The organism is Streptomyces sp. URMC 124 (genome assembly GCF_051386455.1).
Classification (GTDB): Bacteria; Actinomycetota; Actinomycetes; order Streptomycetales; family Streptomycetaceae; genus Streptomyces.
This window is the reverse complement of sequence record NZ_JBPQTS010000012.1, coordinates 1-56,805: the sequence shown is the minus strand read 5'-3', so window position 1 is coordinate 56,805 and position 56,805 is coordinate 1. Positions and strand designations below refer to the sequence as shown.

Below are 56,805 nucleotides of genomic sequence, written 5' to 3'. Positions count from 1 at the left end.
CATCAGCGCGAACCTCGTCGTGACCGCGCTGCTGAGCATCAAGCTCCTGGGCATCCGGCTGACCAAGCCCGAGTGGGCGTCGATCGGTGTCGTGTGTTCGGCGCTGGTGCTGCTCGCAACGGCGGCGGGCCACGAGGGCGGCGGCGACACGCCGATGTCGACCCACTGGTGGCTGCTGATCATCTCCGTGGTGCTGATGGGCGGTGGCACCGTGGCGGTCCGCCTGCTCGGCGGGCGGGCCGCAATCCTGGCCGGCCTGCTGTCCGGTCTGGGCTTCGGCGCGATCGGCGTCGGCGTGCGCATCCTCGACGGCATCGACCCGTTCGACCTGCCGAAGCTGATCGCCGACCCGGCGCTCTACGCGATCCTGATATCGGGTGCGGTCGGAATGTACCTGCACACGGTGGCCCTGCAGATCGGCTCGGTCAACGGCGCCACCGCGGCACTGGTGGTCGGCGAGACCATCCTCCCGGGCATCATCGGCGTCCTGCTGCTCGGTGACAACTCGCGCCCCGGCTTCGCCTGGGTCGCCGTCCTCGGCTTCGTCCTGGCCGTGGCAGGTGCCGTCGCGGTCGCCTGGTTCGGCGAGCCGGACACCCCCGTGGAGGCCGAACCCGCACCACAGGAACTCCAGTCGTCAGCAGTCCGCTGACCGCCGCCTGAGCCCCGGCAGCCGCACCGGCAGCCGGGGCTCAGGCGTATCCGCCCCAGGAGCGCGTAGCCGCGGGAAAGGTCCTGCTCATCCGTTCCGGCTACCGGCGTCGTCCAGCACCACGACCTCCGCGACGTCGAAGGCGACGCCTACGCGGTCACCGGCTGCGGGGGCCCCATGCAGCCCGCACGCGGCCTCCAGCACGGGGCCGTCCGCGGGGCGCAGCATCAGCACCACGTGGTCTCCCCGGAACGTCCGCCCCGTGACCGTGCACGGAAGCCCCTCCGCCTCCGGCACCAGCCGCACTCCGGCAGGCCGTACGAGCAGCCGGCCCGCGCCCTGCCGCGATCCCGGGGGCACCGGCACCTTGCCCCAGGCCGTGTCGGCGCACTCGCCGCCGACCGTCGCCTCCACGACGTTGTCGAAGCCGAGGAAGCGGGCCACGAACTCGGACGCCGGCCGGCGCCAGACCTCCAGTGGCGTACCGGCCTGGGCAATGCGCCCGTCGCGCATCACGACGACGCGGTCGGCGAGGGCGAACGCCTCGCCCTGGTCGTGGGTGACGGCCAGCACCGTGGTGCCCAGCCGGCCGAAGAGGTCGCGCAGTTCGACGACCAAGCGCTCCCGCAGGCCGCGGTCCAGCTGCCCGAGTGGCTCGTCGAGCATCAGCAGCCGGGGCTGCGGCGCGAGGGCCCGTGCGAGGGCCACTCGCTGCTGCTCGCCTCCGGACAGGGCGGCAATGGAACGCTGCTGCGCCCCGGGCAGTCCCACCAGTTCCAGCAGCTCGGCCACCGTCCGTGCCGTTTCGGCCCGCCCCGTGCCGCGCATGCGCAGCCCGAAGGCGACGTTGCCCGCCACGTCCCGCTGCGGGAACAGCTGGTGGTCCTGGAACATGAGGCCCACCCCGCGCCGGTGGGTGGGTACCCCGCTCTGGTCGCGCCCCGCCAAGAGCACGCGCCCGGCGTCCGCGTGCTGCAGCCCGGCCACCACGCGCAGCAGTGTGGACTTGCCGCTGCCACTGGGGCCCAGCACGCAGACGATTTCGTGCTCGGCGACCTCCAGGTCCACCGCGTCGAGCGCCGCGCGCTCACCGAAGCGGACGCCGACCTTCTCCAGGCGCAGCAGGGCCATCAGAACTCCCCCGTACGGTCGGTGCGGATACGTTCCAGCACCAGCAGCGCCACGGCGCACACCAGCATCAGGATCGTGCTCAGTGCCATCGCCTGCCCATAGGTGAGCTCTCCGGGACGACCCAGGAGCCGGGCCACCGCCACAGGCAGCGTGGGGCTGTCGGGGCGGGCGATGAAGACCGTGGCCCCGAATTCGCCCAGGGACACGGCGAACGCGAAGCCGGCCGCGACGCCCAGTGCACGGCCGACGAGGGGCAGGTCCACCTCGCGCCATGCCCGCAGAGGAGAGGCCCCCAGCACGCCGGCCGCCTCGCGCAGCCGGACGTCCACGGCGCGCAGGACGGGCAGCACGGTCCGTACGACGAAGGGCACGCCCACGAGGGCCTGCGCGAGCGGCACCAGGATCCAGGAGGCCCTGAGGTCCAGCGGCGGCTCGTCCAGGCTGATGAGGAAGCCGAAGCCGACCGTCACGGCGGACGTGCCGAGCGGGAGCATCAGCAGGGCGTCGAAGCCGCGGACGAGCCGCCCCTCGCGCCGGGTCAGCGCAGCAGCCGCGAGCCCGCCGATGACGACGGCGATGGCCGTCGCCGCCAGGCCGTACGCGAGCGAGTTGCCGATCGCCTCCAGGGGGGCGACGACGAACGTTCCGCCGTTGCCGTCGGCGGAGGCCAGGGCGCGGTAGAAGGCCAGTCCGTAGCCGTCCGGGCCGTCGAAGGAGCGCAGCACGAGGACCACGAGCGGGGCGAGGATGAGCACGGCGACGACGGCCAGGACGGACGCCAGGAACGCCCACTCGGCCGCGCCCCGCGGGCGCCGCGCCGTGCGCGCCGGGTCGACCAGCCGCAAGGTCGCCTCACGTCGCCGCACCGTCCACGCGTGCACGGCCAGCAGTGCGGCGACGGCGGCGAACTGCACCAGCGTCAGGACGGCAGCGGTCGGCAGGTCGAGCATCTGGGCGGTCTGCTGGTAGATCTCGACTTCCAGCGTGGCGTAGCGGGGACCGCCGAGGATCTGCACGACGCCGAAGGAGGTGAAGGTGAAGAGGAAGACCATGAGGGCCGCGGCGGCCACGGCCGGCGCCAGCGCCGGCAGCGTGACCCGCCTCCAGGCCGCGAAGCGCCCCGCGCCCAGCACCCTGGCCGCCTCCTCCTGGCGCGGGTCGAGCTGGGCCCACAGGCCGCCCACGGTGCGGACGACCACGGCGTAGTTGAAGAACACGTGGGCGATCAGGATCGCCCAGACGGTGGTGTCGAGACGCACCCCGCACCACTCGTCCAGCAGCCCCCCGCGCCCGAGCAGCGCCAGGAAGGCCGAGCCGACGACGACGGTCGGCAGGACGAAGGGCACGGTCACCACGGCGCGCAGCGTGCGCTTGCCGGGGAAGTCGAACCGCGCGAAGGCGTACGCCCCGGGCAGGGCGAGGGCAAGCGTGAGGGCGGTGGAGGCGGCCGCCTGCCAGGTGGTGAACCACAGCACGTGGCCGATCGCCGGGTCGGTCACGACCTCGCCGATGCGGCCGAACTGCCACTGTCCGCCCTCCTTCAGCCCCCGGGAGACGATCGCCGCGACGGGATAGGCGAAGAACACCGCGAAGAAGGCGAGCGGCAGGGCCATGAGGCCGAGCCGCAGTGCTGTCCGCCGCCCGGCCCCACCGGGGCCTCGTGCGGGGCCCCGTGCAGGGGCCCCGGGCTCTACTTCAGGACGAGCGAGGACCATGCCTTGACCCACTGCTCGCGGTTCTTGGCGATCTTCTCGGGGGCCATGGTGCCGGGCTCGTTCACCTGCGCGCCGTACTTGGTGAACAGCTCGGGCAGCTTGGCGTCCTGGTTGGCGGGCTTGACGAACATCTGCAGCGGCATGTCCTCCTGGAACGTACGGCTCAGCAGGAAGTCGATCAGGGCCTTGCCGCCCTCGGTGTTCTTCGCGCCCTTCAGCAGCCCGGCGAACTCCGTCTGCTGGAAGCAGGTGCCCGTGGCCACACCGGTCGGGCCCTCCGCGGGCTGCGGCTTCACGCCGAGGACCTCTGCCGGCGGGCTGGAGGCGTAGGAGACGACGAGGGGCTTGTCGCCCTTGGCCTTCTTGCCGCCCGCGGAGCCGGAGAAGCGCTCGTTGTAGGCCTGCTCCCAGCCGTCGACGACCTCTACGCCGTTGTCCTTGAGCTTCTTCCAGTAGTCCTGCCATCCGTCGTCGCCGTACTTGGCGATCGTGGCGAGCTGAAAGGCGAGGCCCGGGGAGGACGTGGCGACGTTCTCGGTGACGAGCAGGTTCTTGTACTCGGGCTTGATCAGGTCGTCCAGGGACTGCGGCGGGGCCAGCTTGTGGCCGGCGAAGTACGCGCGGTCGTAGTTGACGCAGATGTCACCGGTGTCGATGGGCGTGACCCGGTGCTCGCCGGCGTCGGCCTGCAGCTTCCTCGGGACGCGGTCCAGGCCCTTGGCCTCGTACGGCGCGAAGATGCCGTTGTCGAGCGCACGGGAGAGCAAGGTGTTGTCGACGCCGAAGAAGACGTCGCCCTGCGGGTGGCTCTTGGAGAGGATGGCCTGGTTGACGGCCTGGCCGGCGTCGCCGCCCTTGAGGACCTTGACCTTGTAACCGGTCTGCTGGGTGAACTGCTTCAGCACCTCGTCGGACGCCGCGAAGGAGTTGTGCGAGACCAGGGTGACGGTCTTGTCCTTGCCTTCGGACGTGTCCGAGCTCCCGGAGCCGTCCGAGCCGCCGCACGCGGCCAGGGCCGGAAGGGCGAGCATGCCGGCGGCAACTGCGCCGATGGCACGCCGCAGGTTGGTGTTCATGATCGAGCTGACTCCCTACGCCGGTATGACCCGGATCAGGTCCGAGGGTCTGCGGGCCGTGCCGCACTCTCAGCGCCCCCTGGGCGCTCCCCTGTCGGATTGTTCATTTGTGCGAGGGCACCGTATCAGTGCCCTCGCCATGGATCGGCGTCTGACCTGGGGCCCTGGCTCAGCGCTCGGCTGCTGCCAGCTGCCCGCAGGCGCCGTCGATCTCCTGGCCACGTGTGTCGCGGACGGTGACGGGCACCCCGTGCGAGGCAATCGCCGCGACGAAGGCACGCTCGTCCTCGGGGCGCGAGGCCGTCCACTTCGACCCCGGGGTGGGGTTGAGCGGAATGAGGTTGACGTGCACGCGCTTGCCCTTGAGGAGGCGGCCCAGGAGGTCGCCGCGCCATGCCTGGTCGTTGATGTCACGGATCAGGGCGTACTCGATGGAGACCCGGCGGCCGGACTTCTCCGCGTACTCCCACGCGGCATCGAGGACCTCGCGGACCTTCCAGCGCGTGTTGACCGGCACCAGGGTGTCGCGCAGCTCGTCGTCCGGGGCGTGCAGGGAGACGGCCAGACGGCATTTGAAGCCCTCGTCGGCGAAGCGCAGCATCGCCGGGACCAGGCCCACCGTGGAGACCGTGATGCCGCGCTGGGAGAGCCCCAGGCCGTCCGGCTCGGGATCCGTGAGGCGGCGGATGGCGCCGACGACCCGCTTGTAGTTGGCCAGCGGCTCGCCCATACCCATGAAGACGATGTTGGACAGCCGCGCGGGGCCTCCGGGGACCTCTCCGTCGCGCAGCGCCCGCATGCCGTCCACGATCTGGTGGACAATCTCGGCCGTCGACAGATTGCGGTCCAGGCCGGCCTGGCCGGTGGCGCAGAACGGGCAGTTCATGCCGCAGCCCGCCTGCGAGCTGATGCACATGGTGACGCGGTCCGGATAGCGCATCAGCACCGACTCCACCAGCTTGCCGTCGTGGAGCCGCCAGAGGGTCTTCCGGGTGGTGTCGTCGTCGCACGAGATGTGACGTACGACGCTCATGAGCTCCGGCAGCAGCTCGGCGGCGAGCTTCTCGCGCGCCGCCGCCGGGATGTCGGTCCACGCGGCGGGATCGTGCGCGTACCGGGCGAAGTAGTGCTGCGAGAGCTGCTTGGCCCGGAACGGCTTCTCACCGATCGCGGAGACGGCCTCGCGCCGCTCGGCGGGCGAGAGGTCGGCAAGGTGCCGCGGGGGCAGCTTGGCGCCGCGGGGGGCGACGAACGTCAGTTCTCCAGGCGCGGGGGCCATGAGCAAAAACTCCTCATTGACGACGGCGGATGACCTCCGCAATCGCGGAGCCAGCGGCAGGACGAAGCCGGAACCCGGAGATCTCACAGGGGCACCCCCGCAGGCGCGGGGCCGGAAAAGGGCCCGCTGCACGGCAGCGAGCCCTTCCAGGGTACCTGGCCCGGCTCAGGAGCCGACGAAGACGACCATGAGGAGCCACACCACCGGCGCGGTCGGCAGGAGCGAGTCCAGCCGGTCCATGATGCCGCCGTGCCCCGGCAGCAGGGCGCCCATGTCCTTGATGCCGAGATCCCTCTTGATCATGGACTCGCCGAGGTCTCCCAGCGTGGCGCTGATGGCGACGGCGAGGCCGAGGAGCAGCCCCTCCCACCACGCACCCCCGTCGATCAGGAACTGCATGCACAGGGCGCCGGCGACCATCGCGAAGGCGACCGCCCCGAGCAGCCCCTCGCGCGTCTTGCCGGGGCTGATGCGCGGGGCCAGCTTCCGCTTGCCGAACTTCCAGCCCACCGCGTACGCACCCGTGTCGCTGACCACGGTCAGGATCAGGAAGGTGAGCACCCGCCACGCGCCGTCTCCGGCGGCGAGCATGAGGGCCACGAAAGTGGCCAGGAAGGGCACGTAGAAGGCCGCGAAGATGCCGGCCGTGACGTCCTTGAGGTAGTCGTCCGGCGACTCCGTCATCCGCCACACGAGGACGGCCAGGGCCGTGAAGGCCACGGCCACCCACGCGCCCTCGGCACCGCTGGCGTAACCGGCGATGACCATGGCGGCTCCGCCGACCGCGAGCGGCACCAGCGGGGCGCGGATCGCCTTGCGCTCGGCGAGGCGGGAGGTCAGCTCCCACAGCCCGACCACGACGGCGATCACGATCACGCCGAGGAAGACGGGCTTGTAGATGAACAGGGAGGCGAGGATGACCGCACCGAGGCCCACGCCGACCCCTATCGCCGCCCGCAGGTCACGGCCGGCGCTCTTCTTTCCTGCCTTCGGCGGCTCGGGGGAGGCAGGCACCGGGGCGGGGTCCTGGGGCCTGATGTCGGGCTCCTGTTCATCGCGGAACAGGGGGCCGCGAAGATGAGCGGCCCCCTGGTCACGGTCGTCCTGGTCTCCGCCTGAGGGGGGCACGATGGGCATGGGGCGAGTCTGCGCCGCGACGCCCGCCTCGTGCACAGGACCCGCCGAACGGGCCGCAGTGGACGGCCCCCGGTCGGTGGACCCCCGGTATCCGGCGCTCGGCGGGGTCCCCCAGGATGTCTCGTTCATCAGACCTCGAGGAGCTCGGCTTCCTTGTGCTTGAGCAGCTCGTCCACCTGCGCGACGTACTTCGCGGTGGTGTCGTCGAGCTCCTTCTCCGCGCGGCGCACGTCGTCCTCGCCGGACTCCTTGTCCTTGACGAGCTTGTCCAGGAGGTCCTTGGCCTTGCGGCGGACGGAGCGGATCGAGACCTTGGCGTCCTCGCCCTTGCCCCGGGCCACCTTGATGAACTCCCGGCGGCGCTCCTCCGTCAGCTCCGGGAAGGTCACCCGGATGATGTTGCCGTCGTTGCTCGGGTTGACACCGAGGTCGGAGTCGCGGATCGCCTGCTCGATGTTGCGCAGCGCGCTCTTGTCGAACGGGGTGACCACGGCCATGCGCGGCTCGGGCACCGAGAAGGACGCCAGCTGGTTGATGGGCGTCAGCGCACCGTAGTAGTCCGCCACGATCTTGTTGAACATCGCCGGGTGCGCACGCCCGGTGCGGATCGCCGCGAAGTCCTCCTTGGCGACCACAACGGCCTTGTCCATCTTCTCCTCGGCCTCGAGGAGGATCTCTTCGATCACCACTTGCTCCTGGTGTTATCAGTAAGCAGAGCCTCGCCCCTGCGCGCGTCTTCTCCTGCACGGTGTCCGACCGGCAGGCAGTTGTCCATCCCCGTGCCGAGGTCTTCCCACGGCACGGAGTTGCCGTCCGTAGCGGGCCTGGCCGCTACGGACGGGCTGTGCGGGTCGTCAGTCCCGCGTGCTCTGGTCGCTCACGAGCGTGCCGATCTTCTCACCCTTGACCGCGCGCCCGATGTTGCCCTCGGCGAGCAGCTCGAAGACCAGGATCGGCAGCTTGTTGTCCATGCACAGGCTGATGGCGGTGGCGTCGGCGACCTTCAGGCCCCGTGCGAGCACCTCGCTGTACTCGAGGGCGTCGAACTTCACCGCGTCGGGGTTCTTCTTCGGGTCGGAGTCGTAGATCCCGTCGACGCCGTTCTTGCCCATCAGGATCGCCTCGGCGTGGATCTCCAGGGCGCGCTGGGCGGCAGTGGTGTCGGTCGAGAAGTAGGGCATGCCCATGCCCGCGCCGAAGATCACGACGCGGCCCTTCTCCAGGTGGCGCACGGCGCGCAGCGGGATGAACGGCTCCGCGACCTGGCCCATGGTGATGCCGGTCTGGACGCGGGTCTCGATGCCTTCCTTGACCAGGAAGTCCTGGAGGGCGAGGGAGTTCATCACAGTGCCGAGCATGCCCATGTAGTCCGAGCGGGCCCGGTCCATGCCGCGCTGCTGCAGCTCCGCGCCGCGGAAGAAGTTGCCGCCGCCGATGACGACGGCGATCTCGTAGCCCTCGCGGACGACGGCCGCGATCTCACGGGCGATGGCGTGCACGACATCGGGGTCGACGCCGAGGCCGCCCCCGCCGGCGAACGCCTCGCCGGACAGTTTGAGCAAGAACCGGCGGCGTGGGCCGTGGTCAGCAATGGTGTCGTCGGCGGCCTGCCGGGCGTCCGCACCCTGATTCATTGGAGCTCTCCTCGTGCACATACGAAGAAGGCCATTGCCGGATGGGTCCTTTTCGGGTTCCCTGTGCGGCAATGGCCTCCTCGTCACATCAGCGGCCGACCGGTGAGGGATCGGCTGCGTACGACCCTAGCGGGTCGCAGGTCAATCGCTGCCCTGCTGACGGGCTCAGGCGCCGACGCGGATGCGCGCGAAGCGCTTCAGCGTGACACCGGCCTCGTCCAGGACCTTCTGGACGGACTTCTTGTTGTCCTTGGCGAACGCCTGGTCCAGCAGGACGTTCTCCTTGTAGAAGCCGGTGACGCGACCCTCGACGATCTTCGGCAGGGCGGCCTCGGGCTTGCCCTCCTCGCGAGCGGTGGCCTCGGCGACACGGCGCTCGTTCTCGACCGTCTCGGCCGGGATGTCCTCGCGGCTCAGGAACTTCGGCGAGAAGGCGGCGATGTGCTGCGCGACGTCCTTGGCGACCTCGGCGTTCGCCTGGTCCAGCTCGACGAGGACACCGACCTGCGGGGGCAGGTCCGCGGCGGTGCGGTGCATGTACGCGGAGACGTAAGCACCGGCGAACGCCGCGAAGCGGTCGACGACGATCTTCTCGCCGAGGGTGGCGTTGGCCTCGTCCACGAACGCCTGGACGGTCTTGCCGGCCTCGATCTCGGAGGCCATCAGGGCCTCGAGGTCGGCCGGGGCGGTCTTGGCGACGTGGGCGGCCAGGGCCTCGGCGACGGCCACGAACTTCTCGCCCTTGGCGACGAAGTCGGTCTCGCACTTGAGCTCGACGATGACACCCGAGGTGTTGTCGGCGGCGATGGAGGAGACGACCGCGCCGTTCTCGGTGGTGCGGCTCTCGCGCTTGGCCACACCCTTCAGGCCCTTGACGCGCACGATCTCGACGGCCTTCTCGAGGTTGCCCTCGGCCTCGTCCAGCGCCTTCTTGCAGTCCATCATGCCGGCGCCGGTGAGCTCACGGAGCTTCTTGACGTCAGCGGCGGTGAAGTTCGCCATGGTCTGTGAATCTCTCTCGAAAGTCGTGGGTGACTACGGTGCACGACGGGGGCGGCGCGTGTCGCGCCGTCCCCCGCCGTGATCTACCGACTGAGTTGTCAGGCCTGCTCGGCGTCCGCGGCCGGAGCCTCGGCAGCGGCCTCGGCCGGCTTCTCGGCCTCGGCGTCGGCCTTCTTCTCGCCCTCGAGCAGGTCGCGCTCCCACTCGGCGAGGGGCTCGCCGGCGGCCTTGTCGGCCTTCGCGTCACCGGTGGCGGCACCGGAGCGGGCGATGAGGCCCTCGGCGACGGCGTCGGCGATCACACGGGTGAGCAGCGTGACGGAGCGGATCGCGTCGTCGTTGCCCGGGATCTTGTAGTCGACCTCGTCGGGGTCGCAGTTGGTGTCGAGGATCGCGACGACCGGGATGCGGAGCTTGCGCGCCTCACCGACGGCGATGTGCTCCTTCTTGGTGTCCACGATCCAGACGGCGCTCGGCACCTTCTGCATCTCGCGGATACCGCCGAGGGTCTTCTCCAGCTTGGCCTTCTCGCGGGAGAGGACCAGGAGCTCCTTCTTGGTGAGGCCGGAGGCGGCCACGTCCTCGAAGTCGATGAGCTCGAGCTCCTTCAGGCGCTGCAGGCGCTTGTAGACGGTCGAGAAGTTGGTGAGCATGCCGCCCAGCCAGCGCTGGTTGACGTAGGGCATGCCGACGCGCGTCGCCTGCTCGGCGATGGCCTCCTGGGCCTGCTTCTTCGTACCGACGAACATGATGGAGCCGCCGTGCGCGACGGTCTCCTTGACGAACTCGTAGGCGCGGTCGATGTACGACAGCGACTGGAGCAGGTCGATGATGTAGATGCCGTTGCGCTCCGTGAAGATGAAACGCTTCATCTTCGGGTTCCAACGACGGGTCTGGTGACCGAAGTGGACGCCGCTCTCCAGCAGCTCCCGCATCGTGACGACGGCCATGGCCGCGCTCCTTGAAATACTCGGTTCCACGACGGCCGGGCGGCCGCCGCTCCTGACGCCCCGAGGTGCCTGCCGTGGACGATGCCCTTGCGAGAACCGTTCCGCGGACCGAGAGACACGGCCACCGGGCTGCCCGAAAGGGACTGACGCGCCGGTAGCGGGGCGTGCGAAGTCGATCCGGTGACCCGGATCGCCATGAGAAGTGTACGGGACCCGGGAAGGCGCGGGTGACGACGTTGTGCACAACCCGCGAGTAGTCCACAGATCTCCGTCAAGATCCCCGCGAACGGCCGGGCTCCGTCACCGTACGGGCATGACTCTCATCGGATCTTTCGCCCGACGCCTGCTCACCGCGGCAGGCGTAGTCACGCTGTGTGTTCTCGCGGGGGCAGTGGCCGGCGGTACGGCCGCGGGCGCCGGCGCCGCGAGGGCCGCTGCGCCCGCTCCCGCCCCCGAGGGCTCTGGCGCACAAGCCCCACCCGGGCCGCCCCCTGCGTCCACGGCCGCGGACCCCGAGCCGCCGGAGCCTCCCGGGACCGCCGGGGCTCGCGTACGACCCCGGCCGCCCGGGCCCGCGGGCGGCGCGGGACAGGGCGAGCGGGCCTGGCCTGTCGGCGGGGCTCGAGGGGGCAGGCCCCTGCTCGTACGGGCCTGGCGGCCGCCGCCGGTGCCCTGGGCCGCCGGGCACCGCGGGGTGGATATCGTCGCCCGCCCCGGTCAGCCGGTACGGGCGGCCGCGCCGGGCACCGTCTCCTTCGCGGGCACCGTCGCGGGGCGGGGCGTGGTGGCGGTGCAGCACCCGGGGACCGGCGAGCCGCCGCTGCGGACCACCTACGAGCCCGTACAGGCAGCAGTGAAGGAAGGCGACCGGGTGGCGGCGGGGCAGGTGATCGGCACGCTGCAGGCGGGGCCGTTCCACTGTCCCGGAGGCTGCCTTCACTGGGGGCTGCTACGCGGCAGGGTCTATCTCGATCCCCTGTCCCTGCTGCCGCCGTGGATGCTGCGCAGGCCGCCGTCCCGGCTCCTGCCGATGCAGGGCGGGCCCGGCGCGACGCTGGTCAGCCCCTGACCCCGCGCAGCGCCATGGACACGGCCGCCTCGATGATGCTGTCCGGCTCCTCGGCCGCGCCGAGCTCGATCCGGCGCACGGCGGCGTCGACCACGCCCTGGAGCAGCATGGCGGCCAGACGCGGCTGCTCGTGGCCCAGGGCGACGAGCGCCTCCACGACCATGGCGATGAGCCCGCCGTGTGCGGCCCGGATCTTCTCGCGCGCCCCCGCGTCCAGCTCCCCTGCGGAGATCGCGACCACCGCGCGGTGGCGGCGGTCGCCGACCAGGGCCAGCTGCCGGCGCACGTACGCCTCGATCTTCGCCTCGGGCGTGTCCGCGCCCTCCATGGCGGCTTCGACCTCCGCCGCCCACACGGGGAAGTCGACGGCACACAGCTCCTCGACCACGGCCGCCCGGGAGCGGAAGTACTCGTAGACCGAGGAGCGCGCCAGCCCGGTGCGCTCGGCCAGGGCGGGGAACGTCAAAGCCTCCGTGCCGCCCTCGGACAGCAGGGAACGGGCGGCGTCCAGCAGGGCGCCGCGCTGCATCGTCCGGTGCTCGGCCACCGAGGCCGCTCGAATCCTGGGCACGTCCCCACTTTACGGATTGCCGGGGGCCGGGACGACGCCGAGGGAGGATTCGCGCCCCATGCCGCCGCACGCCTCCCCATAAGGCCCCTGAGGCCCCGCCGGTCCGCCGGACCCGTAGCGCCTCGCCCGGCCTTGCCGGCCGCTCAGCGGCCGACGTCCGCCAGCTTGGCCCTCAGCTGGAGCACCGACTTCGTGTGGATCTGGCTGACTCTGCTCTCCGTGACGCCGAGCACGTGCCCGATCTCGGCGAGCGTCAGGCCCTCGTAGTAGTAGAGGGTGACCACGGTCTTCTCGCGCTCGGGGAGGGTGTTGATCGCGCGGGCGAGGAGGCGGCGCAGCTCGCGGTCCTCGGCGACCTCGACGGGGTCGTCGGCAGCGGTGTCCTCAAGGGTGTCCATCAGGCTCAGCCGCTCGCCGCCTTCGGCGCCCGCATGCAGGAGATCCTCCAGGGCGACCACGTTGGTCAGCGACAACTGGCTGAAAACCCCGTGCAGTTCCTCGATGGCGATGCCCATCTCGGCCGCGACCTCGGCCTCCGAGGGCGTGCGCCTCAGCTCGGCCTCCAGCGTGGCGTACGCGCGCTCGACCGCGCGCGCCTTCTGCCGCACGGAGCGGGGGATCCAGTCGAGCGCCCGCAGCTCGTCGATCATCGCGCCGCGGATCCGGGTGATGGCGTACGTCTCGAACTTGATCTCCCGGGCGGGGTCGAACTTCTCGATGGCGTCGATGAGTCCGAAGATCCCCGAGGAGACGAAGTCGGCCTGCTCGACGTTGGGCGGCAGGCCGACACTGACACGCCCCGCCACGTACTTCACCAGGGGCGAGTAGTGGAGGATCAACTGCTCCCGCAGCCGCTCGTCGCCCGAGGCCTTGTACGACCGCCACAGCTCATCGAGCGTCGAAGGTGCGGGAGGTCGCTCGGCGCCGCGCGCCGCGGGCGGCACCGCCGCGCGGTCCGAACCGGAGGTGTGCTGGGGCATTCGTCGTCTTGAGCCGTTCTGCTGTGACGTGGGTCGAGTGGTACGAATGGCTGGAATCCCGTGAGCGTAGCGTGACTGCTGCGTTGCGGTATGCGATGAGTCCTCTTCGTCGGTGTGCGGATCCCCTGCCGGAAGCGCCGTCAGGCGGCGCCGGGGGCCGGCGTCCGTCCGGGCCTCGCCGTATCGGCGGCCGCGGTCGTCCCCTTAACCTTTTCACCCGATCGCCCCAGGTCAAGAACCGCCTCGCCGCGCGGACGGGCGCCGTCCGGGGGGCTTGGAGGTGCCGGATGTTGACGGTGGGGCGGCCAACTGCCAGTGATCACCCCGGCGTTCCACGAAGCCCAGCGACTGCAGCTCGTACAGCCTGGCGAGCGCCTGTTCCCTGCTCAGGCCCGCGTTTCGCGCGATGAGCTTCTCGCCCCCGCCGCTTCCCCCGGGCACGGCCTCCAGCACGACGGCCGCCCCCGGAGCCAGGAGGTCGCGCGCGACGACGGGGCCGCGGCGCTCGGGGGCGAGCTCTCCGATGCCGCCGACCAGTTCGGCGATCTCGTCCGCATCGGTGACCAGGCTGGCGTCCTCGCGGAGCAGTTCGTGCACGCCCGCCGACAGGCCCGATGTGACGGGCCCGGGCACGCCCATCGTCAGGCGGCCCAGCAGTCGCGCGCGACGGGCCGTCACCAGGGAGCCGCTGCGGTACTCGGCCTCCACGACGACGGTTCCCCTCGTCAATGCGGCGATGACGCGGTTGCGCAGGACGAAGCGGCTGCGCGTGGGGTGCCCGCCCGGGGGCAACTCGGCCAGCACCAGACCGCGTTCCACGATCCGGTCGATCAGGTCCGCGTGGCCGCGCGGGTAGGGCACGTCGACCCCGCAGGCGAGCACGGCGACGGTGGCCCCGCCCGCGGCGAGCGCTCCCCTGTGGGCCGCGCCGTCGACGCCGTACGCGGCGCCGGAGACGACGACCCAGCCGCGGCGGGCCAGCCCGGTGCCGAGCAGGGAGGCGACGTGCGCGCCGTAGTCGGTGCAGGCGCGGGCCCCGACCACGGCGACGGAGCGCAGCGCCCACAGCCTCAGGTCGGCCCCGCCGCGGACCCAGAGGCCGAGCGGGCGGGCGTCGCCGAGGTCGTCCAGCTGCCGGGGCCATTCCCTGTCGCCGGGGCAGAGGAAGCGGCCGCCGAGCCCGGCGACGGTGTCGAGGTCGCGGTGCGGGTCGAGGGTGGCGGCGCGCTCCCGGCACCCGGCGAGCCGCTCGCGGCCGGCCCCCTGCGGTGCCGGGCCCGCTCCCGTGAGCCCTCGCACCAGCGCCACGGCGCCCATTTCCCGCAGCCACCGCCCCACGCGCTCGTCCCCGGGCTCGGTCAGCCGGGTGAGGGCGGCACGGGCCAGCCGCTCCTCGGGGGCGGCAGCCGTCACGAAGGGCCTCCCGCCACGACCGCGCCGCGGTGGACGCCCGTGCGCAGTTCGAGCGCGCAGTTGACGTCCGAGGTGTCGGGGAGGTCGTGACCGGCGAGGTCCGCGACCGTCCAGGCGACGCGCAGCACGCGGTCGAGGCCACGTGCCGTCAGCATGCCGCGCTCCATGTCGCGTTCGGCCTCGTCGAGGGCGCCGGGGGCGACGCGCCAGCGCGTCCGCAGTTCGTGGCCGGGGACTTCGCTGTTGGTCCGCCACGGGGTGTCCGCGAGGCGGGCTGCGGCCCGCTCCCGGGCGGCACGGACCCTGTCGGCCACCTGGGCTGTCGTCTCCGCCCCCGCTCCGATCCCCGTCAGCTCGGAGCGGGCCACCGCTTCGACCGTCACCCGCAGGTCCACCCGGTCCAGGAGGGGGCCGGACAGCCGTGCGCGGTAGCGCCTGATGGCCTGTGGAGTGCAGTCGCAGCCTTCCCCCAGCATGCCGTGCCGCCCGCAGGGACAGGGGTTGGCGGCAAGGACGAGGAGGAACCGTGCGGGCAGTCGCAGGACCCCGCCGGAGCGGGCCACGATGACGTGGCCCGACTCCAGCGGCTGCCTCAGGGCGTCCAGTGCCCGCCCGGAGAACTCGGGCGCCTCGTCCATGAAAAGCACGCCGCGGTGGGCCAGGGAGACCGCTCCGGGGCGCGGCAGCCCGCTGCCGCCACCGACGAGCGAGGGCATGGACGCCGAGTGGTGCGGAGCGCAGTACGGTGCCCGGTCGAGGAGGGGCTGCCCCGCGGGAAGCGTGCCCGCTACGGAATGCACCGCGGTGACCTCGAGGGACTCCTGGGCCGTGAGCGGCGGAAGGAGGCCCGGCAGCCGCTCCGCGAGCATGGTCTTGCCCGCTCCGGGCGGGCCCTGGAGGAGGAGGTGGTGCCGCCCGGCAGCGGCCACTTCGAGGGCCGTCCGTGCCCTGGCCTGCCCGGCGACCTCGGCGAGGTCGGGCCGGCGCTCCCCGTGCAGGACCCCCGTGCCCAGCCCCGCGCCGGGCACCGAGAGCCCGGCGAGCATCGGATCCGGGCTGCCTTCCTGCAGCGGCTCCTCCTCGGGCACGGGCTCGTCCGCCAGGACCGCGATCAGCTGGCGCAGGCTGCGGATGCCGAGGACGGAGACGCCGGGCACGAGGGAGGCCTCGGCGGCCGTGCGCTCGGGGACGACCACCTGCCGGTAGCCCGCGTCGGCCGCGGCCAGGACCGCCGGCAGCACGCCCTGTACCGGGCGGACGCGGCCGTCGAGACCGAGCTCCCCGATGAGCACGAGGTCGGCGATCTCCCGGGGGTCGAGGCGCTCCGAGGCGGCCAGGACGGCACAGGCGACGGCCAGGTCGAAACCGCTGCCGCCCTTGGGTACGGCGGCGGGGCTCAGGCCCACGGTCAGCTTCTTCTGCGGCCATTCGGCGCCGGAGTTCACGACGGCCGCGCGGACGCGGTCCTTGCTTTCCACGAGGCTCTTGTCGGGCAGTCCGACGAGGGTGAAGGCGGCGACTCCGGGCTCCAGGTCCGCCTGGACCTCGACCACCACTCCCTCGACACCGACCAGCGCCACCGAGCACGTACGGGCGAAGCCCATCACGCCACCCCCTTGGCGTGCTCCACGGCGGGGGCTCCCCGGTCGGGGACGATCACGCCCACCAGGTCGATCCGCACGCCGCCCGCGGGCGGACCGCCGTGCCGGGCGAGCCACCGGTCGGCGAGGCGGCGCAGCCGCTCGGCCTTCGCCGGGGTGACGGCGGCCATCGGATGCTCGTACACGCCGGTGCGGCGGGTCTTGACCTCGCACACCACCAGGGTGTCGGACTCCATGGCCACGATGTCGATCTCGCCCTCGCGGCATCTCCAGTTCCGTTCGAGGACGACCATGCCGGCTTGGGCCAGCCGGCGGACGGCGAGATTCTCGCCGTAGCGACCGAGTGCTTCTCGGGCGTTCACGGGCACCACCTCCGGCGCCCACCGTGCCGCCGGCACCCGACATCATTGGATCTTGGTGGATAACCCGTCGGTTGTGGAGAACTCAGCCACCCGGAAGGTCGAGGTCGGTCTTGTTCAGCTCCTCGATGTTCACGTCCTTGAACGTGAGCACCCGGACCTGTTTCACGAACCGGGCCGGGCGGTACATGTCCCAGACCCAGGCGTCGGCCATCGAGACCTCGAAGAAAACCTCGCCCTGTACGGAGTGCACCTGCATCTCGTAGTCATTGGTGAGGTAGAAGCGACGCTCGGTCTCGATCACGTATTTGAACAGACCGACGACATCGCGGTACTCCCGGTAGAGCTTCAGCTCCATCTCGGTCTCGTACTTCTCGAGGTCCTCGGCGCTCATGGCATGTTCCCCTTCAGCCGTGCGTCCCCCCATTGTGCGTCAGGCACGCTCCGTCTCCAGGAGCACCGGCGTACGCGGGGGTCCCTCGTCGAGCAGCGTACGCAGCAGCCCGGCGAGCCTGGTCGGATACACCGTCTCACGGGTCGCGAGAAGTTCCTCGCAGGTCCACCAGCGCAGCCCCGTGACGCTGCGCCGCTCCAGTTCCGTCCCGCCGCCGGTCCACTTCCCCGGCTGCGCGGTGCGGGCGAGGAAGTACCGCTCGTCCTGGTCCCAGCGGCGGCCGTCGAAGGGGAAGGAGCAAGTGCGGCGCCACAGGACGGGGCCCAGGTCGATCTCTGTGATCCCGGTCTCCTCGGCCAGCTCGCGGCGTGCCGCCTGCTCCCAGCTCTCGGCGCCCTCCAGGCCACCGCCCGGGGTGAACCACCAGGTCGTCGTCGGGTCGCCCGGTTCGTAACCGTGCATCAGCAGGATGCGTTCGTCCGGGTCGAGCAGCACGACCCGTGCCGCCCTGCGGAGCTCGCCGGGGGGCGCCTCCCCCGACGTGCGGGCGGGGCCTTCCTCAGCCATGGACGGGCACCTCCTCCCTGCGCCTCGGCGTGACGAAACGCGCCACAGGCCCGTACGCCGCGCCGCCCAGGATGAGCACCGCGCCGACGACCACGGCTGCCAGCACCAGGGGCAGCGGGCCGGGCTGCGAGGTACCGCCCGGGAGGGCGGCGAAAGACTCGGGTCTGTCCATCATGCCCCAGCCGCCCATGGGCCAGGCAGTGGCGTCCACGCGCGCTGTGACCGCGCCGCGCGGCACGGTGCCGTGGGAGGCGTCGGTGAGGTGCCCGCGGGAGTCCACGGAGTCATTGCGGTGATCGCCGAGCAGGAAGAGCTGCCCCTCGGGGACGGTGGCGGAGAAGCCGGTGGGCGACGCCGGGCCCTCGGCCTGCAGATACGGTTCCTCGATGGGCTTGCCGCCGACCGTGAGGCGCCCCTTGCCGTCGCAGCACGCCACGGTGTCGCCGCCCGTACCGACGACCCGCTTGATCATCGGGGCGTCGCCCCAGACCTTGTCCTTGAAGACGACGATGTCGCCGCGCCGCACGTCGCCACCGTCGATGCGCTGGGCAAGGACCCGGTCACCCCGGCCGATGGTCGGCGCCATCGAGTTGGTGGGGACGGTGTAGGGCTGGTAGAGCAGGGCACCCCAGACGAAACCTCCGAGGAAGAGCACACAGCCGACGGCCACGGCCAGCCCGGACAGCATCCTGCCCGCGCGGCCGTGGCCGTCGTCCGTACGTCCTGCTCCGCTCATCCCATGCTCCCGCCCCGCGTAGAAGATCGGTCTCCGCATGCCCAGGGGCACGGGAACCGCACACTACCGGGCGGTATGCGGGCGAGTCAGCCCTTCGGGAGGCTCTGCCGGTCAGCCCCTGCGGGCGCTCCGGCGGGTGAGGCCCTCGGTGCCGCTGCGGGCGGTGAGCCGGCGCCGGCGCCACAGGACGAGCGGCACAGCTCCGGCGAGCCCGAGCGCGGAGGGCGCGGCTGCGGCAGCGGCGCTCAGTCCGGCCTGGTCGAAGGTGCCGGGAACGCCCAGGAAGGACCAGCGGTTGATCGGCCAGGCGACCACGAAGGCGCGGCCCACGACGTCGGGCACGGGGACGAAGCCGTGGTCCTGGTTCGGGTGGTAGCGCGAGTCCAGGGAGTTCTGACGGTGGTCGCCCATCACCCAGAGCTTGCCCTTGGGCACCTTGATCGGCCCGAAGGGCTGGTCGTCGCAAGGGGTGTTGTCGGGGAAGAGGTAGTCCTTCTCCGACAGGGCCTTGCCGTTGACCTTGACCGGGCCGCCCTTCTGGCATTCCACGGTGTCCCCGCCGACCGCGATGACCCGCTTGATGAGGTCCTTCTCCTCGGCCGAGGGCATGAGGCCGATGAAGCTGAGGACCTTCTGCACGCCGCCGCCCAGCGGGCCCGGCTGAGGCGTCTGGGTCTCGTCCCCGAGCCAGTTGTCCGGGTCGTGGAAGACCACGACCTCGCCGCGCTCGGGCTCGGCACCGAACCACGGGGTGAGCTTGTCGACCAGCACGCGGTCACCGCGCTGGAGGGTGTTCTGCATGGAGTCCGACGGGATCGAGAACGCCTGCACCAGGAACGTCTTGATCAGCAGGGCGAGGACCAGAGCGATGCCGATCAGTATCGGCAGCTCCTTCCAGAAGGACCGCTGCTTCTTGGGCGCCGCTCCGCGCGGGCCCTCCTCGTCCGCGTCCGTCTCCGGGCTCACGTCTTCGCCGTCCGTCCGCGCCCGTCCGCCCGCAGCCTCCTGGGATGCCTGGGACATGGCCTCCGCCGGCACGCCCGCCCCTGGCGACCCGTCAGCCTCCCCGGGCCGCTTCTCGGGCTCTTCGTGACCGGACCGTGCGCCGACCGCCAAGTCCCCCACATCCACTCCTCTCGCTCCGCTCTCCACGCTGCGGGCCGCCGTACACACGATGCAGGCCCACCACTCCCATAACGAGCGGGAGTTCCGCAGGGGTCGGGAGTTGGATCAATCCTTGCTGATCCATGAAGGACACACTATGCGCCGAACCGCCTGCTCGCGCCTCCGCCGGCGGCGCGTCACCGACCGTTGCGAAAGTGTCTCTTTCGGACAGCTGCCGCCAGTGGCCCAGCGGCCACGCGATCACGACCGCACGGCCGACGACCAGCTCCTGCGGCACGGTGCCCTGTCCGGGGTCCTCCAGGTGGAAGCGGGAATCAGCCGAGTTGGAACGGTGGTCGCCCATGACGAAGTAGCGGTCCCGGGGCACCCGCACCGTGAAGTCGAGCTTCGAGGGAGCGTTGTCGGGGTGCAGGTAGGGCTCGTCGAGCGGCGTTCCGTTGACCGTGATTTTGCCGTTCTTGTCGCAGCACTTGACCGTGTCTCCGCCGACACCGATCACGCGCTTGATCAGATCCTGCTCGTTCGCGGACGGAAGCAGACCGATGAAGGTCAGCAGTTGTTTGACCTGTTTGACGCCCACCGGGTCGGGCCCGCCCGTCAGCTGCTCCCCGTCCAGCCAGCCGCCGGGGTCCTTGAAGACGATGACGTCACCGCGCTGCGGGCGGGAGCCGAACCAGGGAGTCAGCTTGTCCACCAGGACGCGGTCACCGATCCGGATGGTCTGCTCCATAGAGCCGGAGGGGATGACGAACGCCTGCACCAGGAACGTCTTGAACACCAACGCGATCAGGAGCGCGACCGCTATGAGGATCGGCACCTCCTTGACCGCGGAACGGCGCCGGCGCCGCTTGACCCGCCGCGCCGCCTTCCGCCGCGCCGCGCGGCCGCCCGTGGCCGCGCCCGCCCCCACCACTTCCGCATCCGCCGGGTCCGCGGAGCCCGGCAGCGTACGCCCCCTGCTACCCACCCGGCCTCCCGCTCCGTGCGGCGGGCTTCCCCGTGTGCCCGGCGGCCGCTTCAGCGTCCGGCACGCGCGCGTAGACGACAGGACGCTTCAGTGCGGTCATCCGTCCGAACGGCCAGCCGATCCAGTCGGCCCGCCCGACGACCCTGCTCACCGGCACCATGCCGCCGCCGGGCTCCCCCAGGTGGTCGCGGGAGTCGCGGGAGTCGCCCCGGTGGTCGCCCATCACCCACAGCTTGCCCTTGGGGACCACGACGTCGAAGGGCACCTGCGAGGGCGCGTCGCCCGGGTAGAGAAAGCTCTCGTCCACCGGCCGACCGTTGATCTGCATCCGGCCGCGCGCGTCGCAGCAGATGACCCTGTCACCGCCGACGCCCACCACGCGCTTGATGTAAACGGTCGCCGCGGGACTCATGAGGCCGACGGACGAGGCGCCCTTGCGGATCAGTGCCGCCGCCGGGTTCTCGGCCGGCACGTCGTGAACGAAGGAGTCCGTGCCGTCGAAGACCACCACGTCGCCCCGCTGCGGCTCGTCCCCGAAGCTGTAGGCCAGCTTGTTGACGAGCACCCGGTCACCCACCCGCAGCGTGTTCTCCATCGACCCGCTGGGGATCAGGAAGGGCTGCACCACATAGCTGCTGAGCAGCAGCAGGAAGACCAGGCAGAGCGTCAGCAGCACTCCCGCACGGCGCAGCGTGCCGCCGCCCCGCAGCCACTCCCGGGCGGCCTTCGCCCAACCGGCCGGGGAAGCGGGAAAACGCGAGGAGCGCGACCCCTGCTCCGCGCCCTCTGCGGGGCGGGGAGAGCGGTCGCGCTCCGAAAGCTGTACGTCGGTGTCCATCGAGCCGAAAGCCTATCCGGCCAGGCGCGGACTCCGGACAGAAGCTCAGTTGTCGCGCTTCTCCTTGATCTTCGCGGCCTTGCCGCGGAGCTCACGGAGGTAGTACAGCTTGGCGCGACGGACGTCACCGCGGGTGACGAGCTCGACCTTCTCGAAGATCGGGCTGTGCACCGGGAAGGTGCGCTCGACGCCGACGGAGAACGAGACCTTGCGGACCGTGAAGGTCTCGCTGATGCCCGCGCCCTGGCGGCGGATGACGACACCCTTGAACTGCTGGATGCGGGAGCGGTTGCCCTCGATGACGCGGACGTGGACATTCACGGTGTCGCCGGGGCGGAAGGCCGGGACGTCGGTGCGCAGCGATGCGGCGTTGACGTTGTCGAGCAGGGAGGACATGTTCGTCTGCTTCCTCGCCGATGCCACAGGTCATCAGCGGAATTCGTACTGAAGTGGGGATGGTGCCGGAACACCGGGCGAACGTCGTTCCCCCTGTGGCAGGGGCGCGCGCCGGGCGCAAGGCAACGGCTTATTCTTCCACGTCCGGGGCCACTCGCCCAAATCGGCCGTCGGGGCCGGGGCCCCAGCCCAGGATCGAGAGGATCTCGCGGTCCTTCTTGTCGAAGGCGGCGGGGTCCGCGCGCTCGATCAGATCGGGGCGGTTGCGCACCGTGCGCCGGAAGGCCTCGTCGCGGCGCCACCGCGCGATCTTGCCGTGGTGGCCGCTGAGCAGGACGTCGGGGATGCCGCGTCCGCGCCACTCCGGGGGCTTGGTGTACACGGGGCCCTCGAGGAGGTCGGCCATGGCGCCCGGGGCGAAGGAGTCGTCGCGGTGCGACTCGGCGTTGCCGAGCACGCCGGGGAGCAGCCGGGCGATGGCCTCGACCATGACGAGGACGGGCGCCTCACCGCCGGCCAGCACGTAGTCGCCGATGGACACCTCGCGGACGTCGAGGCGGTCGCCGTACTCCTCGATGACCCGGCGGTCGATGCCCTCGTAGCGGGCGGGGGTGAAGACCAGCCACGGCTTCTCGGAGAGCTCGACCGCGAGCTCCTGGGTGAAGGGACGGCCGCTGGGCGTCGGGACGACGATGACGGGCCGCCCCTCGCCCGACTCGATGATCGAGTCGAGGGCCTCGCCCCAGGGCTCCGGTTTCATGACCATGCCCGGGCCGCCGCCGTAGGGGGTGTCGTCGACCGTGTTGTGCTTGTCGTGCGCCCACGCGCGCAGGTCGTGCACGCGGACGTCGAGCTGGCCCCGTGCCCGCGCCTTGCCGACCAGCGAGACGTTCAGGGGCTCGAGGTACTCGGGGAAGATCGTGACGACGTCGAGGCGCATCAGGCGTCGCCCCGCTCGGAGCCGCTCTCGGAGGCGTTGCCAGAGGCATTCCCGGAGGCGTCCGCGCTGCCGTTCCCGGAGCCGCTCGCGGAGGCGTCGGCGGAGCCCTGCCCGGCCTCGTGCGCCGCCTCACGCCCGGCTTCGGCCCCCGCCTCACGCGCGCCGGCGATCTCCGCCTCGTCGGCGTCGATCAGGCCCCGCGGCGGGTCGATGAGGGCGCGCTGCTCGTCGAGGTCGATCTCCGTGACGATCTCGGAGACGAAGGGGATCATCACTTCGGTCCCGTCGGGCCGCTCCACGATGAACAGGTCCTGCGAGGGCAGGTGGGAGATCTCGGTGATCCGGCCGACGACGGTGCCGCCGACCGTGACGACCTCCAGGTCCATCAACTGGTGGTCGTAGAACTCCTCCGGGTCCTCCGGGGTCTCCTCCGGGTCCACCTCGGCGATGAGGAGGGTGTTACGGAGCGCCTCGGCGGCCGTGCGGTCACCCACGCCCGCGAAGCGCAGCAGGAGCCGACCGCTGTGCACGCGCCCGGACTCGATGGTCAGCGGCCCCGCAGCGGCGGGGTCCGTGCCCAGGACGGCGCCGGGGCCGAGCCGGAGCTCGGGCTCGTCCGTGCGCACCTCAACCGTGACCTCGCCCCGGATGCCGTGGGCGCGGCCGATCCTGCCGACTACGAGCTGCATGTTTCCTTCTCTGCTCTCCGTACGCGACAACGGGCCGGGAAGGGCCCAAGCCCTTCCCGGCCCGTGCCGGTGCTCAACCGCTTCTCAGCGGACCTGATCCACGTCGACGAGGTCGACGCGGATACCACGGCCGCCGATGGCGCCCACGACGGTGCGCAGGGCACGCGCGGTGCGGCCGTTACGGCCGATCACCTTGCCGAGGTCGTCCGGGTGAACCCGGACCTCCAGCACGCGCCCACGGCGCAGGTTGCGCGAAGCGACCTGCACCTCGTCGGGGTTGTCGACGATGCCCTTCACGAGGTGCTCAAGGGCCTCCTCGAGCATCCTCAGGCCTCGGTCGACTCAGCGGACTCGGCCTCAGCGGCCTCGTCCTTCTTCTCCGACTTCTTCGCCTTCGGGGTGATGGCCTCACCCTTCGTCTCGCCCGCGGCGCTCACGACGGCGTCGAAGAGACCGCTGTGGTCCTTCTTCGGCTCGGCGACGAGCATCGGGGCCGGAGCCGGCAGGCCCTTGAACTTCTGCCAGTCGCCGGTGACCTTGAGGATGGCCATGACGGGCTCGGTCGGCTGCGCGCCGACACCCAGCCAGTACTGGACACGCTCGGAGTCGACCTCGATGCGCGAGGGGTTCTGCACCGGGTGGTACAGACCGATCTCCTCGATGGCCCGGCCGTCACGGCGGGTGCGGGAGTCGGCGATGACGATGCGGTAGTGAGGCGAACGGATCTTGCCCAGACGCTTCAGCTTGATCTTGACTGCCACGGGAGTGGTGTCTCCTGGTCTTGACGTGGTTGGGCACAACGAGATGCCACGTGGGGTTGCGGTACTCGGATGCCCGATGGACGCGCCAGCCGGAGGAGAGAGGGGTCCTATGCGACTGTCGAGTACAGCGTCCCATTGTGCCACACCCCTCCAGGTCAGCCGACCGTGACCGCCTCCGGAATGCGGAAGGGCTGCCCGCAGCCGCCGCACATGATCGGCGCCTGGGCCAGCACGGAGGGCACGACGCGCACGTTCCGGCCGCAGTCGCACACCGCCTTGACCCGCACCCCGCCGCCGGACGAGCCGTGCCGCGCCGCCGGCCCGCGGAACGTCCGCGAGGTGTCGGCGGTGGTGGCGACCGTGTGCGCCTTGAGGGCGCGCTGCAGTCTGTCGATGGTGGGGCGGTAGCGCTTGCGCGCCTCCGGGTTGAGCACGACCAGGGAGAAGCCGCTGCTGGGATGCGGATCCTCGCTGTGGTCGAGTCCGAGCTCCTCGGCGATCGCCAGGAACCGGCGATTGTGGTAGCGGCCCGCGCGGGAAGTGTCACGGACACCGCGGGCGGCCGCGATGCCGTGCACTGCCTCGTGCAGCAGCCGTTCGAAGGAGAGCTCGGCGCCGCATGCGGACGACGACTCCCCGATCAGCGATTCGGGCGCGGCTAGATCCGGCAGCTCGGGGTGGTGCCGCTGAATGTCGGCCCACGCCTGCGCCAGCTCTGCGGCGAGAACAGGTGGTGTCGTGCTCACGTCGTGACAACGAGCAGGGACGGCCCGGTGTTCCGATACCGGGCCATCCCAAATAATTTGCACGTACCAGTCAGTTTCACGCTCATGCGTCGCGACGAGGGCGGGTGCGCAGATCTATGGAGAAGCCGCGCACCCGTTCGCAACCCGGGACGTACTGACTCACCAGTAAGCGCGCACCGGGGGGCGTGCGCCCCTACGAACAGCGGGGCGCCCGAAGGCGCCCCGCGGAGCGTGAACCACTGCGCACCGGCAGGGCTCTCCGCCCCCCTGTGCAGCCTGGGGCAGGGCCCTAGGCGCGCGGCACCTAGTAGGCGCGCGCGACGATCGCGATCGTGCCCGGGGCGTCGTCCGCCTCCGGCACGGAGCCGTCCTCGCCCACGAGGCAGCGCACGGTCACGGCCTGCTCGGCCAGCTTGGCCTCGCCCTCCGGGCCGAGGTCGGCCCAGCGGATCCGCGCCCAGCCGCCGGCGACGGCGGCCTCGGCGGCTTCCTCGATGGTCTTCACGTCGGCCGTACGAGCCTCACGGCGCTCGCGCGACTGGCTCAGCAGCAGCGCCTGGTCCTCCTCGAGGACCTTCGGCAGGAGTGCAACGAGCTCCTCGAGACGGACCGGCTCCTTGCCGCCCGGGATGCGGCGGGCCAGCATCGCGGTGCCGTTCTCCAGGTCGCGCGGGCCGACCTCGATGCGCACCGGGACGCCCTTGAGCTCCCAGTCCACGGCGCGGCGGCCGAACGGCGTGTCGGTGCGGTCGTCGACCTGCACCCGGATCCCGGCGGCCTTCAGCTGGTCGCCGATCTCGCGCACCTTGGCGATGACGGCGTCGTCGCCCTTGATCGCGAGGACGACGGCCTGGACCGGCGCCAGGCGCGGCGGCACGCGCAGGCCGTTGTCGTCACCGTGCGACATGATCAGACCGCCCACCATGCGGGTGGAGACGCCCCAGGACGTCTGCCACACCAGCTCCTGGTGGCCGTCCTTGGACAGGTACGAGGTGTTGAAGGCCTTGGCGAAGTTCTGGCCCAGCTCGTGGCTGGTACCCAGCTGCAGCGCCTTGCCGTCGCCCATCATGCCCTCGAGGGTGAGGGTGTTGATCGCGCCCGCGAAGCGCTCCTTGGCCGTCTTGCGGCCCAGGACGACGTCGATGCCCAGGACGTTGACCATGAAGTCGTAGTAGACGTCGCGGTGGATGCGGGCGGCGTAGTCACGCGCGTCCTCGTAGGTGGCGTGCGCCGTGTGGCCCTCCTGCCAGAGGAACTCGCTCGTGCGCAGGAAGACGCGCGGGCGCATCTCCCAACGGACCACGTTGGCCCACTGGTTGATCAGCAGGGGCAGGTCGCGGTAGCTCTGCACCCACTTGGAGAAGTACTCGTTGATGATCGTCTCGGAGGTGGGCCGGACGACGACCGGCTCCTCCAGCTCCTTGCCGCCGCCGTGCGTGACGACCGCGAGCTCGGGGGCGAAGCCCTCGACGTGCTCGGCCTCGCGCGTCAGGTACGACTGCGGGATGAAGAGGGGGAAGTACGCGTTGGAGGCGCCCGCGTCCTTGATGCGCGCGTCCATCTCCTGCTGCATGCGCTCCCAGAGCCCGTACCCGTACGGTCGGATGACCATGGTGCCGCGCACCGGGCCATTGTCGGCCAGCTCGGCCTTGTTGATCAAGTCCTGGTACCAGCGCGGGAAGTCGTCCGCCTGGGGGGTGAGAATGGGAGCCTTTGCCATGGTGCGAATGGTACGGGGCCGATCCGTCGGAGCGTGAATCCGCTCCCCTCGCCCCCGCCCCGTGCCCCTCGCACGCCGCCCCCGGCGGCTGTGCGCCCCCGTACGGCGCCCGTGCGGATGCGCCCGGCACATGCCATCGTGGGCGTACGGGAACGCGCCGGCGTCATCCCCTGGACTCGGGAACCGATGCGCAGTTCCCTGGCACAAGGGGGGCTTTCTCGGCAGTGCGCACGGCAGTACACGGGGGGCGGTGGATCGGGCATGCACACGTCTCTCGGCGGATTGGGGCGCTTTCCATGACACCTACGCTCGTACGGCGGCACCGGCCGTCCTCTTCGTCGCCCGAGTCACGGGCCCGCGACTGGGCGGAAATCCAGGAACGGATGCTGGTGCCGCTCTACGAAGCGGTGTACGAACGCCTGGAGGTCGGCTCCGGCACCAGGCTGCTCAGCCTGGGCTGCGGCTCCGGCCTGGCCCTGCTCATGGCGGCGTGGCGCGGCGCCGCGGTCTCCGGTGTGGACCCCGACGGGCGCCGGCTCGCCCTCGCCCGCGAGCGGCTGCTGCCCGAGGGGGGCGGCGCCGCGCGCCTGGGGCACGGGGCCCCGGAGAGCGTCATGGACGACGGAGCCCCTGCCTTCAACCTCGTCACCGCCTTCGACCCGCTGTACTGCGCGGGCGGCAGTGCGCAAGGCATGGCCACGGCGCTGGCCCGGGCCGCCTCGTGCGCGGCGCGGGGCGCCCCCGTGGTGCTGGCGGGCTGGGGCCCTCAGGAGCGCTGTGCGGCGTCAGGGGCGCTTCGAGTTGCGGCCCGGCTTGCGGACCCCATGTGCGCGCCGGCGCGCTGGCGGCCCTGCGGCCGCGACGACCTGGAGAACCTGGCCCAGCAGGCCGGGCTCCGCCCGGACGGCTCGGGCCGGGTGGCCTGCCCCTATGGCTATGCCGACATGAGCAGCGCGGTACGCGGCATGCTCTCCACCGGCGCCTTCGACGCGGCCGTGCGCGCCACCGACGAGGAGCAGGTCGTCAAGGAGCTCTCCGAGGCGCTCCACCCCTATCTGCGCCGCGACGGCACCGTATGGATGCCCAATGTCTTCCGTTATCTGATAGCCCGCGCCTAGCGCAGCGCGCATGCGACAGCCCCCGCGGCCTGCCCGGCCGCGGGGGCTGTGTCGTACTGCGGGGCGAGCACCGTGGGGCGCGCCGCACGGGGCCCGCGAAGGCCCGCACGGGGCCCCGCGGGGCTCAGCCCATGAACTTCTTGAACTCGTCCGGCAGTTCGAAGTCCTTAGCGTCCTGGCCGGCGGGCAGGCCCAGGGCGCCCCCCGCCTGCTGCTCGCGGCGCGCGGCCGCGGCCTGCTCCTCGGCCTTGCGCTTCATCGGGTTGCCGCTCTGGCGCTTGCCCTTGGCCTGCTTCTGCTGCTTCTTCTTGCGGCCGGCGCCGCCGCCCATGCCCGGCAGGCCCGGCATCCCCGGCATGCCGCCGCCCTGCGCCATGCGCGACATCATCTTGCGGGCGTCGAAGAAGCGCTCCACCAGGTTCTTGACGGCGCTGACGTCCACGCCCGAACCCTTGGCGATACGGGCCCGGCGCGAGCCGTTGATGATCGTCGGGTCCTGGCGCTCGGCCGGGGTCATCGACTTGATGATCGCGGCGGTGCGGTCGACGTCGCGCTCGTCCAGGTTGTTGATCTGGTCCTTGATCTGCCCCATGCCCGGCAGCATGCCGAGGAGCTTGCTGATGGAGCCCATCTTGCGGACCTGCTCCATCTGCGACAGGAAGTCGTCGAGCGTGAACTCCTTGGGGCCCTTCGCCAGCTTGGCCGCCATCTTCTCGGCCTCGTCCTGGCTGAAGGTCTGCTCGGCCTTCTCGATCAGGCTGAGCATGTCGCCCATGCCCAGGATGCGGGACGCCATGCGGTCCGGGTGGAACGCGTCGAAGTCGTCCAGCTTCTCGCCGTTGGAGGCGAACATGATCTGCTTGCCGGTCACGTGCGCGACCGACAGGGCGGCACCACCGCGGGCGTCGCCGTCGAGCTTGGAGAGCACCACGCCGTCGAAGCCGACGCCGTCGCGGAAGGCCTCGGCGGTGTTGACCGCGTCCTGACCGATCATGGCGTCCAGGACGAAGAGGATCTCGTCCGGGGAGACGGCGTCACGGATGTCGGCGGCCTGCTGCATCATCTCGGCGTCGATACCGAGGCGACCGGCGGTGTCGACGATGACGATGTCGTACTGCTTGGTGCGGGCGAACTCGATCGAGTCCTTGGCGACCTGGACGGGGTCGCCCACGCCGTTGCCCGGCTGCGGGGCATACACGCCGACGCCGGCGCGCTCGGCGACGACGCTGAGCTGGTTTACGGCGTTGGGGCGCTGGAGGTCGCAGGCGACGAGCAGCGGGCTGTGGCCCTGGGCCTTCAGCCAGCGGCCGAGCTTGCCGGCGAGCGTCGTCTTACCGGCACCCTGGAGACCGGCGAGCATGATGACGGTCGGCGCGGTCTTGGCGAAGCGCAGGCGCCGGGTCTCGCCGCCGAGGATGCCGATGAGCTCCTCGTTGACGATCTTGATGACCTGCTGGGCGGGGTTGAGGGCCTGCGAGACCTCGGCGCCGAGCGCCCGCTCCTTGACCTGCTTGATGAACGAACGGACGGCCGGCAGGGCCACGTCCGCCTCGAGCAGGGCGATACGGATCTCGCGCGCGGTGGCGTCGATGTCCGCCTCGGAGAGGCGGCCCTTGCCCCGGAGGTTCTTGAAAGTCGCTGCGAGGCGGTCGGAGAGGGTATCGAACACGGTGGTCGCGGATCCTTCTTGTTGAGTGTCAAGTCGGCGGCTGACCCCCAAGGGTATCCGCACCCTCCCGGTCCGGTCAGCCGCCCAGCGCCTCCTCCATCCCGCGGGCGATCGCGGAGGCCGCACGGGGCGTGAGCGCGGCGCCGTCCGGGCCGGTCACGTAGAACGCGTCCACCGCACTCGCCCCGAGCGTGCTCACGCGGGCGCTGCGCACCCACACTCCCGCCTCGTCCAGGGCTCGGCCGATGCGGTGGAGGAGGCCGGGTTCGTCCTGGGCGCGCACTTCCAGGACCGTGGCCCCGTGCGAGGCGGCCGCGGCGACGGTCACGCTCGGCGGGGCGTGCACCACGCCCCGCCGGCGTCTGCTGTACGCCGCCTCGCGCTCGGCCAGGCGGCCGGGGACGTCGAGGGAGCCGTCAAGGGCGCGCACGAGGTCCTTGCGCAGGCGGGCCGCTTCGGGCGGGGCGCCGTACTCGGCCGCCACGCGCCAGTTCAGCAGCAGCGCCCCGTCCACGGCGCGCAGGTCCGCCGTCCGCACCGTCAGCCGGTGCAGCGCCAGGACACCGGCGGCCGCGGGCAGCACGCCGGGCTGGTCGGGCACCGCGATCCGCAGCTCCATGCCGACCGGCACCGGGGCGCCGTCCTCTGCCGGCTCCACGCCTTCGGAGCGGGGCTCCAGGGTCAGCGCCGGGGCACCCGTGCGGAGGGCCTCGCCGGCCAGTTTGAGGGCCTCCGGAGCGGGCGGGGCGGGGGCACGGGGCCCCTCGTCCGCTCCGCCCGCCAGGGCCGCCGCGGCGCGGCGCACCAGGTCCGCGACGAGCGACGCCCGCCAGGCGCTCCATGCGGCGGGCCCCGTGGCGAGGGCGTCGGCCTCGGTGAGGGCGTGCAGGAGCTCCAGCGTGGCCGTGTCGGTCACGGCGTCGGTGACCGTGCGGACGGTCGCCGGGTCGTCGAGGTCACGCCGGGTGGCGGTGTCGATGAGCAGCAGGTGGTGCCGGACGAGGGTGGCCAGGACGTCGGTGTCGGCGGTGCCGAAGCCGATCCGGCGGGCGACGTCGCGCGCGAGGGCCTCGCCCGTCACGGAGTGGTCGCCGGGCCGCCCCTTGCCGATGTCGTGCAGGAGCGCGGCGACGAGCAGGAGGTCCGGGCGCCCCACGCGGCGTGTGAGGGCGGCCGCCCGGACGGCCGTCTCGATGAGGTGCCGGTCGACGGTCCAGCGGTGGACGGCGTTGCGCTGGGGGCGGCAGCGCACGTGCTCCCACTCCGGCAGCAGCCGGGAGACGATCCCTTCGGCTTCGAGGGCCTCCCAGACGGGCACGGTGGGCGGCCCCGCGCCGAGGAGCGTCAGGAGCTGCTCGCGGGCTTCGGCCGGCCAGGGCTGCGGCATGGGGCCCGCCGAGGCCGCCAAGCGGCGCACCGCATGGGGCGACAGCGGCAGGCCGGCCTGGGCCGCCGCCGCTGCTGCGCGCAGCGCCAGGACGGGGTCTCGCTCGGGCCGCGCGGTGCGGGCCAGCACGGCTTCGCCCTCCTGCTCGACGACGCCGTCGGCGAGGGAGAGCCGCTCGACCTCGGCGAAGCCGCCGCGCCCTCCGCGCCCGCCCAGGATGCGGCGCAGCCGGGGCCGCACGGAGCGGGCGCGCAGGATCCGCCCGACCTCGCGCCAGGTGACGTCCGCGGCGTAGGAGACCGTACGGGCGGCCTCGTAGACCCCGTGCAGGAGGCCGTCGGCGTCGGCGAGGCCGAGGGCCTCGGCGACCTGGTCCTGCTCCTGGAGCGCGAGCCGGTCGGTGGCGCGCCCGGTGGTGAGGTGGAGGGCGTCGCGGACGTCGAGGAGGTGGGTGCGGGCGCGTTCGAGTCCGGCACGGGGCGCGTCGGCGAGCCATGAGGCGGCGACGGCGCGCAGCGCGGTGGCGTCGCGGAGGCCGCCCCGTGCCTCCTTGAGGTCGGGTTCGAGGAGGAAGCGGAGTTCGCCTTGGTGCCGGGTGCGCTCGTCGCCGAGCTCGCGTAGCTCGGCGAGGCGGGCGGGGGCCTGGGCGCGCCAGTCGGCGTAGGCGGTGGTGCGCAGCGCGGCGGTGAGCTGTTCGTCGCCGGCGAGGTGGCGGGCGTCGAGGAGTCCGAGGTGGACCTTGAGGTCGCCGGCGGCGGTGCGGCGGGCCTCGGCGGGCGTGCGCACGGAGTGGTCGAGGGCGAGCCCCATGTCCCAGACGGGGTACCAGACGCGGTCGGCGATGGCCGCGATCTTGGAGATGTCCGCGGTGCCGTCGTGCAGGAGGAGGACGTCGAGGTCGCTGCGGGGCGACAGTTCGCCCCGCCCGTAGCCGCCGACGGCGACGAGGGCGACGCCCTGCGTCTCCCCGAGCAGGGCGCCGAGCCACTGGTCGGTGAGGCGGGCGAGGGCGGCGCGGCGCGGCGGCCCGGTGAGCGCCCCCTGGTGCAGGAGGCGCAGCCGGGCGGCCGCGTAGCCGCTGGGTTCCGAGTCGGCGGGGCAGGTTCGCGGGTCGGTCAACTCGGCTCCCTTCGGGGCGGTCCGGCGGGTGTCAGAGGGCGTCGGGGCCGCGCTCGCCGGTGCGTACGCGGACGACGGTCTCGACGGGGACGACCCAGACCTTGCCGTCGCCGATCTTGCCGGTGTGGGCCTTCTTGAGGATGACGTCGATGACGTCCTCGGCGTCGTCGTCCTCGACGAGGACCTCGATGCGGGCTTTGGGGAGGAGGTCGACGCGGTACTCGGCGCCGCGGTAGACCTCGGTGTGGCCGCGCTGGCGGCCGTAGCCGCTGGCCTCGCTGACGGTCAGGCCCTGGACCCCGAAGGTCTGGAGGGCCTCCCTGATCTCGTCGACGCGGAAGGGCTTGACGATCGCCGTGATGAGCTTCATGCGTCCACCTTCTTGTTCTTCGGCTCGGCGGCCTGCTCCGGGTCGGCCTGCCCGCGGCCGGACGGTTCCCGGCCGGTCTCCTCCGCGCTCGCGGCCGGCCGGTGCGGGGCGGGCGCGAGGGCGCGGGCGGCGGCGCCGACTCCGCTGTGGTCGTAGGCGGTCTCGGCGTGGAAGGCCTGGTCGATGCCGCTGATCTCGTCGTCTTCGGCGGCCCGGAAGCCGATGGTCTTGTCCACGAGCTTGGCGAGGAGCCAGGAGACGGTGAACGAGTAGGCCATGACGGAGAAGGCTCCGGCGGCCTGCCGGCCGAGCTGCGTGGCGCCGCCGACGCCGTCGGTGGCGAGGAGGCCGACGAGGAGGGTGCCGATGACGCCGCCCACGAGGTGGACGCCGACGACGTCGAGGGAGTCGTCGAAGCCGAGCTTGAACTTCAGGCTCACGGCCCAGGAGCAGACGGCGCCGGCGACGACGCCGATGAGGAGGGCACCGAAGGCGTTGACCGCCGCGCCGGAGGGGGTGATGGCGACGAGGCCCGCGACGGCGCCCGAGGCGGCGCCCAGGGTGGTGAAGGCCCCGTGCCGGATGCGTTCGTAGGCGAGCCAGCCGAGCATGGCGGCGCCGGTGGCGACCTGGGTGTTCATGGCCATGTTGGCGGCGGCACCGTTGGCGGCGAGCGCGGAGCCGGCGTTGAAGCCGAACCAGCCGAACCACAGCAGGCCGGTCCCGAGCATCACCAGGGGCAGGCTGTGCGGGCGCATGGGGTCCTTCTTGAAGCCGATGCGCTTGCCGACGACGAGAACGGCGGCGAGGGCGCCGATGCCCGCGTTGATGTGGACCGCGGTGCCGCCCGCGAAGTCGATCACCTTGAGCTTGAACAGCCAGCCGTCGGCCTGCCAGACCCAGTGGGCGACGGGGAAGTAGACGACGGACACCCAGAGGGTGATGAACAGGGTCCAGGCGCTGAACTTCACGCGGTCGGCGAGCGCCCCGCTCATCAGTGCCGGGGTGATCACGGCGAACATCAGCTGGAAGAGGGCGAAGGCGAAGACAGGGATGCCTTCCTTGCCTCCGGTCAGGGTTTCGGGGCCGATGCCCTTGAAGCCGATGTGACCGAGATCGCCGAGCAGTCCTGCGCCGACGTCGTCGCCGAAGGCGAGCGAATAGCCGAAGAGCACCCACAGGACGGTGACGATGCCGAGCGAGATGAACGACATCATCAGCATGTTCAGGGCGCTCTTGACCCGCACCATGCCGCCGTAGAAGAAGGCCAGCCCCGGTGTCATCAGCATCACGAGTGCGGCACTGATCAATACGAATGCGGTATCCGCGCCATTCATGGTCGGTGTCTCCTCGAAGCGGCGGCCTCAGTGGGCCGGTTTTCGCCATGAGGTTGGCGCAGCGGGATTTCAGCCGATGCTGCTGGTTGTTTCGCCGCAGTGACGAAGACGGCGGGAGTGTTACGCCCGGGTGAATCGGCCGCGGCAGGCGGGTGATCGCCGCTAGCCTTCGCCGCCCCGTAGCACCCGTGGGCCGCCCCGGCACCGCAGCCGCATCACTCTCGCCGGCGCACGAGGCCGACCGCGACGTCCGCCCGGTGTGACCTGGCGTGGGGGAGCCGAGTCGGGCTGTTCGGGAGGAGCGTCGCGGCCGGGTACGGGGGCCGGTGGTGGTCAGACCGCTTGGGCGGCTTCCACCGATTCCGGCAGGTGAACGGTGATCTGTTCGGTGAGGGCGACGACTTCGGCGACATCCCCGAAATCACGCGCCGCATTGTCGACGGTCTTACGGAGTCGGTTGTTCACCCGCTCCGACCGCACCTGCCTGGCAATCTTGAGAGCCTTGCCGGCGAGGATCGTGGACTGCTCCGGCTCCCCCTCCATCAGATGGACGGTGGCCATGCCGATGAGGTTGAGCGCATACGAACGGTGGTGCTCGGTGTCCTGCGCGAAGAGCTCGACGGCGCGCTCCATCTTGGGACGGGCGAGGGAGGCGTACGTGGGGCTGCGGCCGGCCACGTAGGCGAGGTCGCGGTAGGAGTGGGCGTTCTCCGCGTTGAGCTCGGCTTCGGAGAAGAAGCGGATCCAGTCGGGATCGCCGTCCCCGGAGGAGCAGTCGGAGAAGCAGTCCTCCGCCATGTTGACCGCGCGCTTGCACTTGGAGGGCTGCCCCATGTTGGCGTACGCGCGGGCCTCCACGGCGTACAGCATCGCCTGGGTGCGTGCGGTGGCCGTCTCGCGGGAGCCGTACTGGCCGAGGTGGATGAGCTCCAGGGCGTCGTCCGGGCGGCCGAGGTGGATCATCTGACGGCTCATGCTGGAGAGGACGTACGCGCCGAGGGAGCGGTCGCCCGCTTCCTTGGCGGCGTGGAGCGCCAGGACGAAGTACTTCTGGGCGGTGGGGTGCAGGCCGATGTCGTAGCTCATCCAGCCCGCCAGCTCGGCCAGTTCGGCGGCGGCCCGGAACAGTCTCCTGGAGGTGGCCTCGGGCTGCGGTTCCTGGAGCAGATCGGTGACCTCGTGGAGCTGGCCGACGACGGCCTTGCGGCGCAGGCCGCCGCCGCACTGGGCGTCCCACTGACGGAACATCATGGTGGTCGACTCGAGGAGGTCGAGCTCGGGGCCGGAGAGGCGGCCCACGCGCGGGGAGCGGTCCTGCGACGGCGCGCCGGAGCCGTCCCGGCCGGCGGGGCCGGGGGCCAGCCAGCGCTGCATGGGCTCGATGAGCGCGGGGCCGGCGGACAGGGCGAGCGAGGCACCGAGGAAGCCGCGCCGCGCGAGCATCAGGTCGCTGCGGGAGAACTCGCTGATCAGCTCGACCGTCTGCGGGCCCGCCCAGGGCAGGTCGACGCCGGAGACGGACGGGGACTGGTGGGCGGAGCGCAGGCCGATGTCCTCGATTCCGACGACGCAGCCGAAGCGCTCGGAGAACAGCTCGGAGAGGATCTTCGGGATGGGCTCGCGCGGCTGCTCGCCGTCGAGCCAGCGGCGCACGCGCGAGGTGTCCGTGCTGATGTGGTGGGCTCCCAACTGCCGCGCCCTGCGGTTGACCTGCCGCGCGAGCTCGCCCTTGGACCATCCGCTGCGCAGGAACCAGGAGCCCAACTGCTCGTTGGGGCGCTTGTCAGCCCTCTCGGCACCGCCGGTGCCGCTGCCGTTGCCGCCCACCTGGAAGCCCCCATCCCGAACTCTGCTGTCTGTGCGCGAACGGTGTGAACCACGCACAGCTTGCCGCCGAACCACGCACAGCTTGCCGCTTTTTGCGGCGGCCCGTGCGGCGATGCACCCCGGGCCGCGAGAAATTCCGGCCGGGCGACGAGATGGTTCGTGCCTCCGGCATACCCACCGGCGGGGCGCATCTCCCATGGGTTCGTGCACCGAAAGTAATCCTACGATCACGGCTGACGCGAGAGCAGTCCAGTAAACGCCACCATTCGCCACCCCAAGGAATGAACCCAACCGCACCTCCACGCGATTGACTTGACACGGGACGATCAGAGAAGGCCCGGGGAGAGAGTGGATCGATGCGCGCCCCGGCGCATGTCCGGCACCGCACCACCCGTCGCACACCGTCACGCCGCCTCGGGAAGGGATTCGGCAACGGTCCGTGTTCGAGACACTCCGACTCGTAACCATCCGCGAGGACGACCCGTTGGAGGGGGCATGGGCTTCACAATCGGCGGCATCCGGGATCTGCGCTCGGGCTCTCGGCGCCGCGGACGCGCGTACGAGTGCGTCACGACGGTGGCGGAGTACACCGGCCTGTGGGGGTGGGACGTGGTGCCCGGCGCCCGCGCCTCCCGCGGGGGCCGCCCGGCCGGCGCGGTCTGCTCGTGCGGTGCCGACGACTGCCCCTCCCCCGGTGCGCACCCGCTCTCCTTCGCCCCCCGCGTCCCCGCGGGCGCCACGCTGGACGCGGCGGCGGCCGCGTGGGCCGAGGTGCCGGGCGCGGCCGTGCTGCTGCCCGTGGGCCTCTCCTTCGACGTCCTGGAGGTCGCCGAAGCGGCAGGGAGGCACGCTCTGGCCCGGCTGGAGCGCATGGGGCTGCCGCTCGGCCCCGTGGCCCTCACACCGCACGGCCGGGCGCTGTTCTTCGTCGCCCCCGGTGCCGCCGGCGAGCTCCCCCAGCTGCTCTACCGCATGGGCTGGGACGACGCCCGGCTCGACCTGCGCTGCATGGGGCCCGATGAGCACGTCACCGCTCCGCCCTCGGACTACGCCGGCCTGGGCCCCATGCGCTGGCTCCGCCCGCCCACGCTGGACACCGCGGGCCGCCCCCCGCAGGCCCGGCTGCTCCTCGGCACCCTCGCGTATGTGTGCCACCGGTCGGCGGCGTCCTGAAGCCCGGCGGTCTCCCGGCCGGCCCCCACGCGAAAGGGCCCCTTCCGCAGCTGCACCTGCGGAGGGGGCCCTTTCTCACGGATTCTCACGGATTCTCACGGGCACCTGCCCGGACGCCCCCCGGGACTCTTCCCCGGGAGTCTGCCCGGACGCCTACAAGGCGGCCGCCCGGCCCGGTGAACGCCTCACGGGCTCACCGGCGGGCGGCCGGCCTTCGGACGACGCCGACGGGGGTACGGCGTCTCAGTCGCCGATGAGCGCGTCCACGAACGCCTCGGGCTCGAACGGCGCGAGGTCGTCCGCTCCCTCGCCCAGGCCGACGAGCTTCACGGGCACGCCCAGCTCACGCTGGACGGCGACGACGATGCCGCCCTTGGCGGTCCCGTCGAGCTTGGTGAGGACGATGCCGGTGATGTTGACGACCTCGGCGAAGACGCGCGCCTGCACGAGGCCGTTCTGACCGGTGGTGGCGTCCAGGACGAGCAGCACCTCGTCGACCGAGCCGTGCTTTTCGACGACCCGCTTGACCTTGCCGAGCTCGTCCATGAGGCCGGTCTTGGTGTGCAGACGGCCGGCGGTGTCGACCAGGACGACGTCCGCGTTCTCGGCGATGCCCTCCTTGACGGCGTCGAAGGCGATCGACGCCGGGTCGCCGCCCTCGGGCCCGCGGACCGTACGGGCGCCGACGCGCTCGCCCCAGGTCTGCAGCTGGTCGGCCGCGGCCGCGCGGAAGGTGTCGGCGGCGCCGAGGACGACGGACTTGCCGTCGGCCACGAGCACGCGCGCGAGCTTGCCGGTGGTGGTGGTCTTACCGGTGCCGTTGACACCGACGACCATGACGACGCCGGGCTTCTCCTCGCCGTTGACGCCCACGCCGGGCTCGGTGTGGACGCTGCGGTCCGCGTCGGTGCCGATGAGGGTGAGCAGCTCCTCGCGGAGCAGGGCGCGCAGCTCCTCGGGCGTGCGGGTGCCGAGCACCTTCACGCGCTCGCGCAGGCGCTCGACGAGCTCCTGGGTCGGGGCGACGCCGACATCGGCGGTCAGCAGGGTGTCCTCGATCTCCTCCCACGTGTCCTCGTCGAGGTGCTCACGGGACAGCAGGGTCAGCAGACCCTTGCCGAGGGAGTTCTGGGAACGCGAAAGACGGGTGCGCAGCCGCACGAGGCGGCCGGCGGTGGGCTCGGGCACCTCGACCGCGGGCGCGGCGGGCGCCTCGGGCTCGGCCGGGGCGGCGGGCGCCCCGGCGGGGGCTTCGGCGGCCGGAGCCTCGGGTGCCGGGAGCTCGACCTCCTCCACGGTCCGGCGCGGCTCGGCGCTGGGGGTCTCGGCCTCCTCGCCGACGTGGGGCTCGGCGGGCGGCGCGGTGACGGACGGGCTGCTCGGCGGGGCCGGGGGCAGCTGCTTCTTCTTACGGCTGCTGACCACGAGCCCGCTGATCGCGCCGAGCGCGACCACAGCGATGACTACAGCAAGGATGACGATTTCCATAACGCCCCCAGTATCGGACACGGGGGCGCCGGGAGGCGGCCTCGCCGCTGACGTGGGCCTTTGGAGATTACGACAAGGACCAATGGCACTAAAAGCCTAAACTTGGAGCAAAGTACGATGGCGTGGGGCTGCGCAACGCGCGTAGAGTCCCCAAAGACCTTTTCTGCCCGGCTTCCCGCCCCGCTTCACCCGCACGGAGCCCCCCACATGGACAACGCGTCCAACCTGTCCACCGCCGAATCCGGCGGCGCGATAGAAACCCGCGGCATCGAGCCCGTTCCGGATCACGAGCGACACGGCCGGGTCCGTGAGCTCGTCCCCACCTGGGTCGCGGCCAACATCAGCGTGCTGCTGCTCACCATGGGCGCGGCCCTGGTGGTCTTCAACCAGCTGAACTTCTGGCAGGTCCTGATCGTCGCCGCCTGCGCCGCGCTCGCGTCGTTCGGCATGGTCGGCGTCCTGTCGGTCTCCGGCAAGTGGGGCGGCGCGCCGGGCGCGATGCTCTCCCGCGCGACGTTCGGCGTCCGCGGCAACCTCTTCCCCGGCGCGATCCTGTGGGTCGCGCGCTTCGGCTGGGAGACGATCAACGCGGTCACCGGTGCCTACGCGGTGCTGACCGTTCTCGACCTGGTCTTCGGGATCAAGAGCAACACCGCGCTGATCGTCATCACGCTCTTCGCCTTCGTCGCCTGCACGTTCCTCGTGAGCGGCATGGGGCGCAAGGCGCTGAACGTGTGCAACAAGTGGTCGACGTACCTCTTCGGCGTCTTCAGCGTCCTGGTGCTGGTCTATCTGATCGCCAACATCAAGTGGGACGACGTCTTCTCCAAGCCGGCCGGCACCACCGCGATGATGATCGCCGGCATCGGCACCATCGCCGCCGGCGGCATCAGCTGGGTCCCCACCGGCCCCGACTTCGCGCGCTACCTGCCGCACGCCGCCTCCGGCAAGAAGATCGTCGGCGCCACGGTCTCCGGTGCGGGCATCGTGATGGTCCCCATGGTCCTCATGGGCGCCGTCATGGCCGTCGCCACCCCCGGCCTGGCCGACGCGCCGGACCCGGTGTCCTTCCTCGGTGACATCCTCCCGACCTGGCTGGCCGTGCCGTACCTGATCACCGCCATCGTCGGCATGCTGCTGATCAACAGCCTCTCGATGTACTCGGCCGGCTTCACCGCCCAGACGATGGGCGTGAAGCTGCCCCGCGCCATGGCCGTCAGCATCAACGCCGTGATCTCGCTGGTCGGCGGTCTGCTGCTGATGCTGGTCGCGAAGAGCTTCCTCAGCTCCTTCATCACCTTCCTGATCCTGCTCGCGGTCTCCTTCTCCGCGTGGATCGGCGTCTACACGGTCGACATGGCGCGCCGCAAGGCCCGCGCCGTGCGCTACGACGCGGAGGCGCTGATGGACACCGGCCGCACCAGCCGTTACTGGTACGTGGGCGGCTTCTGCTGGCAGGCGATGACGGCCTGGACCGTCGCGCTGGCCGCGGGCATCTCCTTCACCAAGTGCGACTGGTTCACCGGTCCGCTGGCCTCGACGTTCGTCGGCAAGTACGGGCTGGGCTGGGCCGCCACGATCGCCATCTCGGCACTGATCATGGCTGTGCTGCCGGTGCCGCGCGAGGTTTCCGCGGCGGACGCCGCGGGTGCGGACGCCGGAGACGAGAAGCGCGTGAAGGTCGGCGCCTGACGCGCCCCCGCTTCCTGAACGCGGGTGCCCCCACCGTCCTGACGGTGGGGGCACCCGCGTTTTCGCCTCGCGGCGAGCGGTGCACCAGGCTCCGCGCTTGACCCGTAGCGGCGCGGCATGGGGCATGGCATGGGGCGCGGCCCGCTGCTACGGGCCTGCTGCGGGCCCACTGCCGGGCGGTACGGCGCCCCGGTCCTCGGTGCTGTGGCTGAGCGCCACGGCGGGCGGAAGCCAGCGGTGCATGAGGCGCCGACCGGCAGCCGGCGGGAGCACGCGGCAGCAGGCCGGTACGGCACCGGCGGACCTCCACGTCGGGGCTGAGCGCCACGGCGGCGGGAAGGGTCGAGCGGTGGGCCCCGGAATCGACGGGCCGCCGCGCGCAAAGGCTCGGCTTGGCTACGAGCCTGCTGGAGCTCGGCCCCGCGGCGCCGGACAGGTGCGCTGCGGCTGAGCCCCGCGGCGCCGGACAGGTGCGCTGCGGCTGGGCGTCGCGGCGGCGGGAGGAAGCGCGGCGGGCCGGGAACCCGCGGGACGCCGCGCAGCGGCGGCTCGGCTTCGCGCCGCGGCTGCGGCAGTGCATGGGGCGCGCCCCGCAATGACGGCACGGCGCCGTAGGCCCGCCCGCACGGAGCCCCCGATCTCCGCCGTGGGCCGCGGCCCCGCCGCCCTACGCCCCGTGCGCGAGGCCGTGCCAGCCCCACCGGCGTCGGCCCCGCTCGCGCCGTACGCAAACAGGACGCTGCCCCGGCTCGTCGGTGAGCCGGGGCAGCGTCCTGTTGAGGAGAGGGCGGCGGGGGGGTTAGCCCATCTCCTCCAACGCCTTGCCCTTCGTCTCCTTGACGTACTTGAGCACGAAGGGGATCGAGAGCACGGCGAAGACCGTGTAGATGATGTACGTACCGGAGAGGTTCCAGTCCGACAGGCTCGGGAAGCTCGCGGTGATGACCCAGTTGGCGACCCACTGCGCGGAGGCGGCGACGCCGAGCGCCGCGGCGCGGATGCGGTTGGGGAACATCTCGCCGAGGAAGACCCAGACCACGACGCCCCACGAGAGCGCGAAGAACAGGACGAAGGCGTGCGCCGCGATGAGGGCGACGGTGCCCTGGGCGGTCGGCAGGGAGCCGTCGGAGGCCTGCGCGGAGAAGGCCCAGGCCTCGAGGGCGAGGGAGACGGCCATACCGGCCGAGCCGACGATGGCGAGCGGCTTGCGGCCGACGCGGTCGACGAAGATCATCGCGATCACGGTGCCGACGATGTTGATGATCGACGTCGTGAAGGAGTACAGGAAGGAGTCGCTCGGGTCGATGCCGACGGACTGCCAGAGGGTGGCCGAGTAGTAGAAGGCCACGTTGATGCCGACGAGCTGCTGGAAGACCGACAGGCCGATGCCGACCCAGACGATGGGCAGGAAGCCCGCCTTGCCGCCGAGGAGGTCCTTGAAGGTGGACTTCTCCTCGCTGTGCATGGCGTCCTCGATCTCGGCCACGCGCTTGTCGAGGTCGACGGTGCGGCCCTCGACGTCGGCCAGGACGCTCTTCGCCTTGTCGATCTTGCCGACGGAGATCAGGAAGCGGGGCGACTCGGGGATCGCGAAGGAGAGCAGGCCGTAGAGGACGGCCGGGACGACCATGACGCCGAGCATCAGCTGCCAGGCCTCGATGCCCATGACGTGACCGCGCTGGTCGCCGTCGGCGAGGTTGAGGATGCCCCAGTTGACGAGCTGCGAGACGGCGATGCCGACGACGATCGCGGCCTGCTGGAAGGAGCCGAGGCGGCCGCGGTAGGCCGGCGGCGAGACCTCGGCGATGTAGGCCGGGCCGATGACCGAGGCCATGCCGATGGCGATGCCGCCGAGGACGCGCCAGAAGGCGAGGTCCCACAGGGCGAACGGCAGGGCCGAGCCGACGGCGCTGATGGTGAAGAGCGTCGCGGAGATCTGCATGACGCGGATCCGGCCTATGCGGTCCGCGAGGCGGCCCGCGGTGGCGGCGCCGATCGCGCAGCCGATGAGGGCGATGGCGATGACCTGGGCCAGGGCTGCGGAGCCGATGTCGTACTTCCCGCGAATGCCCTCGACCGCACCGTTGATCACGGAGCTGTCGTAGCCGAAGAGGAACCCACCCATGGCCGCGGCCGCGGTGATGAAGATGACATGGCCGAGGTGGTCCGGCTGGGCCTTGCGACCCTCGGACCCCTGCGCCGTCGCAGTGCTGGTCAACGTGTACTCCTGAGGCCCGGCGGCACTGCCGGGCGTGGGGGGCTGGCACTTCAAGTGGGGCATAGGACTTAGGGGCCCACCACTTGAAGGTATTAGCAACGCTGCAGACCCTATGTCTTCATCTTCTTAAGTCAATAGGTCGTAACCAAGAAGTTTCCAGGAGGCTTCTCACGCGTTGAGTTCAACACTTGAAGAAGTGAGGCTGCTGATGTGCGATGACAAGATCAACGCAGTCGCTGGCTGATCACCTTCGAGACGCCGTCGCCCTGCATCGAGACGCCGTAGAGCGCGTCGGCGACCTCCATCGTCCGCTTCTGGTGCGTGATGACGATCAGCTGCGAACTCTCCTGCAGCTCCTTCATGATCCTGATCAGCCGCTGGAGATTGGTGTCGTCCAGCGCCGCCTCGACCTCGTCCATCACGTAGAACGGGCTCGGCCGCGCCTTGAAGATCGCGACCAGCAGCGCCACCGCCGTCAGCGAGCGCTCCCCGCCCGACAGCAGCGACAGGCGCTTGACCTTCTTGCCCGGCGGCCGCGCCTCGACGTCCACGCCGGTGGCCAGCATGTCGTCGGGGTCGGTGAGGACCAGCCGCCCCTCGCCGCCGGGGAAGAGACGGGAGAAGACGCCCTCGAACTCCCGGGCCGTGTCCCTGTACGCCTCCGTGAAGACCTCCTCGACGCGCTTGTCGACGTCCTTGACGACCTGGAGCAGGTCGCTGCGGGTCTTCTTGAGGTCCTCCAGCTGCTCGGAGAGGAACTTGTGCCGCTCCTCCAGGGCCGCGAACTCCTCCAGGGCCAGCGGATTGACCTTGCCCAGCTGCTGATAGGCGCGCTCGGCGGCACGGAGCCGCTTCTCCTGCTCCTCCCGTACGTACGGCACGGGGCGGTTCCTGGGGTGCTCGGGATCATCCGGCAGCTCCTCGCCCTCGGCCGGCGGGGACGGCGGTACGGGCTGGTCCGGCCCGTACTCCGCGACCAGGCCCGCGGGTTCGACGCCGAGCTCTTCCAGAGCCCTGGCCTCCAGCTGCTCGATGCGCAGCCGCTTCTCCGCGCCGAGCACCTCGCCCTTGTGCACCGTGTCGGTGAGCTTGTCCAGTTCGCTCTTCAGCTCGCGGCCGCGGTTGCGCTCGGCCACCAGCTCGCGCTCCCGGGCGCCCTTCGCCTCCTCGGCGCTCCGCTTCTCCTCGTCGGCGCGCACGAGGGAGACCTCGACGTGCGCGAGGAGCTGCCGGGCGCCGGCCGCTACGGCCGAAGCGACGCGGGCCTCGTGCTGCAGCCTGGCGCGGCGCCGCTCGGCGCGGGCGCGTGCCTCGCGCTCGGCGCGGGCCGCCCGGTCCAGGCCGTCCGCCCGTCCCGCAAGGGCCTTGACGCGCTCCTCGTGCGTACGGACCTGGAGGCGCGCCTCCATCTCGGTCTGCCGGGCGTTGGCGCCGTCCGTGGCGAGCCGGTCCCGTACGGAGGTGTCGGGCTCCCCCTCGCCCTCGGCCGGGGCGGACTCCTCGGCGACGGCCAGCCGCTCGGCCAGCTCCTCGGCCTCCTCGCCGGCCCGTGCGAGGGCCTCCTCGGCGCGGGCCACGGCCGCAGCCGTCCGCCCGGCCTCGTCGGCCGCCGCGCGCGCCTGCCCGGCGAGCCGCCCGAGGGCCTGGGCGACCTGTGACTTCTCCCGGTCGGCCGTGCTGCGCCGGGACGCCAGATCCTCCACGCGGGCGGCGCACTCCGCGCGCCGTGCGGCGGCAGCGTGCTGGGCGGCCTGCAGAGCGTCGCACCGTGCGTCGAGGTCGGCGAGTTCGGCGGTGGCCTCGTCGACGGCCGCCTGGACCTCCAGGAGGCTCGGCGCGCCACCGGAGCCGCCCTGCGCGAAGTGGGCTCCGAGCAGGTCGCCCTCGGCGGTGACGGCGACGGCCCCGGGCCGTTCGCCGATCAGTTCCTCGGCGTCCTCCAGCGTCGCGACGACCACGACGTCGCGCAGGAGCGCGCGCACGGCGGCGAGGACCGGGGCGGGGCCGTCGACGAGTTCGAGGGCGGGGCGGGGAGCGCATGAGGCGGCGTCCGTTGCGCCCCGTGCGGGCTGCACGGGGCCCGGCGCGCAGGCCGCCGCCGCGCCGCGCTCCAGGCCCTGTGCCACGACGAGCGCCGCCCGTCCCGCGTCCTGCTTGCGGAGCAACCGCAGCGCTTCGGCCGCCGTGGCGGTGTCGGTGACGGCGAGTGCGTCCGCCGCGGCGCCCAGGGCCGCCGCGACGGGCAGCTCGTAGCCGGGCGCGACCGTGAGCAGCCCGGCCGCCGGACCCAGCAGCCCGGACAAACGATCCTGCGCCGCCAGCAGCGCCCCCGTGCCGTCCTTGCGGCGCAGCCCCAGGGCGAGCGCGTCGCGGCGGGCACCGGTCGCCGCGCGGCGCCGTTCGGCGGCGGTGGCCTCCTCGCGCGCCTCGGTCAGCGCGGCCTCCGCGGCGGCGAGTTCCCGCTTGGCCGCCTCGTGCCGGCCGGCCAGCTCGGCGTCCCCCGCGTCGAGCCCCTCGACCTCGGCCTGCTGCCGCTCGAACTCCTCCTGGGCGCCGGCCGCCCGCTCCCGGGCCTCGTCACGGGCGGCGGCCAGCCGGTCGATCTCGGCCTGCGCGGAGGCCGCCCGGCCGCGGGCGGCGGTGACGCGGCCCTGGAGCCGGGCGAGCTCCTCGCGGTGGTCGGCGATGGCACGGGCGGCGTCGCGCAGGCGGCGCTCCTCGTCCGCCAGCTGCCGCTCCAGGGCCGCGCGGTGCTCGGTGGTGTCCTCCAGGGCCCGGCTCGCCGCCTCCAGGGCGGCCTCCAGCTCGGCCTCCTGCTCCCGGACGCGGGCCGCCTCGCGCTCCAGGTCCTCCGGTTCGCGGCCGCGCCGCTCCTCGGCGGGGGCGGACGTAGCGCTGGTGACGCGGGCGTCGGCGAGTCCGATCGTGCCGCGCACGCGCTCGGCGAGGCGGGAGAGCTCGTACCAGGTCTGCTGGGCCGTGGCCAGGCGCGGGGCGAGCGTGCGCACCTGCTCCTCCAGGACCGCCTCGCGCCGGAGGGCGGCCTTCAGCTCGGCCTCGGCGCCGTCCTTACGGGCCTTGAGGGCCGCTTCGTCGGCCAGCTCGGCCCGCAGCGCCTCCCGGAGGGTAACGAGGTCGTCGGCGAGGAGCCGCAGGCGGGCGTCGCGCAGATCGGCCTGGATGACGGCGGCGCGGCGCGCGACGGCCGCCTGCCGGCCGAGCGGCTTGAGCTGCCGGCGGAGCTCGTCGGTGAGGTCCTGGACGCGGGCGAGGTTCGCGCGCATCGCGTCGAGCTTCCGCAGCGCCTTCTCTTTGCGCTTGCGGTGCTTGAGGACGCCCGCCGCCTCCTCGATGAAGGCGCGGCGGCCGGTGGGGTCTGCGTGCAGCACGGAGTCGAGCTGCCCCTGGCCGACGATGACGTGCATCTCGCGGCCGATGCCGGAGTCCGAGAGCAGCTCCTGGATGTCCAGGAGCCGGCAGGTGTCGCCGTTGAGCTGGTACTCGCTGCCGCCGTTGCGGAACATGATCCGCGTGATGGTGACCTCGGCGTAGTCGATCGGCAGGGCGCCGTCGGAGTTGTCGATCGTGAGGGAGACCTCGGCGCGGCCCAGCGGCGGGCGGCCGGTCGTCCCGGCGAAGATCACGTCTTCCATCTTGCCGCCGCGCAGGGACTTGGCCCCCTGCTCGCCCATGACCCAGGACAGGGCGTCGACGACATTGGACTTGCCGGAGCCGTTGGGCCCCACGACGCAGGTGATCCCGGGCTCGAAGCGCAGGGTCGTCGCGGAGGCGAAGGATTTGAACCCCCGCAGGGTCAGGCTCTTGAGGTGCACGCGGTAGGACTCTACCGCCCGGGCCTCCGCGGGAGCCGTCCCGGAGGGCATGCTGGCGCGCCGCGCCCTTCAATTGGTTTCACCTTGGAGGGGGCAGGGCACATCAGTCGTTAAGAGCGCACCGAAAAGTGGGAAAAAATAGCCGCAACCGCGGGAAAAGCTACGACGATACGATGATCGGAAATGACGAAGGGACGCCGAAGCGTCCCTTGCAACTCTCAAGCGGCTGACAGTGCAGCCCGACCGGCCCCCGGGGCAGGGCCTCCGGTCAGGCGAGCGCAGGCTCCGCCTTGGAAACGTCGATGCTGTCGAGCAGCGAGTCGCCGTGGTGAGCGGCGGCAGACAGCGCGTCATTCTCGGCCTGCATCCGGATGAGCTCGGATTCGAGGTCCTGGACACGCTGCTGAAGCCGTCGCATCTCGGCGAGGACTCGGGGGTCGGAGCCGCCGACGTAACCGAGAAGCGCCTTTGCCATGATGGATGGTCCTCCACACTGAGTGACCGACCGAAGCGGTGTGGGTCGTGAGGGATTCGCACCCGCGGTGTCTGCCATCGTTGCTGCAGTCTTCAATGCCAAACAGCTAAGGTGCGCGGGGCTTCCAGAGTCTCACCAAAAAGTTTGACGGTCAACACGATCACACCCCGTATCCGCGGGCGTCCCGGGGGGCGCTGCGGTCAATGCGCGGCGCCGGCACGGCCGGGGCCCGGAGGGGCGTGGAGATCATCCGTTGACTCGCAGCCTTCCACGCCCGGGCCGTCTTGGCAACCATCAGGGAATTTCTCGCGGGCGCATATGCCATCGGCATATCACTGAGGTCATCGTGACCCTTGCCCCCCGTTCTTCACGGCCCCCGGGCACGCCCTCCCGGACGATTTTCCGTTTTCCGAACCGTTATGGTCAGCGGATCTCGAACCCGTCATATCCACCCCGCGGGTCACCCCAGATCTCGGTGACCCCTTCCACCCGTCCCGGCGTGTCGCCCGCCCGCAGCCAATCGAGCAGGAGTTCGCATCCCTCGCGCGGGCCCTCCGCGACGACCTGGACCCGGCCGTCGGCGAGATTCGACGCGAAGCCGGCGAGCGCTCCGATGCGCAAAGCGTTCTCCCTCGTGAACCACCGGAAGCCGACACCTTGCACATGTCCACGGACCCACGCCGTGAGACGGACATTCTCGTTCATGTCTGCACGCTAACCGGCCAATTGCATAATCAGCACTTCGACCCCGCGTCTATTGCCGTACAGTCGCGGCTCGACAAGGTCTCCCCTCCCCGTACGAGTGACGCACACCGAGCCGAACACGTAAGGAAGGCAGCGGATGGGTCGCCATCGACGCTCTGCCCCCAGGACCGCAGGCAGCCCCGTCCCCGCTCCCCCGCAGGCCGGGAGGACGAGCGGCGCCGCCGCCCCGGGTCCCTCCGACGATCCCGGCGCCCCGGCCGGGGAATGGCCCCCTGAGCCCCGCCGGTCGCGCGCCCGGCCGAAGGCCCCGGTGCGGACGGGGCTGCTGGGCGCGTCCGCCGCCATGGCCATGGGCGTGGTCGCGATGACCTCCGGGCTGTTCTCCGGCGGGGGCACCCTTCAGCTCGGCAGCGACGGCCACGGCGGCGGTCAGGTGCGGACCGACGAACCGCCCCTGACCGAGTTCACGCGGCCCGACGCCGGTCCGGCCGGCCGCGGCCAGTCACACGTGAGCCGCAACGCCGAGCGGCCCCCCGTACCGCACGCGGACACCGCCGTGCCGGCCGGCGCCTCCGCTCCGTCCGAGCCGTCGGCAGCGCCTTCCGGCGCGGCTCCGGGGGCGCAGGGGCCGGGTGGCGCACCGGACCCCGGGCCGGGCGGCGGTTCCGGCGAGGTGCAGCGCACCGACGCCCCGGGCCGGGAAGAGGCAGCCCCGGCGCCCCGTGCCCAGGCTGAAACGCAAGCCCAAGCGCAGGCGCAGGGGCGGACGCGCGTCGCCGAGCACGCACCGTCCGCCGGGCAGGATCAGACAGCCGATCAGGCCGCCCTGTATCCGTCGGTGGCACAGCAGTTGCTCGTCCTGGTCAATCAGGAACGGGCCAGGGCGGGCCTCCGGCCACTGAAGGCCAGTCCCCGGCTGACGGGACTCGCCCAAGCGTTCAGCGACGACATGGCACGGCGCGGTTTCTTCAACCACACGGACCCGGACGGCCGCACGCCCTGGGACCGCGCCGCCAAACACGGCATCCGCAACCTCGGCGGGGAGAACATCGCCCGCGGCCACCCCGACGCCCACGCCGTGATGGACGCCTGGATGCACAGCGCAGGTCACCGGGCGAACATCCTCAACCGCGAGTACCGCACCCTGGGCATCGGGCTGAACACCAGCGCGAGCGGCCCCTGGTGGACGCAGGACTTCGGCTACTGACCCGCCGCACGGGGCGCCCCGGCGGCTCAGAGTGCGCGGGCGTGCGGAGCGTGGAGCTAGGCGGCGCGCGGGCGCGGGGGGCGCTGGCAGCGCGGGCAGAAATAGCTCGAGCGGTTCATCCAGGGACGGCGGCGCATGGCCGTACCGCAGCGGCGGCAGGGCTCGTCCTCGCGCCCGTAGGCGTCCAGCGAGCGGTCGAAGTAGCCGGACTCGCCGTTCACGTTGACGTAGAGGCTGTCGAAGCTGGTGCCGCCGACGGCGAGGGCCTCGTTCATGACCTCGCGGATGTGCAGGAGCAGCTCGGCGCTGCGCGGCCGGGTCAGGGTCGCGGTGGGCCGGTCGTAGTGCAGGCGGGAGCGCCACAGCGCCTCGTCGGCGTAGATGTTGCCTACTCCGCTGATGAGCGACTGGTCGAGCAGGGCGCGCTTGAGCGTCGTACGGCGCCGGCGCAGCGCGGCGTGGAAGGCCTCGTCGTCGAAGGCGGGGTCCAGCGGGTCGCGGGCGATGTGCGCGATGACGTCGGGGAGCCCCTCGGGGTCGCCGGGCACCGTGTCGTGCAGGGAGAGCCCGCCGAAGGTGCGCTGGTCGACGAAGCGCAGCTCCGTGCCGGCGGTGTCATCGAAGCGGATGCGGATGCGCAAGTGCTTCTCGTCGGGGGCCTCGTGCGGCTGGACGAGGAGCTGACCGCTCATGCCGAGGTGGGCGAGGATCGCGCGGTCGGGGGCCGCGGGGCCCTCCGTCTCCAGCGGCAGCCAGAGGTACTTGCCGCGGCGGCGGGCCGTGCCGAGGCGGCGGCCGGCCAGCTGGGCGGCGAAGTCCTCGGGACCGGCGAGGTGGCGCCGGATCGCCCTGGGGTGCAGCACCTGGACGTCGGCGACGGTGCGGCCGCAGGCCCACTGTGCCAGTCCGCGCCGGACGACCTCGACCTCGGGCAGTTCGGGCACGGTGCTCCTCCGGGCGTGCGGCACGGTCGCCGAACGCCGGGCGTCCCTGGAGTCAGGGGCGCCCGGCGTTCGGGGACGTGTGCGTCAGGATGCGGCGTCGGCATCGGTCGTAGCGACCCCGGCCTGCTCCGCGGCGTCGGCCTTCCGGGCCTCCGCCTTGTCCGCGGCGTCGGCCTTCTGGGCGGCCTCGGCCTTCTGGGCGGCGGCAGCTCGCGCTTCCGCCGCCTGATGGATGGCGCGCCAGGCGGCTTCCGCCGCCTGCTGCTCCGCTTCCTTCTTGCTGCGGCCGGTGCCGGTGCCGTACGCGACACCACCGACGCGGGCAGCAGCCGTGAAGGTCTTCTCGTGGTCGGGGCCGGTTTCCGAGACCAGGTACTCGGGCACGCCGAGTCCCTCCGTCGCGGTCAGCTCCTGGAGGCTGGTCTTCCAGTCCAGGCCGGCGCCGAGGTTCGAGGACTTCTCGATCAGCGGATCGAAGAGCCGGTGGACCAGCTCGGCAGCAGCCTCGAGACCCTGGTCGAGATAGACCGCACCGATCACCGCTTCAAGGGTGTCCGCCAGAATGGACGCCTTGTTGCGGCCGCCCGTGCCCTCTTCACCGCGGCCGAGCCGGATGAAGGAGCCGAGGTCGAGCCCACGGCCCACCTCCGCCAGTGCACGGGAGTTGACCACCGCGGCCCGCAGCTTGGCCAGCTGGCCCTCGGGCAGGTCGGGGTGGATGCGGTAGAGCGTGTCCGTGACCACGAGGCCCAGCACGGAGTCCCCGAGGAACTCCAGGCGCTCGTTGGTCGGCAGACCGCCGTTCTCGTACGCGTAGGAACGGTGGGTCAGCGCACGCACCAGAAGGGCGGTCTCGAGTTTGTACCCGAGCCGCCCTTCCAGAAGCGTGTGAGACGAGGCCGTGTCCGCCGGCGCCCTCTTCGGCGTAGTGGCGTCTGACATGGAGCCTGTCACCCGCCGATCAGACCTCGAGGACCTGGCGCTTGTTGTAGGTGCCGCAGCTCGGGCACGCGATGTGCTGCTGCTTCGGCTCGTGGCAGCGCTCGCACGCCACCAGGGGGGTGACCGCAGCCTTCCACTGCGACCGGCGGTGGCGCGTGTTGCTGCGCGACATCTTCCGCTTCGGAACAGCCACGGCTACTTCTCCTGTGAGTCATCCCCGACGGAGCGGGGTGCGTTGTCCTTCTCGCCGTCCTGGTCGGAACCGGCGAGTCCCTGCAGTGCCGCCCAACGAATGTCGACGGTCTCGTGGTGGTGGTCCGGGTCGTCCGCCAGCCGCGCTCCGCACTCGGAGCACAGGCCGGGGCAGTCGTCCTGGCACACCGGCTGCAGCGGCAGTGCGAGCACCACCGCGTCACGCAGCACGGGTTCGAGGTCGAGCAAGTCGGCCTCGAGAAAGAGCATGTCCTCTTCGTCTTCCTCGGCGTCGTCGCCGGTATCCGCGGGGCGGCTCCGGTCATCGGCGTCGGGGTAGGAGTACATCTCCTGGAAGTCCACTTCGAGCTCTCGCTCGAGCGGCTCCAGACACCTTACGCACTCCCCGGTGAGCGGTGCACGGGCGGTGCCTGTGACAAGCACCCCTTCCATGACCGACTCCAGTCGGAGGTCGAGCTCGACGGTCGCGCCCTCGGCCACGGAGATGACCTCGATACCGAGGTGATCGGGGGCCGGGACGGAGCGGGAGACCCTCTTCAGCGCACCGGGACGCCGGCCCAGCTCGCGTGTGTCGAACACGAGAGGGGAACGGTGATCGAGGCGGGCGTTCAGGGCTTCCTGCTTTCTACGCTGCGGTACGGCGGCCCCGAGCCGTATGCGGTGACGCATGCGAGGAGGGCAGCCGAGATCGCGAATGCACACGCGACCGAAGAGCCAGGATACTGGACGGGTCGCCGTAGACCCAATCGGCCGTCGTACGGCGCCGGTCAGCGGCCCTGTTCGTAGCGGCGGAGCTGCTCCAGGTCGATCATCGACGTGTCGAAGAGGCTCGTCTCGTCCAGCGCTCCGCCCGCCTGGGGCCGGCCGTCCTGGGCGGCCTGATGCGGGGCGGCCTGATGCGGGGCGGGCTGATGCTGCTGGGGCGCGTAACCTCCCGCGGCGCCGTAGGTGTCGCCCGGGGCCGGGGCGGACCAGGCGTAGGGGTCGGCCTGCTGGTAGCCGCTCTGGACCGCGTACGGGTCGGCCTGCTGCCCGTGGGAGCCGTCCGCCCCGTACTGCTGCTGGTAGACGTACGGATCGGCCGCCCCGTAGCCCTGCGCCTCGTAGTAGCCGTCGTAACCCGCGGCGGGCACCGCATGAGGCGCGGCATGGGGCGCGGCGGCGGGCTCCGGTGAGGCCGGCGCATGGGGCGCGGCCAGCCCCGCGAGGAAGTCGGCGTCGCTGGTGGGGCGGGCGGCGTGGAAGCCGTCCTGGGCCGCCATGTGGGCGCCCAGCTCGTCGGCGGGGCGGGCCCCGAGGAGCTTCTCGCGGCCGCGCCCGACGGCCTCCAGCGTCTTGCTCAGGACCGCCGAGACGGCGCCGAGCTTCGCGTCGACGTAGGCGTCGGCCTGCTGCCGCTGCACGCGGGGGTCGGAGCTGGGCTCCGGGGCGTCCCCGTCGCCCTCCGGCCCGCCGTAGCCGCCGTCCCCGTCCGCGCGGCCCAGCAGCTTCTCGCGGCCCCGGTCGACGGAGCCGATGGTCTTGGTGAGGACGACCTCGAAGTTGGCGAGCTTGCTGTCGACGTAGTCGTCGGCCCCGGCGCGGATCTCCTCGGCCTGCCGGCGGGCCTCGGCGAGGATCCGGTCGGCCTCCTCCTGCGACTGCCGGGCGACCTCGGTGTCGGAGATCAGCGATCCGCGGTGGGCGCGAGCGGATTCGATGATCCGCTCGGCCTCCTCACGGGCCTCGGCGACCAGCTGCTCGCGGTCGCCGATGAGCTCCTGCGCGCGGGCGAGCGAACCCGGCAGCCCGGCGCGGAGCTCCTCGAGCAGGGCGAGCAGCTCGGCGCGGTTGATGACGCACGAGGCGGACATCGGCATGGACCGGGCGCCGGTGACGGTCGTGACGATCTCGTCGAGCTTCTTCTGGACGTCCACCTGGCGCTCGCCACTTTCTTCTGCCGGACGACACGAACGGGGACGACTGTACGGGCAGTCGGCCTCCGCCGGACAGCTGCCGGGAGGGGCGGGGTGTCAGCGCTCGCCGAGCCGTTCGGTGAGTGCCTCCAGCACCAGCGGCGGGACCAGGTGGGAGACGTCTCCGCCCCAGGCCGCGACCTCCTTGACCAGGCTGGACGACAGGAAGCTGTACGTCGGGTTGGTCGGGACGAACAAGGTCTCGACGCCGGAGAGCCCGTTGTTCATCTGGGCCATCTGCAGCTCGTAGTCGAAGTCGCTGACCGCCCGCAGCCCCTTGACGATGGCGGGGATGTCGCGCTGCTTGCAGAAGTCGACGAGGAGGCCGTGGAAGGACTCCACCTGCACGTTGCCGTACTCCGCGGTGACCTGGCGGAGCAGGTCTATCCGCTCGTCGACCGTGAACAGGCCCTTCTTCGACTGGTTGATCATCACTGCGACGTGGACGACGTCGTACAGCCTGGAAGCGCGGGCGATGATGTCGAGGTGTCCATTGGTGACGGGGTCGAACGACCCCGGACAGACGGCGCGGCGCAACGGTGTCTCCTCGCTCTCCGGTCCATTCATGACGCGCGGGGAGAAGTCTCTTCGGCGCACGTCGAGGCGGCGCGACCGTACCAAAGCGTCCCCTCGCCGTAGCGACGGGCCCTCAGTGCCTCGAAACCGTCCGGCCAGGGGAATTCCCCGCCTCTGGTGCTGCGCTCCACGGTGGCCAGCGCCTCGTCCGCAAGCCACCCCCCGGCACGGAGTGTGAGGAGAATCTCGCACAGCGCCTCGTCGGTGACGGCGTAGGGCGGGTCGAGGAAGACCACGTCGTAGGGGGCCGCGGGGGGCGGGCCCGCCACGATCTGCTCGGCCTTGCCGGAGCGGACCTCGGCTCCGGGCAGCCCGAGCGTGCGGACGTTCTCCCGGATGGTGCGCGTCGCGCGGGCGTCGGCCTCCACCAGCAGGACGTGCGCGGCGCCGCGCGAGAGGGCCTCCAGGCCGACCGCGCCCGAGCCCCCGTACAGGTCCAGGACGCGGGTGCCGTGGAGGGTGCCCAGCAGGGACTCCAGGGTGGAGAACAGGCCCTCGCGCGCCCGGTCGGAGGTGGGGCGGGTGCCGGTGCCGGGCGGCACGGCCAGGCGGCGTCCGCCGGCGATGCCGGCGATCACGCGGGTCATGGGGTCCTCGGTCCTTCGCGACGGTGGTGACGGTGGTGCGGTGTACGTGGTGCGGCGGTGCGGCGGTGTACGTGGTGCGGCGCGTGGCGGGCCGAGGCAGCCCTGACGGGCGGCAGGCCGGGCGCCGCCTCTTCAGCCTAGGGCGTCGGAGCCCGCCGGGCGCCTCCGCGGGGGCTCCGGCCGGGCGCACCCGGCCCTTGCCGGCTCGGCCCTCCTGCGGCCCGGCGCGCTCCGCGGTCAGCCCTTGTCCAGGTACTGCTCCCGCTCCTCGTCCAGGAGGGCGTCCAGCGCGGTGCGCAGGTCGGGCAGGGCCTCCAGCTCCGGGTCGGCGGCGACGACTGCGGCGGCCTCCTCGCGGGCGGCGGCGATGACCTCCTCGTCGTCGATGACCGTGAGCATGCGCAGTGACGAGCGGACGCCGGACTGGGCCTGGCCGAGGACGTCACCCTCCCGCCGCTGTTCGAGGTCGATGCGGGAGAGCTCGAAGCCGTCCAGGGTGGCGGCGACGGCGCCGAGGCGGGCGCGGGCCGGGCTCGCCTCCGAGGCGTCGGTGACCAGCAGGCACAGGCCCGGGGCGGAGCCGCGCCCCACGCGGCCGCGCAGCTGGTGGAGCTGGGAGACGCCGAACCGGTCCGCGTCCATGATCACCATGACGGTGGAGTTGGGCACGTTCACGCCGACCTCGATGACGGTCGTGGCCACCAGGACGTCCACCTCCCCGGCGGCGAAGCGGCGCATCACGTCGTCCTTCGCGTCGGGCTGCATGCGGCCGTGCAGCACCTCCACGCGCAGCCCCTTCAGGGGCCCCTTGGTGAGCTGTTCGGTGACGTCCACGACGGCGAGGGGCGGGCGCCGCTCGCCGTCCGCCTCCGCGGCGCCCTTCTCCGGGCCGCTCGTGGCGCCGCCGGAGCGGCTCTTCGCGGCCGGCTGGGCGCCGTTCTCCTCCCCCGGGTCGTCGCCGATGCGGGGGCAGACCACGTAGGCCTGGTGGCCGCCCTCGATCTCCTCGCGCACCCGCTCCCAGGTGCGCGCCAGGAAGTGGGGTTTGTCCTTGGCGGGCACCACGTGGGTGGCGATGGGCGAGCGGCCGGCCGGCAGCTGGTCCAGGACGGAGGTCTCCAGGTCGCCGAAGACGGTCATGGCGACGGTCCGCGGGATCGGCGTCGCGGTCATCACCAGCAGGTGCGGCGGTTGCTTGCCCTTGGAGCGGAGGGCGTCGCGCTGCTCGACGCCGAAGCGGTGCTGCTCGTCGACCACGACGAGGCCGAGGTCGTGGAACTGCACCTTGTCCTCGATGAGGGCGTGGGTGCCGATGACGATGCCCGCCTCGCCGGTGGCCAGGTCGAGCAGCGCCTGCCGCCGGGCGGGCATCCCCATGGAGCCGGTGAGCAGCACGACCTTGGTGCCGTGCTCGGCGCCGCCGAGCATGCCGCCCTCGGCGAGCTCCCCCATCATCTCGGTGACCGACCGGTGGTGCTGCTGGGCGAGCACTTCGGTGGGCGCGAGCATGGCGGCCTGGCCTCCGGCGTCGACGACGCCGAGCATGGCGCGCAGGGCCACCATGGTCTTGCCCGAGCCGACCTCTCCCTGCAGCAGGCGGTGCATGGGGTGCTCGGTGGCCAGGTCGTCGAAGATCTCCGCGGAGACGGTGCGCTGACCGTCGGTGAGGGTGAAGGGCAGCTTGGCGTCGAAGGCGTCGAGGATGCCGCCGGCCACCGGCTTGCGGGCCACGGCCGGCAGCTGGGAGTCGGCGTGCCGGCGGCGGGCGAGGGCGACCTGGAGGACGAACGCCTCGTCCCACTTCAGGCGGGCCCGGGCGTCCTCGATGTCGGCCTTGGTGCGGGGCCGGTGGACCTTGCGGAAGGCGTCGGGGAGCGCGGCCAGGCCTCGGCCGTCGCGCAGCGAGGGCGGCAGCGGGTCGGTGAGGCCCTGCCACTGCTCGGCCTCGAACAGGTCCAGCAGGGTGTCGACGGCCTTGGTGAGCTTCCAGGACTGGAACTGCTTGCAGGCCGGGTAGATCGGCAGGAGGCGGCCGGCGAAGGCCTCGGCGGCGTCGGCCCCGCTGTCGCGGTCCAAGAGCTCGTAGTCGGGATGGAGGAGCTGGCGGGTGCGGTTGAAGACCGAGACCTTGCCGGCGAACATGCCGCGGCGGCCGGGGATCAGCTCCTTCTCCCGCGCGTAGGCGCCGCGGCCGAAGAAGACGAGGGTCAGGGAGCCGCTGCCGTCGGTGACGACGACCTCCAGGCGGACGCCCTTGCCGTGGTTGAAGGTCTTCATGGCCGCCTTGGCGACCTGGGCGACGACGGTGACGTGCTCGTCGAGCGGCAGGTCGGCCAGGCGGGTCAGCTCACCGCGCTCGGCGTAGCGGCGCGGGTAGTGGTGCAGCAGATCGCCGGCCGTGTGCAGGTCGAGGTGCTCGGCCATCACCTTCGCGGTGCTGCCGCCGAGGATCTTCTTCAGGGGTTCGTGAAGCGCTGGCACGCGTCCCATTGCACACCACGGCACTGACAGACGGTGTCATTCGAGGTCACTCGATGCCGATGAGCAGCGGCGGCGACTGCTGTCCGCCCCGGTAGACCACCGTGTCGACGGCGAGGTGGCCGCCCCGTACGTGCCTCTCCAGGCGGTCGGCGACCGCGTCGGGGACGTCCGCGCCGAGGACGAGGGTGACCATTTCGCCGCCCGCGGCCAGCATGCGGTCCAGGACGGTCGCGGCGGTGACGGCGAGGTCGGAGCCGATGACGGCCACGTCGCCGTCGATGAGGCCGAGCACGTCGCCCGCCTGGCAGATGCCGGCCATGGTCCAGGCCTGCCGCTCGGCGACGGCGAGCTCGGCGTAGCGGGTGGCTCCGGCGGCGGACGTCATCGCGACGACGTCCTCGTCGAAGCGGCGCGCGGGCTCGTGGACGGCGAGCGCGGCGATGCCCTGGACGGCGGCGCGGGTCGGGATGAGGGCGACGCGGACGCCCTCGGTACGGGCCTGCTCGGCCGCGGCGGCCGCGGTGTGGCGCAGCTCGGGGTCGTTGGGGAGCAGGACGACTTCGCGGGCGTTGGCGCGCCGGATGGCGTCGACGAGCTCCCCGCTGGCGGGGGGCTCCCCGGGGCGGGCCGCGACGACGGTGGCGCCGGCGTCGGTGCACAGCTCCGCGAGGCCTTCGCCGGGGACGACCGCGACGACGGCCCGCTCGGCGGGCTCTCGGGTGCGGGCGGGGTCGCCGGCCGGTGTTCCGGAGGTTCCGGCGGCCGCTCCGGCGAAGTGGGTGATGCGGATGCGGTGGGGGCGCCCGGCTTCGATGCCGGCCTCGACGGCGGCTCCGGCGTCGTCCACGTGGACGTGGACGTTCCACAGGCCGTCGCCGCCGACGACGACGAGGGAGTCGCCCAGGGCGTCGAGGCGGGCGCGCAGGCGGGCGACGGCGGTGTCGTCGGCGTCCAGGAGGTAGATGACCTCGAAGGCGGGCGAGGTGCCGCCCGGGGCGGTGGTGGCGGGGCAGGGCGCGGGGCCCTGCTCCGGTCCGGCGG

The 56,805-nt window shown here is 72.0% G+C and carries 51 protein-coding genes, 1 pseudogene and 1 riboswitch (1 of these 53 only partly in view); of the genes and pseudogenes, 6 read left to right on the top strand and 46 right to left on the bottom strand.

Translation table 11 applies throughout. The features are described from left to right. Positions 1-652, top strand: the 3' portion of a protein-coding gene (locus ACSNOG_RS04530) for a hypothetical protein (protein ID WP_436751195.1). It extends 272 nt beyond the left edge of the window; only the last 652 of its 924 coding nucleotides appear in the window; the start codon falls outside the window, past its left edge; its stop codon occupies positions 650-652. A gap of 87 nt (positions 653-739) precedes the next feature. Here the strand turns inward: ACSNOG_RS04530 and ACSNOG_RS04525 are convergent, their stop codons facing one another. The 9 genes from ACSNOG_RS04525 to rpsB form a co-directional block, all read right to left on the bottom strand. Beyond that, positions 740-1,783: an ABC transporter ATP-binding protein gene (locus tag ACSNOG_RS04525; RefSeq protein ID WP_436751194.1), complete on the bottom strand. Its 1,044-nt coding sequence runs from the start codon at positions 1,781-1,783 to the stop codon at positions 740-742. Further along, positions 1,783-3,498, bottom strand: a complete 1,716-nt coding sequence (locus tag ACSNOG_RS04520) for an ABC transporter permease (RefSeq protein ID WP_436751193.1) — start codon at positions 3,496-3,498, stop codon at positions 1,783-1,785. The genes ACSNOG_RS04525 and ACSNOG_RS04520 overlap by 1 nt, the downstream gene beginning before the upstream one ends. Next, complete coding sequence (locus ACSNOG_RS04515; protein ID WP_436751192.1) at positions 3,474-4,574, bottom strand: thiamine ABC transporter substrate-binding protein; 1,101 nt, start codon at positions 4,572-4,574, stop codon at positions 3,474-3,476. The genes ACSNOG_RS04520 and ACSNOG_RS04515 overlap by 25 nt, the downstream gene beginning before the upstream one ends. Then, positions 4,570-4,677: riboswitch (TPP riboswitch) on the bottom strand. (Overlaps the previous gene by 5 nt.) A 66-nt stretch (positions 4,678-4,743) precedes the next feature. Continuing rightward, the gene (rlmN, locus tag ACSNOG_RS04510) at positions 4,744-5,853 is read right to left on the bottom strand and encodes a 23S rRNA (adenine(2503)-C(2))-methyltransferase RlmN (protein ID WP_382049617.1); all 1,110 of its coding nucleotides are present in this window, start codon (positions 5,851-5,853) and stop codon (positions 4,744-4,746) included. A gap of 165 nt (positions 5,854-6,018) precedes the next feature. Continuing rightward, a complete protein-coding gene (locus tag ACSNOG_RS04505) occupies positions 6,019-7,119 on the bottom strand; it encodes a phosphatidate cytidylyltransferase (protein WP_436751191.1) in 1,101 nt (366 codons plus the stop codon). Continuing rightward, positions 7,119-7,676: a ribosome recycling factor gene (frr, locus tag ACSNOG_RS04500; RefSeq protein WP_436751190.1), complete on the bottom strand. Its 558-nt coding sequence runs from the start codon at positions 7,674-7,676 to the stop codon at positions 7,119-7,121. Before frr ends, ACSNOG_RS04505 begins: the two co-directional genes overlap by 1 nt. Before the next feature lie 168 nt (positions 7,677-7,844). Beyond that, a complete protein-coding gene (gene pyrH / locus ACSNOG_RS04495) occupies positions 7,845-8,624 on the bottom strand; it encodes a UMP kinase (RefSeq protein WP_218650597.1) in 780 nt (259 codons plus the stop codon). Between the two features lie 165 nt (positions 8,625-8,789). Continuing rightward, the gene (tsf, locus tag ACSNOG_RS04490) at positions 8,790-9,626 is read right to left on the bottom strand and encodes a translation elongation factor Ts (RefSeq protein ID WP_436751189.1); all 837 of its coding nucleotides are present in this window, start codon (positions 9,624-9,626) and stop codon (positions 8,790-8,792) included. A 98-nt stretch (positions 9,627-9,724) separates the two neighbouring features. Beyond that, positions 9,725-10,576 (bottom strand): 30S ribosomal protein S2, encoded by an 852-nt coding sequence (rpsB, locus tag ACSNOG_RS04485; protein ID WP_106676927.1) that lies wholly within the window; start codon positions 10,574-10,576, stop codon positions 9,725-9,727. Positions 10,577-11,270: 694 nt separating this feature from the next. Here rpsB and ACSNOG_RS04480 point away from each other — a divergent pair. Next, positions 11,271-11,645, top strand: a complete 375-nt coding sequence (locus ACSNOG_RS04480) for a murein hydrolase activator EnvC family protein (RefSeq protein WP_436751188.1) — start codon at positions 11,271-11,273, stop codon at positions 11,643-11,645. Here the strand turns inward: ACSNOG_RS04480 and ACSNOG_RS04475 are convergent. The 18 genes from ACSNOG_RS04475 to proS form a co-directional block, all read right to left on the bottom strand. Then, complete coding sequence (locus ACSNOG_RS04475) at positions 11,635-12,174, bottom strand: TetR/AcrR family transcriptional regulator (protein WP_436751206.1); 540 nt, start codon at positions 12,172-12,174, stop codon at positions 11,635-11,637. The two genes, ACSNOG_RS04480 and ACSNOG_RS04475, sit on opposite strands and share 11 nt — an antisense overlap. A gap of 185 nt (positions 12,175-12,359) precedes the next feature. Further along, positions 12,360-13,196 carry an RNA polymerase sigma factor WhiG gene (whiG, locus tag ACSNOG_RS04470; RefSeq protein ID WP_436751187.1) on the bottom strand — a complete coding sequence of 279 codons (837 nt, stop codon included), beginning with the start codon at positions 13,194-13,196 and terminating at the stop codon, positions 12,360-12,362. A 231-nt stretch (positions 13,197-13,427) separates the two neighbouring features. After that, on the bottom strand, positions 13,428-14,609 hold the full coding sequence (dprA, locus tag ACSNOG_RS04465) for a DNA-processing protein DprA (RefSeq protein WP_436751186.1): 1,182 nt from the start codon (positions 14,607-14,609) through the stop codon (positions 13,428-13,430). Further along, the gene (locus tag ACSNOG_RS04460; protein WP_436751205.1) at positions 14,606-16,213 is read right to left on the bottom strand and encodes a YifB family Mg chelatase-like AAA ATPase; all 1,608 of its coding nucleotides are present in this window, start codon (positions 16,211-16,213) and stop codon (positions 14,606-14,608) included. Before ACSNOG_RS04460 ends, dprA begins: the two co-directional genes overlap by 4 nt. After that, on the bottom strand, positions 16,213-16,572 hold the full coding sequence (locus ACSNOG_RS04455; protein WP_436751185.1) for a YraN family protein: 360 nt from the start codon (positions 16,570-16,572) through the stop codon (positions 16,213-16,215). The genes ACSNOG_RS04460 and ACSNOG_RS04455 overlap by 1 nt, the downstream gene beginning before the upstream one ends. 82 nt (positions 16,573-16,654) lie before the next feature. After that, positions 16,655-16,963 (bottom strand): DUF2469 domain-containing protein, encoded by a 309-nt coding sequence (locus ACSNOG_RS04450; protein ID WP_007821609.1) that lies wholly within the window; start codon positions 16,961-16,963, stop codon positions 16,655-16,657. A 39-nt stretch (positions 16,964-17,002) separates the two neighbouring features. Further along, positions 17,003-17,530, bottom strand: coding sequence for an NUDIX hydrolase (locus ACSNOG_RS04445; RefSeq protein WP_436751184.1), 528 nt, complete (start codon positions 17,528-17,530; stop codon positions 17,003-17,005). Beyond that, the gene (lepB, locus tag ACSNOG_RS04440) at positions 17,523-18,266 is read right to left on the bottom strand and encodes a signal peptidase I (protein WP_436751183.1); all 744 of its coding nucleotides are present in this window, start codon (positions 18,264-18,266) and stop codon (positions 17,523-17,525) included. Before lepB (ACSNOG_RS04440) ends, ACSNOG_RS04445 begins: the two co-directional genes overlap by 8 nt. A gap of 111 nt (positions 18,267-18,377) precedes the next feature. After that, entirely contained in the window at positions 18,378-19,382 is a 1,005-nt protein-coding gene (gene lepB, locus ACSNOG_RS04435; RefSeq protein WP_436751204.1) for a signal peptidase I, read from the bottom strand. Then, complete coding sequence (lepB, locus tag ACSNOG_RS04430; RefSeq protein ID WP_436751182.1) at positions 19,324-20,358, bottom strand: signal peptidase I; 1,035 nt, start codon at positions 20,356-20,358, stop codon at positions 19,324-19,326. Before lepB (ACSNOG_RS04430) ends, lepB (ACSNOG_RS04435) begins: the two co-directional genes overlap by 59 nt. Then, the gene (gene lepB / locus ACSNOG_RS04425; RefSeq protein ID WP_436751181.1) at positions 20,351-21,196 is read right to left on the bottom strand and encodes a signal peptidase I; all 846 of its coding nucleotides are present in this window, start codon (positions 21,194-21,196) and stop codon (positions 20,351-20,353) included. The genes lepB (ACSNOG_RS04430) and lepB (ACSNOG_RS04425) overlap by 8 nt, the downstream gene beginning before the upstream one ends. A gap of 45 nt (positions 21,197-21,241) precedes the next feature. Further along, on the bottom strand, positions 21,242-21,592 hold the full coding sequence (gene rplS / locus ACSNOG_RS04420; RefSeq protein ID WP_030369336.1) for a 50S ribosomal protein L19: 351 nt from the start codon (positions 21,590-21,592) through the stop codon (positions 21,242-21,244). Positions 21,593-21,722: 130 nt separating this feature from the next. Further along, the gene (gene trmD / locus ACSNOG_RS04415; protein ID WP_436751180.1) at positions 21,723-22,532 is read right to left on the bottom strand and encodes a tRNA (guanosine(37)-N1)-methyltransferase TrmD; all 810 of its coding nucleotides are present in this window, start codon (positions 22,530-22,532) and stop codon (positions 21,723-21,725) included. Then, positions 22,532-23,221, bottom strand: coding sequence for a ribosome maturation factor RimM (gene rimM / locus ACSNOG_RS04410; RefSeq protein ID WP_436751179.1), 690 nt, complete (start codon positions 23,219-23,221; stop codon positions 22,532-22,534). Before rimM ends, trmD begins: the two co-directional genes overlap by 1 nt. A gap of 84 nt (positions 23,222-23,305) precedes the next feature. Next, complete coding sequence (locus ACSNOG_RS04405) at positions 23,306-23,545, bottom strand: RNA-binding protein (protein ID WP_020868149.1); 240 nt, start codon at positions 23,543-23,545, stop codon at positions 23,306-23,308. A gap of 2 nt (positions 23,546-23,547) precedes the next feature. Continuing rightward, the gene (rpsP, locus tag ACSNOG_RS04400) at positions 23,548-23,982 is read right to left on the bottom strand and encodes a 30S ribosomal protein S16 (protein WP_179082843.1); all 435 of its coding nucleotides are present in this window, start codon (positions 23,980-23,982) and stop codon (positions 23,548-23,550) included. 155 nt (positions 23,983-24,137) lie between these two features. Continuing rightward, the gene (locus ACSNOG_RS04395; RefSeq protein WP_058046476.1) at positions 24,138-24,728 is read right to left on the bottom strand and encodes a hypothetical protein; all 591 of its coding nucleotides are present in this window, start codon (positions 24,726-24,728) and stop codon (positions 24,138-24,140) included. Between the two features lie 304 nt (positions 24,729-25,032). Further along, positions 25,033-26,448, bottom strand: coding sequence for a proline--tRNA ligase (gene proS, locus ACSNOG_RS04390; protein WP_436751178.1), 1,416 nt, complete (start codon positions 26,446-26,448; stop codon positions 25,033-25,035). 296 nt (positions 26,449-26,744) lie between these two features. On the opposite strand from proS, the gene ACSNOG_RS04385 reads away from it, so the two are divergent. Further along, positions 26,745-27,566, top strand: coding sequence for a class I SAM-dependent methyltransferase (locus ACSNOG_RS04385; RefSeq protein ID WP_436751177.1), 822 nt, complete (start codon positions 26,745-26,747; stop codon positions 27,564-27,566). A 124-nt stretch (positions 27,567-27,690) separates the two neighbouring features. Here ACSNOG_RS04385 and ffh read toward each other — a convergent pair whose 3' ends face one another. The 5 genes from ffh to nsdA form a co-directional block, all read right to left on the bottom strand. Then, entirely contained in the window at positions 27,691-29,235 is a 1,545-nt protein-coding gene (gene ffh / locus ACSNOG_RS04380) for a signal recognition particle protein (protein ID WP_436751176.1), read from the bottom strand. Positions 29,236-29,311: 76 nt separating this feature from the next. Then, positions 29,312-31,741, bottom strand: a complete 2,430-nt coding sequence (locus tag ACSNOG_RS04375; RefSeq protein WP_436751175.1) for a [protein-PII] uridylyltransferase — start codon at positions 31,739-31,741, stop codon at positions 29,312-29,314. 31 nt (positions 31,742-31,772) lie between these two features. Further along, a complete protein-coding gene (locus ACSNOG_RS04370) occupies positions 31,773-32,111 on the bottom strand; it encodes a P-II family nitrogen regulator (protein ID WP_058046471.1) in 339 nt (112 codons plus the stop codon). Beyond that, positions 32,108-33,448 (bottom strand): ammonium transporter, encoded by a 1,341-nt coding sequence (locus ACSNOG_RS04365; RefSeq protein ID WP_436751174.1) that lies wholly within the window; start codon positions 33,446-33,448, stop codon positions 32,108-32,110. Before ACSNOG_RS04365 ends, ACSNOG_RS04370 begins: the two co-directional genes overlap by 4 nt. Before the next feature lie 333 nt (positions 33,449-33,781). Then, positions 33,782-35,275, bottom strand: a complete 1,494-nt coding sequence (gene nsdA, locus ACSNOG_RS04360) for a transcriptional repressor NsdA (protein WP_436751173.1) — start codon at positions 35,273-35,275, stop codon at positions 33,782-33,784. Positions 35,276-35,770: 495 nt separating this feature from the next. On the opposite strand from nsdA, the gene ACSNOG_RS04355 reads away from it, so the two are divergent. Further along, positions 35,771-36,448: a bifunctional DNA primase/polymerase gene (locus ACSNOG_RS04355; protein WP_436751172.1), complete on the top strand. Its 678-nt coding sequence runs from the start codon at positions 35,771-35,773 to the stop codon at positions 36,446-36,448. A gap of 243 nt (positions 36,449-36,691) precedes the next feature. Here the strand turns inward: ACSNOG_RS04355 and ftsY are convergent, their stop codons facing one another. After that, positions 36,692-37,936, bottom strand: a complete 1,245-nt coding sequence (gene ftsY / locus ACSNOG_RS04350; RefSeq protein ID WP_436751171.1) for a signal recognition particle-docking protein FtsY — start codon at positions 37,934-37,936, stop codon at positions 36,692-36,694. 207 nt (positions 37,937-38,143) lie between these two features. Between ftsY and ACSNOG_RS04345 the strand changes: the two genes are divergently transcribed. Further along, entirely contained in the window at positions 38,144-39,628 is a 1,485-nt protein-coding gene (locus ACSNOG_RS04345; protein WP_436751170.1) for a purine-cytosine permease family protein, read from the top strand. Positions 39,629-40,427: 799 nt separating this feature from the next. Here ACSNOG_RS04345 and ACSNOG_RS04340 read toward each other — a convergent pair. The 4 genes from ACSNOG_RS04340 to ACSNOG_RS04325 form a co-directional block, all read right to left on the bottom strand. Beyond that, complete coding sequence (locus tag ACSNOG_RS04340) at positions 40,428-41,846, bottom strand: sugar porter family MFS transporter (RefSeq protein WP_436751169.1); 1,419 nt, start codon at positions 41,844-41,846, stop codon at positions 40,428-40,430. Between the two features lie 224 nt (positions 41,847-42,070). Then, entirely contained in the window at positions 42,071-45,679 is a 3,609-nt protein-coding gene (gene smc, locus ACSNOG_RS04335) for a chromosome segregation protein SMC (protein ID WP_436751168.1), read from the bottom strand. A 268-nt stretch (positions 45,680-45,947) separates the two neighbouring features. Further along, positions 45,948-46,154, bottom strand: coding sequence for a hypothetical protein (locus tag ACSNOG_RS04330; protein WP_030369319.1), 207 nt, complete (start codon positions 46,152-46,154; stop codon positions 45,948-45,950). 423 nt (positions 46,155-46,577) lie between these two features. After that, a complete protein-coding gene (locus ACSNOG_RS04325) occupies positions 46,578-46,859 on the bottom strand; it encodes an acylphosphatase (RefSeq protein ID WP_058046462.1) in 282 nt (93 codons plus the stop codon). 310 nt (positions 46,860-47,169) lie between these two features. Here ACSNOG_RS04325 and ACSNOG_RS04320 point away from each other — a divergent pair, with 310 nt between their 5' ends. Then, entirely contained in the window at positions 47,170-48,066 is an 897-nt protein-coding gene (locus tag ACSNOG_RS04320; protein ID WP_436751167.1) for a CAP domain-containing protein, read from the top strand. A 56-nt stretch (positions 48,067-48,122) separates the two neighbouring features. Here the strand turns inward: ACSNOG_RS04320 and mutM are convergent, their stop codons facing one another. The 9 genes and pseudogenes from mutM to ACSNOG_RS04275 form a co-directional block, all read right to left on the bottom strand. Beyond that, complete coding sequence (gene mutM, locus ACSNOG_RS04315; protein ID WP_436751166.1) at positions 48,123-49,010, bottom strand: bifunctional DNA-formamidopyrimidine glycosylase/DNA-(apurinic or apyrimidinic site) lyase; 888 nt, start codon at positions 49,008-49,010, stop codon at positions 48,123-48,125. 84 nt (positions 49,011-49,094) lie between these two features. Continuing rightward, on the bottom strand, positions 49,095-49,952 hold the full coding sequence (rnc, locus tag ACSNOG_RS04310) for a ribonuclease III (protein WP_436751165.1): 858 nt from the start codon (positions 49,950-49,952) through the stop codon (positions 49,095-49,097). A gap of 19 nt (positions 49,953-49,971) precedes the next feature. Then, the gene (gene rpmF, locus ACSNOG_RS04305) at positions 49,972-50,145 is read right to left on the bottom strand and encodes a 50S ribosomal protein L32 (RefSeq protein WP_015657589.1); all 174 of its coding nucleotides are present in this window, start codon (positions 50,143-50,145) and stop codon (positions 49,972-49,974) included. Positions 50,146-50,147: 2 nt separating this feature from the next. Next, positions 50,148-50,834, bottom strand: coding sequence for a YceD family protein (locus ACSNOG_RS04300; protein ID WP_436751164.1), 687 nt, complete (start codon positions 50,832-50,834; stop codon positions 50,148-50,150). Between the two features lie 98 nt (positions 50,835-50,932). Further along, entirely contained in the window at positions 50,933-52,081 is a 1,149-nt protein-coding gene (locus tag ACSNOG_RS04295) for an ATP synthase F0 subunit B (protein ID WP_436751163.1), read from the bottom strand. A gap of 96 nt (positions 52,082-52,177) precedes the next feature. Then, complete coding sequence (coaD, locus tag ACSNOG_RS04290; protein ID WP_179082824.1) at positions 52,178-52,657, bottom strand: pantetheine-phosphate adenylyltransferase; 480 nt, start codon at positions 52,655-52,657, stop codon at positions 52,178-52,180. Positions 52,658-52,683: 26 nt separating this feature from the next. Next, on the bottom strand, positions 52,684-53,283 hold the full coding sequence (gene rsmD / locus ACSNOG_RS04285; RefSeq protein ID WP_436751162.1) for a 16S rRNA (guanine(966)-N(2))-methyltransferase RsmD: 600 nt from the start codon (positions 53,281-53,283) through the stop codon (positions 52,684-52,686). Positions 53,284-53,520: 237 nt separating this feature from the next. Continuing rightward, positions 53,521-55,773, bottom strand: a complete 2,253-nt coding sequence (gene recG, locus ACSNOG_RS04280; RefSeq protein WP_436751161.1) for an ATP-dependent DNA helicase RecG — start codon at positions 55,771-55,773, stop codon at positions 53,521-53,523. 37 nt (positions 55,774-55,810) lie between these two features. Beyond that, a pseudogene (locus ACSNOG_RS04275) lies at positions 55,811-56,805 on the bottom strand (DAK2 domain-containing protein); the annotation flags it as partial.

Excerpts from the sequence above, each read along its gene's own strand:
- ACSNOG_RS04525 (WP_436751194.1), bottom strand. The coding sequence starts at position 1,783 with ATGGCCCTGCTGCGCCTGGAGAAGGTCGGCGTCCGCTTCGGTGAGCGC.
- ACSNOG_RS04520 (WP_436751193.1), bottom strand. The coding sequence starts at position 3,498 with ATGGTCCTCGCTCGTCCTGAAGTAGAGCCCGGGGCCCCTGCACGGGGC.
- ACSNOG_RS04515 (WP_436751192.1), bottom strand. The coding sequence starts at position 4,574 with ATGAACACCAACCTGCGGCGTGCCATCGGCGCAGTTGCCGCCGGCATG.
- rlmN (WP_382049617.1), bottom strand. The coding sequence starts at position 5,853 with ATGGCCCCCGCGCCTGGAGAACTGACGTTCGTCGCCCCCCGCGGCGCC.
- ACSNOG_RS04505 (WP_436751191.1), bottom strand. The coding sequence starts at position 7,119 with ATGAACGAGACATCCTGGGGGACCCCGCCGAGCGCCGGATACCGGGGG.
- pyrH (WP_218650597.1), bottom strand. The coding sequence starts at position 8,624 with ATGAATCAGGGTGCGGACGCCCGGCAGGCCGCCGACGACACCATTGCT.
- tsf (WP_436751189.1), bottom strand. The coding sequence starts at position 9,626 with ATGGCGAACTTCACCGCCGCTGACGTCAAGAAGCTCCGTGAGCTCACC.
- rpsB (WP_106676927.1), bottom strand. The coding sequence starts at position 10,576 with ATGGCCGTCGTCACGATGCGGGAGCTGCTGGAGAGCGGCGTCCACTTC.
- ACSNOG_RS04475 (WP_436751206.1), bottom strand. The coding sequence starts at position 12,174 with ATGCAGCGCGGCGCCCTGCTGGACGCCGCCCGTTCCCTGCTGTCCGAG.
- whiG (WP_436751187.1), bottom strand. The coding sequence starts at position 13,196 with ATGCCCCAGCACACCTCCGGTTCGGACCGCGCGGCGGTGCCGCCCGCG.
- ACSNOG_RS04460 (WP_436751205.1), bottom strand. The coding sequence starts at position 16,213 with ATGGGCTTCGCCCGTACGTGCTCGGTGGCGCTGGTCGGTGTCGAGGGA.
- ACSNOG_RS04450 (WP_007821609.1), bottom strand. The coding sequence starts at position 16,963 with ATGAGCGCCGAGGACCTCGAGAAGTACGAGACCGAGATGGAGCTGAAG.
- ACSNOG_RS04445 (WP_436751184.1), bottom strand. The coding sequence starts at position 17,530 with ATGGCTGAGGAAGGCCCCGCCCGCACGTCGGGGGAGGCGCCCCCCGGC.
- lepB (WP_436751183.1), bottom strand. The coding sequence starts at position 18,266 with ATGAGCGGAGCAGGACGTACGGACGACGGCCACGGCCGCGCGGGCAGG.
- lepB (WP_436751181.1), bottom strand. The coding sequence starts at position 21,196 with ATGGACACCGACGTACAGCTTTCGGAGCGCGACCGCTCTCCCCGCCCC.
- rplS (WP_030369336.1), bottom strand. The coding sequence starts at position 21,592 with ATGTCCTCCCTGCTCGACAACGTCAACGCCGCATCGCTGCGCACCGAC.
- trmD (WP_436751180.1), bottom strand. The coding sequence starts at position 22,532 with ATGCGCCTCGACGTCGTCACGATCTTCCCCGAGTACCTCGAGCCCCTG.
- rimM (WP_436751179.1), bottom strand. The coding sequence starts at position 23,221 with ATGCAGCTCGTAGTCGGCAGGATCGGCCGCGCCCACGGCATCCGGGGC.
- ACSNOG_RS04405 (WP_020868149.1), bottom strand. The coding sequence starts at position 23,545 with ATGCTCGAGGAGGCCCTTGAGCACCTCGTGAAGGGCATCGTCGACAAC.
- proS (WP_436751178.1), bottom strand. The coding sequence starts at position 26,448 with ATGGCAAAGGCTCCCATTCTCACCCCCCAGGCGGACGACTTCCCGCGC.
- ACSNOG_RS04385 (WP_436751177.1), top strand. The coding sequence starts at position 26,745 with ATGACACCTACGCTCGTACGGCGGCACCGGCCGTCCTCTTCGTCGCCC.
- ACSNOG_RS04370 (WP_058046471.1), bottom strand. The coding sequence starts at position 32,111 with ATGAAGCTCATCACGGCGATCGTCAAGCCCTTCCGCGTCGACGAGATC.
- ACSNOG_RS04365 (WP_436751174.1), bottom strand. The coding sequence starts at position 33,448 with ATGAATGGCGCGGATACCGCATTCGTATTGATCAGTGCCGCACTCGTG.
- ACSNOG_RS04355 (WP_436751172.1), top strand. The coding sequence starts at position 35,771 with ATGGGCTTCACAATCGGCGGCATCCGGGATCTGCGCTCGGGCTCTCGG.
- ftsY (WP_436751171.1), bottom strand. The coding sequence starts at position 37,936 with ATGGAAATCGTCATCCTTGCTGTAGTCATCGCTGTGGTCGCGCTCGGC.
- ACSNOG_RS04345 (WP_436751170.1), top strand. The coding sequence starts at position 38,144 with ATGGACAACGCGTCCAACCTGTCCACCGCCGAATCCGGCGGCGCGATA.
- ACSNOG_RS04330 (WP_030369319.1), bottom strand. The coding sequence starts at position 46,154 with ATGGCAAAGGCGCTTCTCGGTTACGTCGGCGGCTCCGACCCCCGAGTC.
- ACSNOG_RS04325 (WP_058046462.1), bottom strand. The coding sequence starts at position 46,859 with ATGAACGAGAATGTCCGTCTCACGGCGTGGGTCCGTGGACATGTGCAA.
- rnc (WP_436751165.1), bottom strand. The coding sequence starts at position 49,952 with ATGTCAGACGCCACTACGCCGAAGAGGGCGCCGGCGGACACGGCCTCG.
- ACSNOG_RS04300 (WP_436751164.1), bottom strand. The coding sequence starts at position 50,834 with ATGCGTCACCGCATACGGCTCGGGGCCGCCGTACCGCAGCGTAGAAAG.
- rsmD (WP_436751162.1), bottom strand. The coding sequence starts at position 53,283 with ATGACCCGCGTGATCGCCGGCATCGCCGGCGGACGCCGCCTGGCCGTG.
- recG (WP_436751161.1), bottom strand. The coding sequence starts at position 55,773 with ATGGGACGCGTGCCAGCGCTTCACGAACCCCTGAAGAAGATCCTCGGC.